The 57,671-nt window shown below is 70.0% G+C and carries 42 protein-coding genes and 5 pseudogenes (1 of these 47 only partly in view); 26 read left to right on the forward strand and 21 right to left on the reverse strand.

Annotated features, from left to right (window positions below; all coding sequences use genetic code 11):
- The 3 genes from D5R93_RS04440 to D5R93_RS04450 form a co-directional block, all read left to right on the forward strand.
- Positions 1–118, forward strand: the final stretch of a protein-coding gene (locus D5R93_RS04440; protein ID WP_120204026.1) for an SdpI family protein. The gene continues 293 nt to the left of window position 1, outside the view; 118 of the gene's 411 nt are visible here — the last part of the coding sequence; its start codon lies beyond the left edge, outside the window; its stop codon occupies positions 116–118.
- Positions 119–209: 91 nt separating this feature from the next.
- Entirely contained in the window at positions 210–905 is a 696-nt protein-coding gene (locus tag D5R93_RS04445) for a hypothetical protein (protein ID WP_120204028.1), read from the forward strand.
- A gap of 408 nt (positions 906–1,313) precedes the next feature.
- Complete coding sequence (locus D5R93_RS04450) at positions 1,314–2,990, forward strand: ATP-binding cassette domain-containing protein (protein WP_120204030.1); 1,677 nt, start codon at positions 1,314–1,316, stop codon at positions 2,988–2,990.
- Between the two features lie 61 nt (positions 2,991–3,051).
- On the opposite strand, the pseudogene D5R93_RS04455 reads toward D5R93_RS04450, so the two are convergent.
- Positions 3,052–4,712, reverse strand: a pseudogene (locus tag D5R93_RS04455) (alpha/beta hydrolase).
- Positions 4,713–4,826: 114 nt separating this feature from the next.
- Here D5R93_RS04455 and D5R93_RS13160 point away from each other — a divergent pair.
- Both D5R93_RS13160 and tig read left to right on the forward strand, forming a co-directional pair.
- Complete coding sequence (locus D5R93_RS13160) at positions 4,827–4,997, forward strand: hypothetical protein (RefSeq protein WP_162933831.1); 171 nt, start codon at positions 4,827–4,829, stop codon at positions 4,995–4,997.
- Between the two features lie 105 nt (positions 4,998–5,102).
- Positions 5,103–6,572, forward strand: a complete 1,470-nt coding sequence (gene tig / locus D5R93_RS04460) for a trigger factor (protein WP_120204032.1) — start codon at positions 5,103–5,105, stop codon at positions 6,570–6,572.
- 198 nt (positions 6,573–6,770) lie between these two features.
- Here tig and D5R93_RS04465 read toward each other — a convergent pair whose 3' ends face one another.
- Positions 6,771–7,121, reverse strand: coding sequence for a cupin domain-containing protein (locus D5R93_RS04465; RefSeq protein WP_119835764.1), 351 nt, complete (start codon positions 7,119–7,121; stop codon positions 6,771–6,773).
- Positions 7,122–7,368: 247 nt separating this feature from the next.
- On the opposite strand from D5R93_RS04465, the gene D5R93_RS04470 reads away from it, so the two are divergent.
- From D5R93_RS04470 to D5R93_RS04485, 4 genes are all read left to right on the forward strand, one after another.
- Complete coding sequence (locus tag D5R93_RS04470; protein ID WP_119835763.1) at positions 7,369–7,998, forward strand: ATP-dependent Clp protease proteolytic subunit; 630 nt, start codon at positions 7,369–7,371, stop codon at positions 7,996–7,998.
- Between the two features lie 3 nt (positions 7,999–8,001).
- On the forward strand, positions 8,002–8,682 hold the full coding sequence (locus D5R93_RS04475; protein ID WP_119835762.1) for an ATP-dependent Clp protease proteolytic subunit: 681 nt from the start codon (positions 8,002–8,004) through the stop codon (positions 8,680–8,682).
- A 294-nt stretch (positions 8,683–8,976) separates the two neighbouring features.
- Complete coding sequence (gene clpX, locus D5R93_RS04480) at positions 8,977–10,275, forward strand: ATP-dependent Clp protease ATP-binding subunit ClpX (RefSeq protein ID WP_120204035.1); 1,299 nt, start codon at positions 8,977–8,979, stop codon at positions 10,273–10,275.
- An 89-nt stretch (positions 10,276–10,364) separates the two neighbouring features.
- The gene (locus D5R93_RS04485; RefSeq protein WP_119835929.1) at positions 10,365–10,676 is read left to right on the forward strand and encodes a chorismate mutase; all 312 of its coding nucleotides are present in this window, start codon (positions 10,365–10,367) and stop codon (positions 10,674–10,676) included.
- Between the two features lie 112 nt (positions 10,677–10,788).
- Here the strand turns inward: D5R93_RS04485 and D5R93_RS04490 are convergent.
- Together D5R93_RS04490 and D5R93_RS04495 are read right to left on the reverse strand one after the other, a co-directional pair.
- Positions 10,789–12,607, reverse strand: a pseudogene (locus D5R93_RS04490) (AMP-dependent synthetase/ligase).
- Between the two features lie 76 nt (positions 12,608–12,683).
- A pseudogene (locus tag D5R93_RS04495) lies at positions 12,684–14,575 on the reverse strand (AMP-dependent synthetase/ligase).
- Between the two features lie 373 nt (positions 14,576–14,948).
- On the opposite strand from D5R93_RS04495, the gene D5R93_RS04500 reads away from it, so the two are divergent.
- From D5R93_RS04500 to D5R93_RS04520, 5 genes and pseudogenes are all read left to right on the forward strand, one after another.
- Entirely contained in the window at positions 14,949–16,250 is a 1,302-nt protein-coding gene (locus D5R93_RS04500; RefSeq protein ID WP_120204038.1) for an ABC transporter substrate-binding protein, read from the forward strand.
- A 118-nt stretch (positions 16,251–16,368) separates the two neighbouring features.
- Entirely contained in the window at positions 16,369–17,424 is a 1,056-nt protein-coding gene (locus tag D5R93_RS04505) for a carbohydrate ABC transporter permease (protein ID WP_120204041.1), read from the forward strand.
- 105 nt (positions 17,425–17,529) lie between these two features.
- Positions 17,530–18,356, forward strand: a pseudogene (locus tag D5R93_RS04510) (carbohydrate ABC transporter permease).
- A gap of 68 nt (positions 18,357–18,424) precedes the next feature.
- A pseudogene (locus tag D5R93_RS04515) lies at positions 18,425–20,155 on the forward strand (glycoside hydrolase family 13 protein).
- 167 nt (positions 20,156–20,322) lie between these two features.
- The gene (locus D5R93_RS04520; protein WP_120204046.1) at positions 20,323–21,339 is read left to right on the forward strand and encodes a LacI family DNA-binding transcriptional regulator; all 1,017 of its coding nucleotides are present in this window, start codon (positions 20,323–20,325) and stop codon (positions 21,337–21,339) included.
- Between the two features lie 41 nt (positions 21,340–21,380).
- Here the strand turns inward: D5R93_RS04520 and D5R93_RS04525 are convergent, their stop codons facing one another.
- The 4 genes from D5R93_RS04525 to valS are packed head-to-tail and all read right to left on the reverse strand — an operon-like array spanning position 21,381 to position 26,807.
- Complete coding sequence (locus D5R93_RS04525; RefSeq protein WP_162933832.1) at positions 21,381–22,865, reverse strand: polymorphic toxin type 15 domain-containing protein; 1,485 nt, start codon at positions 22,863–22,865, stop codon at positions 21,381–21,383.
- Positions 22,765–23,616, reverse strand: coding sequence for a GAD-like domain-containing protein (locus tag D5R93_RS04530; protein ID WP_162933833.1), 852 nt, complete (start codon positions 23,614–23,616; stop codon positions 22,765–22,767). Before D5R93_RS04530 ends, D5R93_RS04525 begins: the two co-directional genes overlap by 101 nt.
- A complete protein-coding gene (locus D5R93_RS13165) occupies positions 23,597–23,938 on the reverse strand; it encodes a hypothetical protein (RefSeq protein WP_162933834.1) in 342 nt (113 codons plus the stop codon). The genes D5R93_RS04530 and D5R93_RS13165 overlap by 20 nt, the downstream gene beginning before the upstream one ends.
- Positions 23,907–26,807, reverse strand: coding sequence for a valine--tRNA ligase (gene valS / locus D5R93_RS04535; protein ID WP_120204053.1), 2,901 nt, complete (start codon positions 26,805–26,807; stop codon positions 23,907–23,909). Before valS ends, D5R93_RS13165 begins: the two co-directional genes overlap by 32 nt.
- Positions 26,808–26,954: 147 nt before the next feature.
- Here valS and D5R93_RS04540 point away from each other — a divergent pair, with 147 nt between their 5' ends.
- The 4 genes from D5R93_RS04540 to D5R93_RS04555 all read left to right on the forward strand — a co-directional run bounded on the left by D5R93_RS04540 (position 26,955) and on the right by D5R93_RS04555 (position 31,332).
- Positions 26,955–27,377 carry a hypothetical protein gene (locus D5R93_RS04540; protein WP_162933835.1) on the forward strand — a complete coding sequence of 141 codons (423 nt, stop codon included), beginning with the start codon at positions 26,955–26,957 and terminating at the stop codon, positions 27,375–27,377.
- 278 nt (positions 27,378–27,655) lie between these two features.
- Positions 27,656–29,338: a proteasome ATPase gene (gene arc, locus D5R93_RS04545; protein ID WP_120204057.1), complete on the forward strand. Its 1,683-nt coding sequence runs from the start codon at positions 27,656–27,658 to the stop codon at positions 29,336–29,338.
- Between the two features lie 174 nt (positions 29,339–29,512).
- Positions 29,513–29,698 carry a ubiquitin-like protein Pup gene (locus D5R93_RS04550; protein ID WP_120204060.1) on the forward strand — a complete coding sequence of 62 codons (186 nt, stop codon included), beginning with the start codon at positions 29,513–29,515 and terminating at the stop codon, positions 29,696–29,698.
- A 29-nt stretch (positions 29,699–29,727) separates the two neighbouring features.
- Positions 29,728–31,332, forward strand: coding sequence for a proteasome accessory factor PafA2 family protein (locus D5R93_RS04555; RefSeq protein ID WP_120205801.1), 1,605 nt, complete (start codon positions 29,728–29,730; stop codon positions 31,330–31,332).
- Here the strand turns inward: D5R93_RS04555 and D5R93_RS04560 are convergent.
- The 13 genes from D5R93_RS04560 to D5R93_RS04615 form a co-directional block, all read right to left on the reverse strand.
- Positions 31,309–32,112, reverse strand: a complete 804-nt coding sequence (locus D5R93_RS04560) for a sirohydrochlorin chelatase (RefSeq protein WP_120204063.1) — start codon at positions 32,110–32,112, stop codon at positions 31,309–31,311. The genes D5R93_RS04555 and D5R93_RS04560 overlap by 24 nt on opposite strands.
- Positions 32,109–33,029, reverse strand: coding sequence for a sulfite exporter TauE/SafE family protein (locus D5R93_RS04565; protein WP_120204065.1), 921 nt, complete (start codon positions 33,027–33,029; stop codon positions 32,109–32,111). The genes D5R93_RS04560 and D5R93_RS04565 overlap by 4 nt, the downstream gene beginning before the upstream one ends.
- A 13-nt stretch (positions 33,030–33,042) precedes the next feature.
- Positions 33,043–33,798, reverse strand: coding sequence for a uroporphyrinogen-III C-methyltransferase (gene cobA / locus D5R93_RS04570; RefSeq protein WP_120205804.1), 756 nt, complete (start codon positions 33,796–33,798; stop codon positions 33,043–33,045).
- Between the two features lie 68 nt (positions 33,799–33,866).
- Positions 33,867–35,252 carry a sulfate adenylyltransferase subunit 1 gene (locus D5R93_RS04575; RefSeq protein WP_120204068.1) on the reverse strand — a complete coding sequence of 462 codons (1,386 nt, stop codon included), beginning with the start codon at positions 35,250–35,252 and terminating at the stop codon, positions 33,867–33,869.
- Complete coding sequence (cysD, locus tag D5R93_RS04580) at positions 35,252–36,217, reverse strand: sulfate adenylyltransferase subunit CysD (RefSeq protein WP_120204071.1); 966 nt, start codon at positions 36,215–36,217, stop codon at positions 35,252–35,254. The genes D5R93_RS04575 and cysD overlap by 1 nt, the downstream gene beginning before the upstream one ends.
- A 99-nt stretch (positions 36,218–36,316) precedes the next feature.
- Positions 36,317–37,132, reverse strand: a complete 816-nt coding sequence (locus tag D5R93_RS04585; RefSeq protein ID WP_120204073.1) for a phosphoadenylyl-sulfate reductase — start codon at positions 37,130–37,132, stop codon at positions 36,317–36,319.
- Positions 37,129–38,871, reverse strand: coding sequence for a nitrite/sulfite reductase (locus D5R93_RS04590; RefSeq protein ID WP_120204075.1), 1,743 nt, complete (start codon positions 38,869–38,871; stop codon positions 37,129–37,131). The genes D5R93_RS04585 and D5R93_RS04590 overlap by 4 nt, the downstream gene beginning before the upstream one ends.
- Before the next feature lie 422 nt (positions 38,872–39,293).
- Positions 39,294–40,589, reverse strand: a complete 1,296-nt coding sequence (locus D5R93_RS04595; RefSeq protein ID WP_120204078.1) for an FtsX-like permease family protein — start codon at positions 40,587–40,589, stop codon at positions 39,294–39,296.
- Positions 40,590–40,641: 52 nt separating this feature from the next.
- On the reverse strand, positions 40,642–40,782 hold the full coding sequence (locus D5R93_RS13170) for a hypothetical protein (RefSeq protein ID WP_162933836.1): 141 nt from the start codon (positions 40,780–40,782) through the stop codon (positions 40,642–40,644).
- A 2-nt stretch (positions 40,783–40,784) separates the two neighbouring features.
- On the reverse strand, positions 40,785–41,675 hold the full coding sequence (locus D5R93_RS04600) for a hypothetical protein (protein ID WP_162933837.1): 891 nt from the start codon (positions 41,673–41,675) through the stop codon (positions 40,785–40,787).
- Between the two features lie 22 nt (positions 41,676–41,697).
- Complete coding sequence (locus tag D5R93_RS04605; RefSeq protein WP_120205807.1) at positions 41,698–42,396, reverse strand: ABC transporter ATP-binding protein; 699 nt, start codon at positions 42,394–42,396, stop codon at positions 41,698–41,700.
- Positions 42,397–42,436: 40 nt separating this feature from the next.
- A complete protein-coding gene (gene proC / locus D5R93_RS04610; RefSeq protein ID WP_279221416.1) occupies positions 42,437–43,255 on the reverse strand; it encodes a pyrroline-5-carboxylate reductase in 819 nt (272 codons plus the stop codon).
- A 130-nt stretch (positions 43,256–43,385) separates the two neighbouring features.
- A complete protein-coding gene (locus D5R93_RS04615) occupies positions 43,386–44,735 on the reverse strand; it encodes a Na+/H+ antiporter family protein (protein WP_119835742.1) in 1,350 nt (449 codons plus the stop codon).
- A gap of 223 nt (positions 44,736–44,958) precedes the next feature.
- Here D5R93_RS04615 and D5R93_RS04620 point away from each other — a divergent pair, with 223 nt between their 5' ends.
- The 8 genes from D5R93_RS04620 to D5R93_RS15105 all read left to right on the forward strand — a co-directional run bounded on the left by D5R93_RS04620 (position 44,959) and on the right by D5R93_RS15105 (position 57,668).
- A complete protein-coding gene (locus D5R93_RS04620) occupies positions 44,959–45,756 on the forward strand; it encodes an SDR family NAD(P)-dependent oxidoreductase (RefSeq protein WP_119835741.1) in 798 nt (265 codons plus the stop codon).
- Between the two features lie 225 nt (positions 45,757–45,981).
- Complete coding sequence (locus D5R93_RS04625; protein WP_120204085.1) at positions 45,982–46,689, forward strand: hypothetical protein; 708 nt, start codon at positions 45,982–45,984, stop codon at positions 46,687–46,689.
- A 375-nt stretch (positions 46,690–47,064) separates the two neighbouring features.
- The gene (ileS, locus tag D5R93_RS04635) at positions 47,065–50,643 is read left to right on the forward strand and encodes an isoleucine--tRNA ligase (RefSeq protein WP_243106944.1); all 3,579 of its coding nucleotides are present in this window, start codon (positions 47,065–47,067) and stop codon (positions 50,641–50,643) included.
- Between the two features lie 59 nt (positions 50,644–50,702).
- Positions 50,703–51,764: an NAD(P)H-dependent flavin oxidoreductase gene (locus tag D5R93_RS04640; protein ID WP_205570095.1), complete on the forward strand. Its 1,062-nt coding sequence runs from the start codon at positions 50,703–50,705 to the stop codon at positions 51,762–51,764.
- 201 nt (positions 51,765–51,965) lie between these two features.
- On the forward strand, positions 51,966–52,751 hold the full coding sequence (locus tag D5R93_RS04645) for an MBL fold metallo-hydrolase (protein WP_120204090.1): 786 nt from the start codon (positions 51,966–51,968) through the stop codon (positions 52,749–52,751).
- An 869-nt stretch (positions 52,752–53,620) separates the two neighbouring features.
- Positions 53,621–55,696, forward strand: coding sequence for a bifunctional folylpolyglutamate synthase/dihydrofolate synthase (locus D5R93_RS04650; RefSeq protein WP_120204092.1), 2,076 nt, complete (start codon positions 53,621–53,623; stop codon positions 55,694–55,696).
- A 279-nt stretch (positions 55,697–55,975) separates the two neighbouring features.
- Positions 55,976–57,553, forward strand: a complete 1,578-nt coding sequence (locus D5R93_RS04655; protein WP_479722553.1) for an alpha,alpha-phosphotrehalase — start codon at positions 55,976–55,978, stop codon at positions 57,551–57,553.
- Positions 57,531–57,668 carry a hypothetical protein gene (locus D5R93_RS15105; protein ID WP_479722554.1) on the forward strand — a complete coding sequence of 46 codons (138 nt, stop codon included), beginning with the start codon at positions 57,531–57,533 and terminating at the stop codon, positions 57,666–57,668. Before D5R93_RS04655 ends, D5R93_RS15105 begins: the two co-directional genes overlap by 23 nt.
- The last annotated feature ends 3 nt before the right edge of the window (positions 57,669–57,671 follow it).

Genomic DNA, 57,671 nt, shown 5'->3' on the forward strand with positions numbered 1-57,671 from the left:
CTGGGTAGCGGTGCTAATAATTGTTGTCACAATTGTGTCTGCCATCTCTGCTGAGATACACGCATGGATTTTGAACCGTCAGGCTCAGCCTACGGGGGATGATGCGCGGGTTAAGTAGTGCTCTATGTGTTCTAGGAGAGGATCTACAGGAACTGATCGGGGTCAGATCCACGTGCAAGAGTACGTGAAGGAGAAAGGAGTGGGTAATCATGAGCCAGGAAAACAGGGTGCAGACAGACATGACGGACGGCTCTGAGGCGTCGTTTGAATTGCTGGTGCGTCTTCGGGAGGTGCTGGCGGAGTCCGCAGACGATCGGGAGGTCTTCGAGGAGGACCCACAGGCGTTCCTGTTCTCCTGCGGAACAGCACTTCTCCCCAGGGCGTCGCGTACCGAGATGGAACAACTGGGAGAAGTGCTGGAGTCCACCCCTCGGGGGATGCGCTACGTAGTGCTCGACAGCGTGGTGGACGACAGCGTCCCACGGGTCGCAGCCGACCCCAACAACCCTGACCCTCAAATTTTGGTAGCTCCGGTTGTGATAGTGAATTTGGCAGCTAACGCCAACGCTGTAGTCAACGTCAACGCGTGGGGTGCTGGCGCAGACGCCCCGGTTCTCGCGGATCGGAGTAGCCAGTACTCGGTAGTTGCGGACCGGTCGTTCTTCTCCAGCGCTGCGGCTCGCGACCTGGGTGAGGCGGGCTTGAGCGAGAACCGGGTGCGTGCACTGGTGCGCAGCGCCACCCGTCGGCAGGAGATCTCACCGGCCGCTGACGGCAGCGTGGTACTGACCTACCCCTACCACGGCCGCACTCTTGAGCTGGTCGGCAGGGTCGAGGGTCCCGTTCTGCACGTCACGGACGGCAGCCTCACCACCCAGGACACCCACGCGACCGCGCACGCGTAGGTGTTTCTTGCCCGCCCGCCCTGCGCCGGGAGTATCGCCTGATGGCGCGGCTGGGGCATGGGGTCACCTCAGAAGAGAGAAGACTGGACTGTGGGGCCACGCAGCCCTGCGGGGACCATCAAGGTCACGCTGTAGCCACCCGAGGGCGGCAGCCGGGCCGGTGGTCAGCTGAAGCGGGGGACCTTGGGTGGGGATCACCGGCGATCCTGCCCAAGGCCTTCCCGTGAGCACGAGGGTTGGGAGGGGCTTTGTTCCCGATGTGTCCCGGGAACTCACAGTGACGATCACGCGAGGCCTCATGCGGCCGTGGTAGTCTTTTAAATGATTTGATACCAATTGGCTCCGTCCGCGATCTTTCCTCCGCCTGCACAGAGGCTGGTGAGCCGGGACCACTGGGAGCACGGTGTTATGGCAAAGCATGTTGCGACGAGAGGCCGCTACCCTCCCCTCGCTCTGGCTCGCGTGCGGCGGGACCGCTCCACCAGCCTGCTAAGGCTGCGGTACATAGTTCCGCTGACGCTGCTCGTTATCGCCAACGTGCTGACAGTCATTATCCCCGGAACAACGGCGGGAACGCTCGCGGTGTTTGCCAGCGGGGAGGTGTACAGCGACTACCTGCTGGCCCTGGTCGCCGTGACCCTGGGCCAGCTGCTCTTCTCCTCGCTAGGCGGGTACATGCTGGCGAGATCAGCCCAGAACACGCTCCTGGAGATCCGCTCCTCCAGGCTCAGCCCCTACCTGTGGGCGTGCTTCAAGGAGGATGACCGTGAGACGCGCGCCGCCGACGGTGCCGCCCGCCTCGTCAACGACGCAGCCTCGGGAGTGGACTCGGGCCTGCTGTGCGCCACGCTGTTCTCCCGGTTCGTCATCGTCGGCAGTGTCAGCGCCTACGGCCTCATGAGGCTGAACATGTGGATTCTGCTGGTCGCGGTGACGGTGGCGCTGCTGTCCGCCGCGACCACGGGGTCCACCAGCCCAGCCTTGGCCACCTCGATCCGGCAGGTGCAGGAGGGGCAGGCGGACCTGATATCCCGCTACCGCGACGTGCTCTCCAAGTCGCCCTCAGTCGTCCTGGGCGACCGGGGGGACAGGGCAGTGGTCCTGGTACGTGACCGCGCGGAGGCGCTCAGGCGGATCGCGCTGCGGTACTCGATGATCACCTACCTCATCGGGCCCGCCACCTCCTTCTGGACCCTGACCGGGCAGCTGGCCGTCCTCCTGATCGGAGGCCGCTCGGTCCAGCAGGCAGAGATGAGTTTTGCCGAGTTCGTGGCCCTGTCGATGTACTACACCCTGCTGACACCCACCATCACCGCTCTGCCAGACTTCTGGTCCAAGCTGCTCGTGTTCCGGTCGGCACGAAGACGGGTGACAGAGTTTACGACCACTCCCGCCATAAGGCACAGACCTGCCACGAGCACGAGGACTGAGCCAGTCCGTCGGCTGGACCTGTATGCCCAGGGCAGACGGATCTGTTCGCTGGGCAAGGGAGACGTGCTTGTCGTCGAGGGGCGCTCTGGTGCCGGAAAGTCCTACTTCCTGAAGTCCGTCATCGGAACCCTGGAGACTGACGGGGCCAGCATCGTGCTTGACGGGCGCCACGCCAGGTCCTTCCTGTCGGCGCGGCGGCTGGGGGCCGTGTACTACGTGCCACAGGAGGCCCCCGTCGTCTTTGCCAGCCTCGACGACGAGCTGGGAGCTTCCCCTGACCTGCCAGCCGGGGAGAACAGCGGCCTTGCCAGGACCCTGCTCAGCATGACCGGCCTCAGCTACCGCCTCCTGCCTCCCTACGAGGGAGACATAGGATTTGGCGGCTCCGAGCTCTCCGGGGGCGAGAGGCAGCGCCTGTCGTGGGTGAGGGCGGCTTGCTCCCGCAGGCCCGTGGTTATCCTTGATGAGCCCACGGCACACGTCGACTCTGAGTACGCACACGTCTTTGCCGACATCCTCAGGTCCTACCTGTCCGACAAGATCGTTGTCATCGCCACGCACGATGAGATGGTCAAGTCGATGGCCCAGGTCAGGTACCAGGTGGTTCCTGCTCCCTCCGCCAATGTAAGCGCCACTGCGCACCCCCAGGGGTAAGGAAACAGGGGTAAGGAACCGCCTATGAGGCTGGGCGGCTGTGTGGATGTACGGCAAGGTCTCAGCGGCAGGTTGCCCCCTCCTCCGGAAGAGTGCCGACAAGCAGGTAGGCGTCAACGGCTGCCTCCACGCACTGACCGGCTCGTCCGTAGGCAGTGTGCCCGTGACGACCCACGTCAGCAGCCGACCGGAGTCGAGCTGCTCAGCCAGGGAGACGGACCACTCGTAAGGAGTAATGGGATCGCCCGTCGTGCCCACCACAAGGACTGGTGCAGCACCCTGGGCGTGCACCGGTGCGGGCGCACGCGTCCCGCCGTGTCCCCAGGCGGCGCACCCGGCCTCTGACCAGGCCAGGCTCTCGCCAAAGGTCGGTGATACCGCTTGCAGCTCGTGGTACTGCTGCGTCCACTCCTGTGCGGAGCCTGAGACGGGATAGTCCTGGCAGGTGACGGCGTTGTAGGCGCCAGCCAGCTCCTGGTTGCCAGACGTCAGCTGGTCGTGGAGCAGTGCGAAGGTGGAGCCGTCAGCCTCTGACACGGCCTGCGCCAGCGCGGTGGTAAGCACTGCCCAGTACTCAGGTGCGTACAGCATCCGCTTGATGACCAGGACAAGCTCGGTCCCGTAAACCTGACGCTGCGGGTCGGAGGTTGCCAGAGGTGACTGCGAGGCTGAGGAGAGCAGGTCCCGGACCTGCTGCACCCCTGCCTGGGCTCCTCCCGTCAGCGGGCATCCGTCTGCTGACAGGCAGTACTCCACGTAGCTTCCCAGCGCCCTCTCAAACGCGTACGCCTGGTCAAGGCGGGTCGCTGGCAGGGACAGGCTGGGGTCCATGGCGCTGTCCAGGACGAACCGGCCCACCCTGGAGGGGAAGAGATCAACGTAGGTGGTGCCCAGGAAGGTCCCATAGGAGTAGCCCAGGTAGTTCAGCACCTGGTACCCCGCTGCCGCGCGCAGCACGTCAAGGTCGCGCGCCGCCGACTCAGTGTCCACGTGATCGAGCAGGGCCACGGGATCGGTACCGGCCTCGCACCGCCGCCTCAGGTCCGTGTATCGGCGGGACACCTCGGCACGTTGCTGGTCCGCATCAGGGTCAGCGGCTGCCCCCACGGGCACGTCGGCCCTGTCGTCCGCGACCTCAGCACCGACAAGCGGGTCGATGCTGGGCGGGAGCTCCCTGCCGTCGTCGAGGCTCCACGTGGCGTTCTCAGCCAGGTCGGCGCCCGAGGCGTCACCGTCGCTGGCGGGGCACGTGATCGCCGTGGACGCCCCGACTCCACGCGGGTCGAACCCGATGACGTCGTAGGAGTGCTGCACCTCGGTGGACACGTAGTGGTCGAGCGACTCGACCAGGGCCACTCCTGAGCCGCCAGGGCCACCCGGGTTCACGAACAGTGCTCCCAGAGGACTGCCGCCCGTGTGCGCGCGCTTTTTGAGGGCAATGTCGATCACTGTACCCCCAGGATCGTCGTAGTCCAGAGGAACCTGTACCACGGCGCAGGTGAACGCTGTTGCTGCCTGTGTGCCAGCCAGTCCGTCGGTCGGCGAGCAGGGGTACCACTCCACCTCCTGGCTGTAGAACCTCTGAAGCTCCCCACCCGCCCCGTCGGCGGGCAGGGGAGCCCGGTGCGGCTGTGCGGCTGAGTGCGCGCGGGCACCTCCCGGGGTGCCGCGACGCTGTGCGGCTCTACGAGGGCGACTGAGCCGATAGTCAGGGCTAGGCACAGCAGCGGGGTAAGCCAGGCAGGCACCCGCAACGCTGCGGCTGTTGCAGCACTGCGCTCATGGCGTTGGGCGAAGGCAGCAGTGTGGGCTCTTGCACGTGCCCCAATAGTCAACGTGTCCATTGTCCGTCCTACGGCGGCAGGAGGCCTGACCGACACCTATGTCGATCATAATGTAAAAATATATGATGCGTTCCGTGCTGTCAACGCACATGCTGCGTCACTGCGCGAGACCACCAGGCGCCCGGCTGTGTCCAGCGTCATGGACCCGGGCCAGGGCGGATAGCCCCGTCGTGGCGGGCGTGCCCTAAGATGGCACGGATTGACGCCATGTCGTGTCCGCCGGATCGCCGGTACCGCTGAACGTACACACCTATTGGGAGCAGCCCTCGTGAAGACCACTGTCGACAACCTTGACCCCAGTCGCATCAAGCTGACCGTGGAGGTCCCCTACGAGGAGCTTCAGCCTAGCCTTGAGGCTGCCTACAAGGAGATCGGCTCCCAGGTCCAGGTGCCGGGGTTCCGCCCGGGCCACGTCCCCAACCGCATCATCGACCAGCGCGTGGGCCGGGCGGCCGTCATCCAGGAGGCCGTCAACAATGCCCTGCCGGACCTCTACCAGGACGCGCTGAAGACCTCTGAGCGGGTGCCGATGGTCCAGCCCGAGGTCGAGGTCGCCGAGCTGCCCAACGTCTCTGGTGCCAACGGCGGCCAGCTCGTCTTCACCGCTGAGGTCACGGTCCGCCCCGAGATCACCATCCCCGACCTGGACTCACTGGAGCTGACCGTGGACGCGGTCGAGGTCAGCGAGGAGGACGTCACCGAGGAGCTTGACAGCCTGCGTGCCCGGTTCGGCTCCCTGAAGTCCGTGAGCCGCAAGGCCAAGACCGGCGACTTTGTCACCATCGACCTCACGGCGGTCATCGACGGTGAGGAGGTGGACTCCGTCTCCGGCGTCTCCTACGAGATCGGCAAGGGCAACATGCTCAAGGGGCTGGACACCGCGCTGCGTGGCCTCAAGACCGGTGAGTCCACCACCTTCACCACCACGCTGGCTGGCGGTGAGCACGAGGGCGAGGAGGCTGACGTCACGGTCACGGCCTCCGCCGTCAAGCAGCGCGACCTCCCTGCGGCCGACGACGACTTCGCCCAGGAGGCCTCCGAGTTCGACACCATCGAGGAGCTGCGTGAGGACCTGTCCAAGCAGGTCGCCCAGCGCCGGACCAGCGAGCAGGCCGTGGCCGCCCGCGACGCCCTCCTGGAGGCCCTGCGTGAGGCCATCGACTTCGAGGTCCCGCAGGCCGTGGTTGACCAGGAGATCTCCCGCCACCTCCAGGCCGAGGGCAAGGAGGCTGATGACGACCACGCCAAGGAGATCCGCGACGACGTGGTCTCCAGCGTGCGCGACCAGATCATCCTCGACGTCCTCGTGGAGCAGGTGGAGGTCGGGGTCTCCCAGGACGAGTTGTGGGAGTTCCTTTTCCAGACCGCCCAGCAGTACGGGATGGAGCCCGCCCAGTTCATCCAGGGGGCACAGCAGGCCGGGCAGATGCCGAACTTCGTCGCGGAGATCGCCCGCAACAAGTCCCTGGCGGTGGCGCTGCGACGGGTGAGCGTCACCGACTCCGCAGGCCAGGCCGTGGACCTGACGGAGTTCATCGGCTCCGACGAGGCCGATAGCGGCGGCACGGGCAGCGAGACCAGTGACGAGACTGACGATGCTGCTGGTGACTCCGCTGGGGAGGATGAGGCCGCGCAGGCTGACGACATCGTCAGGACGGGCGGGCTTGTCTCCCAGCCTGACGCTCCTGCCGAGGGTGAGGACGTCGTCGAGGCCGAGGGCAGCCAGGACAGGGACTGAACTGACAGGACTGGTCGGGGACCGGTGCTGAGACGGTGACGCGGTGACAGGGCCGGGTCCGGCAGCGTGACACCACGCTGCTCGACGTTGCTGGACGGGGCCGGAGCCGACCACCCGTCTGCTTCCCGTGTTTTCCCGTGTTCTCGTGGTCGGGGTGCTCCCGGGAGCGCCTGGCAGGCTGCTCCCGGGATGCTCGACTCACTCCCGGGGGCTGGTCCTGTCCTCGACCATGACCAGCTGCATACGGCAGGGAGTGACCGCAGTCAGCGCGTGACGCTCGCCTGGGGCCAGGTAGATGACGTCGCCTGCGGCCATGCGTTCGGTGCGCTCGCCCACCGAGAAGTCCATCTCGCCCTCCAGGAGGGTGACCACCACAGCCCTGGGGGAGGCATGCTCGGTCAGGAGCTGCCCCGCGTCAAAGGTGAAGATGACGGTGCGCAGGGCGTCGTTGTTGACGACCACGCGCGAGGTGGTTGCCTCCTCGCTGATCGGCAGGGCCTCGTTGAGGCCCAGGCGGAACAGGGATTCAGAGACGGGTGTCGTAGGCATGGCGTCCTCTCATCGCTCGTGGCTCGTGGCTCGTCGTAATTGCCGGGTTGCCCGGTTGCCGGGCGCCTTGTGCGTTCGCGTGCGGGTACCTGCGTGCCGCACTCGGCGTGGCAGCCATGATATGAGTCGGCACGTCTGGGCTGTCCGCCTGGTCAACCTGCGCCGTGGGCGAAAAGCGTGGCAGCCCGGGCATGCTGGTTCTGGGGCGCGGGTTAGCGTTGGCGTGACCGACACTGAGAGGACTGACGTGAGCGAGCTCTACACGCCCGCCGCCCCCCGGGCGGCTGACGGCAACGTCGCGGGTCTCGGCCTGACCGACTCCATCTACAACCGCCTCCTCAAGGAGCGCATCGTCTGGCTCGGCTCCGAGGTGCGTGACGACAACGCCAACGCCATCTGCGCGCAGATGCTGCTGCTGGCTGCTGAGGACCCCAAGCGGGACATCTACCTCTACATCAACAGCCCCGGCGGGTCGGTGACCGCCGGGATGGCCATCTACGACACCATGCAGTACGTCCAGCCTGACGTGGTGACGGTGGCGACGGGCCTGGCCGCCTCCATGGGGCAGTTCCTGCTCTCGGCTGGCGCCAAGGGCAAGCGCTACCTCACCCCGCACGCCCGGGTGCTCATGCACCAGCCCTCCGGCGGTGCGGGAGGCTCTGCCACGGACATCCGTATCAACGCCGACCTCATCATCAAGATGAAGCACGAGCTGGCGGAGATCACCGCTGCCAACACCGGTCACAGCGTGGAGCAGGTCATCGCCGACTCCGACCGTGACCACTGGTTCTCCGCGCAGGAGGCCCTGGAGTACGGCTTCGTCGACCACATCGTGCGCTCAAGCCGGGAGATCGGCCAGCAGAACGGGGAGGACTGACCCATGACCACCCGTCCCTACTTTGAGGCCGCGGCCCGCCAGCTCGCCCAGGCGGCCACCATGCCCCAGTCCCGCTACGTCCTGCCCCAGTTCGAGGAGCGCACCGCCTACGGCTTCAAGCGCCAGGACCCCTACGCCAAGCTCTTCGAGGACCGGATCGTCTTCATGGGCGTCCAGGTCGACGATGCCAGCGCCGACGACATCATGGCCCAGCTGCTGGTCCTGGAGTCCCAGGACCCTGACGGCCTCATCACCATGTACATCAACAGCCCCGGTGGCTCCTTCACCGCGCTCACGGCGATCTACGACACCATGCAGTACATCAAGCCCCAGGTGCAGACGGTATGCCTGGGCCAGGCGGCCTCGGCGGCCGCAGTACTGCTGGCGGCGGGGAGCCCGGGCAAGAGGCTGGCCCTGCCCAACGCCCGGGTGCTTATCCACCAGCCTGCCATGGAGGGCATGCACGGCCAGGCCAGTGACATCGAGATTGTCGCCAACGAGATCGACCGTATGCGGACCTGGCTGGAGGACACCCTGTCCGCCCACACCGGTCGTGACCGCGAGGAGGTCCACAAGGACCTGGAGCGCGACACGATCCTCACCGCTGAGGCGGCCAGGCAGTACGGCATCGTCGACCAGGTGCTGAGCTCGCGCAAGGCGCCGTCGTCGCCGCACTCCTCCTGATCCTGTGCCCGGCTGACCCTGGTGCGCGGGGCGGGCCTGGAGGGGGATGACTCCCACCCAGGCCCGCCCCGTTCTTAGCCCTGATAGGCCCGGCGCAACTGGGCCACAGACCAGCGGTGGCGGCCAGCATGTGGGCGATTTCGGCTGTGGGTAGCCACAAGGTGAGGAACGTGGCATATTGCTTCTCAGACACGCCGTCGGGTCCCGGAAGCCTCCCGGGAGGGACCACCGTAGGCTGGCAGCGTGTCCCACCCCGCGCGGATTTGGTCGCAGTGAGTTTGGAGGAGATCCCCGGTGGCACGAAACGCTGAGAGTGTCGACCTGCTCAAGTGCTCCTTCTGCGGGAAGAGCCAGAAGCAGGTCAAGAAGCTCATCGCAGGTCCCGGAGTCTATATCTGCGACGAGTGCATCGAGCTGTGCAACGAGATCGTGGACGAGGAGCTGGGTGACTCCGGCGCGGGAGTGCCGCTGGAGCTGCCCAAGCCGCAGGAGATCTTCGACTTCCTCAACGAGTACGTGATCGGCCAGGAGGCCGCCAAGCGCGCCATGAGCGTGGCTGTCTACAACCACTACAAGCGGGTCCAGGTGCGTGAGCGCGCCGTGGCCGAGGGCGACGGCCTGGAGCTGGGCAAGTCCAACATCCTCCTGCTGGGTCCCACCGGGACCGGAAAGACGCACCTGGCCAGGACTCTGGCCCGACTGCTGGACGTCCCCTTCGCCATCGTGGACGCTACCGCCCTGACAGAGGCCGGGTACGTGGGCGAGGATGTGGAGAACATCCTGCTCAAGCTCATCCAGGCGGCTGACGGTGACGTCAAGCGGGCTGAGAAGGGCATTATCTACATTGACGAGATCGACAAGATCGGTCGGAAGGCGGAGAATCCCTCCATCACCCGTGACGTCTCCGGCGAGGGTGTCCAGCAGGCGCTGCTCAAGATCATTGAGGGGACGACCGCCTCGGTGCCCCCCGGCGGCGGGCGTAAGCATCCCCACCAGGAGTTCCTGGAGATCGACACCACCAATATCCTGTTCATCGCCGCTGGTGCCTTCGCCGGCATCGAGGACATTGTGCGGCAGCGCCAGCGCAAGGAGTCCGGGGCGCAGGTCGTGGGCTTTGGCGCCCAGCTGTCCGCTGTGGGTCGGGAGGACGTCCTCAACTCGCCTGTGCGCCCCGAGGACCTCCACACCTTCGGCCTCATCCCCGAGTTCATCGGTCGCCTCCCGGTGATCGCCACGGTCCAGAACCTGGGTGTCCCCGAGCTGGTGCGGGTCATGACCGAGCCCAAGAACGCACTGGTGGCGCAGTACAAGTACCTGTTCAGCCTCGACGGCGTGGAGCTGGAGCTGACCCGCGAGGCCGTGGAGGCTGTGGCCACCCTGGCCCTGAAGCGCCAGACCGGTGCCCGGGGGCTGACCTCTATCGTGGAGGAGGTCCTGGGCCAGGCCATGTTTGAGGTCCCCTCCATGCCGGAGGTCGGCCGCGTGGTCGTTGACGCTGACGCCGTGACAGGAGGCGGCAGGCCCAGGTACGAGGTCGGCGCGGGCACACTGAGCTCGACGTCAAAGGCAGGAGAGAGGACCCGCAGCGCATGAACGCTAACCAGGACAACGGCAGCCAGGCACAGGACAGGCAGGCTCACGGCTGGGACGTCCTGCCGGACGTGGAGGGCAGTCAGGCCACCATGATCAAGGACGTGCCTCCCGAGCTGGCCCGCTACCGGATGACAATCGACAACCTGGACGCTGCCCTGGTGCACCTGCTGGCCGAGCGCTTCCGCTGCACCCAGCAGGTGGGGCGGCTCAAGGCGGAGCTGGATCTTCCGCCCGCCGACACCGCCAGGGAGGCCCGGCAGCTGGAGCGGCTGAGGTCCCTGGCTGCCGACTCCGGCCTGGACCCGGCCTTCGCCGAGAAGTTCTACGCCTTCATCCTCGCCGAGGTGATCCAGCACCACCAGGAGATTCGGTCCGGAGGAGGAGCCTGGGGGGCATCCTGAGGAGCTCACCCGGTGGGACTCGTCGGGGACGGCGCCAGCCGGGCTCGTGCGGAGGCTGCGGAGGCCATGATGTCATAGGTATGACGTCTCATAGGCATGACGTCATACGGACTTATGCAGACAGGGGGCGGGCGTAGAGCTCGTCAATCTCTGAGGCAAACCGCCGGTGGGCCTCCTCCCGGCGTACCTTGAGCGAAGGCGTGAGCAGGCCGTTGGCCACTGTGAAGTCCGTGGGCAGGACGCTGAAGGTACGGATGGACTCCGCCCGGGACACCGCCTGGTTAGCCCGGGTCACGGCCCTCTCCAAGGCGGAGCGGACCCTGATGTCCCGGGCGGCCTGCGCCACGTCCATCTCCTCCAGGCCGTGGTTGTGCAGCCACTGCGGCAGCATCTCCGCGTCCAGACAGATGAGAGCCCCGATGCAGGGGCGGTTGTCACCCACGACCAGGACCTGGCTGACCAGGGGGTGGCCTCGCAGGCGGTCCTCCAGGAGGCTGGGGGCGACGTTCTTGCCTCCAGCGGTGACGATGATCTCCTTCTTGCGGCCGGTGATCCTCAGGAAGCCTCCCTCCTCGATAGAGCCGAGGTCACCGGTGGCTAGCCATCCGTCCCGGGTCAAGGCCGCTGCGGTCGCCTGAGGGTCGTCGTGGTAGCCGCGAAACGTACCGATCCCTCTGACCAGGATCTCTGCGTCCTCGGCCAGGCGCACCGAGCAGCCGGGCAGCGGGATTCCCACCGTACCGATGCGGGTGGTACCGGGTAGGTTGACTGTGCAGGGACCCATGGTCTCGGTCAGGCCGTAACCCTCCAGCACGTTGACGCCTGCACCCCGGTAGAAGTGGCCTAGCCTCTCGCCTAGGGGACCCCCTCCGGAGACCACGTAGCGGACCCGGCCGCCCAGCACCGAGCGCAGCCGGGCGAAGACAAGACGGTTAAAGGCCGTGTGCTGGGCGCGCAGTGTCGGCGAGGGTCCCTTGGCGGTGTCCAGGGCACGTGAGTAGGCGATCGCGGTCTTGGCAGCCAGGCGGAAAACCTTCTGCCTGGTGCCGACGGCCCGGGCGTCCGCGGCGTTGTAGATCTTCTCAAACACCCGGGGAACGGCCAGGACAGCAGTAGGCTGGAAGGACTCCAGGTCGGGGACCAGGTTCCTCACGTCGGGTGCATGCCCCAGAACGCCAGCCTGAGAGCACACCACCGCGATCTCCAGGAAGCGTCCCAGGACGTGGGCCAGCGGAAGGAAGAGCAGGATCCGTACATCGGGGCCGCCCAGAACCTCCGGGACGTGTGCGCAGGCGTTGACGCACAGGTGGACGAGGTTGCCGTGGGTGAGCTCGGCACCCTTGGGTCTGCCCGTGGTGCCGGAGGTGTAGACGACCGTAGCCAGCGTGTCAGAGGTCAGGGCGGCGCTGCGCCGGTCGAGCTCGGCGGCCTCCACGCTGCGTCCTGCGGCCACCAGGGAGGGGAGGGCCTCCCGCTCAGTGCACAGGACCGTCAGGTGCGCCAGGTGGGGCTGCGAGGCCTTGATCGAGTCGACCATCACCTCCATGGCCCGGTTCTCCACCAGGAGCAGGCGGACGTCGGAGTCGGTCAGGATCCACTGGACCTGCTCGGCCGAGGAGGTCTCATAGACCGGGACAACAACCAGCCCGCCTCCCAGGCCGCGAAGTCCATGAGGGTCCACTCGTAGGAGGTACGTGCCATGATGCCCACGGCGTCACCGGGCTGCAGTCCCGCCGCGACCAGGCCCGCGGCCACCTCCCTCACGTGGGTACGGAAGGCTGCGGCGCTCATGTCCTGCCAGCCGCGCCCGAGGGCGGTCTTGCGGGACACCAGCGCCCCTCGGGGCTTCGGCTGACCCGCTCGGCCAGGGCCCAGGGGCAGGTCATCCCGGGGTGGGCGGCGACCAGGGGCTCGGTGCTGAGCTCACGCACGGGACCGCCGGGAAGGCGGACGCCCTCCGGGGCGTGGTGTCGTCATGGGTCATGGCGGCAAGTATGCACGCTGCGCTCAGCCCTCGGTCGGCCCCTTCCCGGAGGAGGCATAGATCTGTGACACGACCTCACCGTGCGCACGGAGCACCTCTGTGCGCCTGACCTTGAGCGAGGGCGTGAGCAGGCCGTTGGTCTCGGTGAAGTCCGTGGTCAGCACCCGGTAGGTGCGGATGGACTCGGCACGTGAGACCACCTCGTTGGTGCGGGCCACGGCGCGGTCCAGCGCGGCCAGCACCCGGGGGTGGGAGGCAGCCTCGCTCACGCCCATCTTGGGCAGGCCGTGGTTGTGCAGCCACTGTGGCAGCATCTCGGCGTCCAGCGTGATGAGTGCGGAGACGAAGGGCTCGCCGTCGCCCACGACGACGACCTGGCTGACCAGGGGTGGCCTCGCAGGCGGTCCTCCAGGAGGCTGGGGGCGACGTTCTTGCCTCCTGCGGTGACGATGATCTCCTTCTTGCGGCCGGTGAGGCGGACGTGCCCGTCCTCATCGACCGTTCCCAGGTCGCCGGTGCGGAACCATCCGTCAGCGGTGAAGGCCGCCGCGGTCGCCTCGGGGTCGTTGTGGTAGGCGGAGAAGACGCCCAGACCCCGGGTCTCGACCTCGCCCTCCGGGCTGACCCGGATCTGGTTGCCACACACCGGTGGTCCTACGGTACCGATCTTGTTGAGCCAGGTGGCGTTGACGCATACCGGGCCGATGGTCTCGGTCAGGCCGTAGCCCTCCAGGATGACCAGGCCGATACCGCGGTAGAAGTGTCCCAGGCGCTCGCCCAGGGGGCCGCCCCCCGAGATGACGAACCTGGCGTTGGGGCCCAGCAGGGCGCGGATCCGGCGGTAGACCAGCCTGTCCGCCAGGACCCGGGAGCTGCGCAGGGCGCGGGAGGGGCCCTGTGGGGTGTCCAGGGAGCGGGAGTAGGCGATAGCGACCCTGGAGGCCCAGCGGAACAGCCGGAGTCGGGCGCCGCTGCCCGCCGCGGCGTCGGCGGCGTTATAGATCTTCTCCAGCACGCGTGGGACAGCCAGCACGTAGGACGGCGCGAAGGACTGCATGTCTGCCAGGAGCGTGCTGACGTCGGGGGTGTGCCCCACCACGCCGTCGCCCGCCAGGGAGAGCAGCTGCAGGCAGCGGGCGTAGACGTGGGCCAGGGGCAGGAACAGCAGCAGGCGCACCTCGCTGCCTCGCAGGACGGCAGGCAGGTAGCGCACCCCGTGGTGGGGGATGCCGACCGCGTTGCGGTGGGTCAGCTCGACCCCCTTGGGGCGGCCGGTCGTGCCTGAGGTGTAGATGATGGAGTAGAGGTCGTCGCAGCGCAGTGCCTCGGAGCGCTCGTCCACCTGGGCCAGGCCGACGCTCCTGCCGACCTCGATGAGGTTGGCGACGGCGTCGGCGTCCAGGGCCATGACCTGGACCTCGTGGCCCACCTCTCGGGAGGCCTCGTGCACCAGGTCCGACATCGCGCCCGTCTCGGTCACGACCAGGCGTACCTGAGCGTCGGAGACGATCCAGCGGACCTGCTCCGCCGAGCTGGTCTCGTAGATCGGTACTGACACCAGGCCCGCCCGGGCGATGGCCATGTCCAGCAGGAACCAGCTGTAGGAGGTGCGGGCCATGATGCCCACGCGCTGGCCCGGCTCCAGGCCCATGCTGATGAGGCCTGCGGCCACCTGGGCAACCTCGTCGCCAAAGGCCCTGGCGGACACGTTGCGCCAGCCGCCGCCCAGCGGGGACCTGCGCGCCACCAGGGGACGGTCGCCGCTGCGGGAGACGCGCTGGGCCAGCAGCCAGGGAACCGACCAGTGCGCCTCAGGCTCGAAGGGCACATCGGTGGCACTGACGCCGTCAGTCAGGGAGTGCGGGTAGTCCTGTGGCCGTGCGGCCTCCAGGCTGGGAACGGGGCGAGTGATCACTCGTATATTGTGGCAAGAGCACTCTCCTGCCGAGGCGGCCTGGGGTGAGAGAACCGCGGCGTCCTTATGGAGAAATTCACAGCCGCAGGTCCTTGAGGTTTGGGGGAGCACGGGAGGCGTGCGGGACAGGCGTGGTTCCGGCACCCGGTGAGCCCTGCCTCTGCCTGAGAGCGGTCCGGGTCCGGCCGGGTCCTCCCAGGCCTGGTCGGCACGGTGGCGGCCGGTGCCGGTGCTGGTGCCGTGGTCGAGTTGCCCGGGCACATCAGTGTGTGTACCCTCTGACTGACGCGTCGACGCGCGTCGATATCCAACGACACCCAAGGGGATCTGCGCTGCTGCCGGTCCTGCCTGTCGCTTGTTTCAAGGAGGAAACATGGTCACTCTTCCCCGTCGTCGCTTCATGCAGGGCTCCGCACTGGCCGCCGCTCTCGCTGCTGCGGCAGCCTGCTCCAGCGGCTCAGGTAGCTCGGGGTCCTCCGGGGGCTCCGGGGGCGAGGTCGCTTTCGAGGGCACTGGGCCGATCACGTGGGTCCAGGGCAAGGACAACTCCGGCGGGATGGTCCAGAAGCGTATTGACGAGTGGAACGAGCTCTACCCCGATGAGAAGGTCACTCTCATCGAGCTGTCCGCGGAGGCCGATCAGCAGCGCCAGTCCATGGTCCAGAACGCCCAGACCAACTCCGAGGCCTACGACGTCATCTCCGTGGACAACGTGTGGGTCTCGGAGTTCGCCGCCAACCAGTGGATCGTGGAGCTGCCCGCAGACGAGCTCAAGAACGATGACATTATCCAGCCCGTGTGGGACACCGGCGTCTACATGGACAGGTTCTACGCCATGCCCTTTGCCACCGACGCGCCGGTTATGTTCTACCGCAAGGACCTCCTGGAGGAGGCTGGGGTGGAGGTGCCCACCACCTGGGAGGAGGTCACCGCTGCGGTCGACGCCGTGCGTGCGCTGCCCGGGCACGAGAACATCGGGGGCTTTGGCGGGCAGTGGGCCAAGTACGAGGGCCTGACCTGCAACATCTCCGAGTTCATCCACACGGCGGGAGGTGCGTTCTACGACGACGAGGGCAACCTCGTCATCAACACCCCGGAGACGGTCGCCGGGGTCAAGGCGGCTATCGACGCCTTCAGCGGCGACTACATCCCCACCAAGGCCCTGGAGTGGATGGAGGAGGACGGGCGCAACGCCTTCGAGAGCGACTCCCTTCTCTTCTACCGGCAGTGGCCCTACCAGTACGCCAACAACCTGGAGAACCTCGGTACCGACAAGTTCGACGTCGCCGCGCTGCCCACCATCGGCGGCAACGCCTTTGTGCCCACCCTGGGTGGGCACAACTGCGCTATCACCACCAACTGCCAGAACAAGGCGACCGCCCTGAAGTTCATCAAGTGGTTCACCTCCGAGGACTCCGAGCGCTACGCCCTGGACACCCAGACCCTGGCACCCATCCTCGGCTCCCTCTATGAGGACGAGGAGATGCTGGAGAAGTTCCCCTACCTGCCGATCCTCAAGGACTCCCTGGACGCCGCCAAGGGCAGGCCGCAGGCGGTGGCCTACGGTGACGTCACCGCCGCGATCCAGGACGCGGTCTACCCCGAGCTCCAGAAGGGCGGGTCCGCTGAGGACGCGGTGGCCGCCCTGGAGTCCCGGCTCAAGGACCTGGCCTGAGTCAGCCTGCGCTGCCCGGGACACTCGGCCCGGGCAGCGCAGGCGGCCCTGGTCACCCCCTGGTCATCGTCGTCTCACCGGTAGCACGCAGGCAGCCACGCAGGCAGCAAGGACACTTATGACAGCCACAGCCACCGACGCGCCCGCCCAGCCACGGGCTCGCAGGTCGCGGTCCAAGAACGCCAGGGCGCAGTCGCGCCTGGCCGCCATCCTCATCACCCCGACCATCCTGGTCCTCTCCGTCGTCATCATCTTTCCCGTCTTCCAGTCCATCCAGCAGTCCTTCCGCGGCCGGGCAGGCCTGGACCCGGAGACCGGATTCGTCTCCGACACCGAGCCGTTTGTCGGTCTGGACAACTACACCTCCGTCTTTACCTCAGGCGGTGAGCGCTTCTGGCCTGCCCTGTACAACACCACGCTCTTCGGTGTGGTCACCGTCGTCCTGGAGACCATCCTGGGCGTAGCCATGGCGCTCATCATGCACAGGGCGATGAGAGGACGGGGCATCGTACGCGCCTCCATCCTCATCCCCTGGGCGATCCCCACCGCCGTCTCGGCCATCCTGTGGGGATGGATCTTCAACCAGGAGGGCGTGGCCAACGCCATCTTGGGGCAGCACATCATGTGGGCCTCGGGGGACTGGAGCGCCAAGTGGGCCATCATCATCGCCGACGTGTGGAAGACCGCCCCCTACATCGGCCTGCTCACCCTGGCCGGCCTACAGGTCATCCCTGACGAGGTCTACGAGGCGGCCAAGATCGACGGCGCCAGCGCGTGGCGGCGATTCACCGCCATCACCCTGCCGCTGGTCAAGCCCGCCCTGGTGGTCGCCGTGCTCTTCCGCACCCTGGACGCGCTGCGCATGTTCGACCTGCCCTACATCCTCGTCGGCCCCAGGAGGTCAAGCGTGGAGACCCTGTCCATGCTGGTTCAGGACGAGGCCTCCAACCTGCGCTACGGAAGCGCCGCCGCCTACGCCGTGATCCTGTTCCTGTACGTGTTCATCATCGCCTTCGTGTTCGTCAGGGTCCTGGGTGCGGACCTAGGAGCCTCCACCGAGCCGCCTCGCCGCAGCCGGGGGACCAGGCTTTCCGCCTCCGCCTTCCTGCCCGGCTGGCGCTCGGGCGGGGCCGACTCCCGCAGGATGACACCGGGGCCACCCACCACACCCTGACGACCAGCACCACCACGGCCAGCACCACGGGGAGGACAGCATGAGTACCGCAGCCACGGCAGCCCGGACGGCAGCCTCACGGGCGGGGCGTAGCCGGAGAGGCCCCTGGAGAGCGGACTGGGGCAGCTCCTGTCCACCGGGGGATCATCCTCATCGTCATCTACTGCCTGGCGCCCTTCTACTGGATGTTCGTGTCCTCCCTGAGGCCTGACTCCGAGATCTTCGACAACACCTGGTGGCCGGCCAACCCCTCCCTGGAGAACTACCTGGCCGTCTTCTCCTCCAGGAACAACTTTGGCTCCGGGCTGCTCAACTCCTTCATTGTCTCGGTGACGGTGACCGTGGTGGCGCTGGCCGTGGCCACCTTCGCCTCCTACGCGCTGGCCCGCCTGGACTTCCGGGGCAAGGGGATGCTGCTCATGCTGGTCATCGCCACCGCGATGTTCCCGCTGGTGGCCATCATCGTCCCCCTGCTGCGCAACTTCTCCGCCTGGGGGTGGACCGACACCTACCAGGCGATGATTATCCCCGACCTGTCCTTCTCCCTGCCCCTGGCCGTGTGGAACCTGACCAGCTTCTTCAGGCAGATGCCCCAGGAGCTGGAGCAGGCCGCCATGGTGGACGGCTGCACGCCGGGGCAGGCCTTCCGCCGGGTCATCCTCCCCCTGGCGGCACCGGGCATCTTCACCACGGCCATCATCATCTTCATCGGTGCGTGGAACGAGTTCCTCGTGGCGGTGACCATGATCCAGGAGCCCTCCATGCAGCCGGCCACGGTGCTGCTGTCCAAGTTCACCGGCGCCTCCCAGTTCAACACGCCCTTCGGCTCCCAGATGGCCGCCGGGGTGGTCATGACCCTGCCGCTGGTGGCCATGGTGCTGCTCTTCCAGCGTCGGATCGTGGCCGGCCTGGCCGCAGGAGGCGTCAAGTAGGACCCACAGCTGTCCGGCTCCTCGGTGGTTGTCCGCTGCCCCCGACCCGCTTGCTCCTTGGAGAAGAGATGACCCGCTCTGCCGCACTGCTGGCCCGCACCGACCAGGACGCCTGGTGGCGCGACGCCGTCATCTACCAGATCTACCCGCGCTCCTTTGCTGACGCCGACGGTGACGGCATAGGGACCTGCCCGGTATCCGTGCCCGTGTGCCCCACCTGGTGGACCTGGGCGTGGACGCGGTGTGGCTGTCCCCTTCTATCCCTCCCCGCAGGTGGACGCCGGCTACGACGTCAGCGACTACTTCGACGTCGCCCCGAGTACGGGACCCTGGAGGACTTCGACGCCCTGGTGGCGGACCTGCACCAGGCCGGCATCCGCGTGGTGGTCGACCTGGTGCCCAACCACACCTCGGACCGCCACGAGTGGTTCCGTGCCGCCCTGGAAGCGGGACCCGGGTCCCGCGAGAGGGACCGCTACCTGTTCCGCCGCAGCCCGGGTGCGGCGCCCAACAACTGGGGCTCGCTGTTCGGTGGTCCCGCCTGGCAGCAGGTAGAGCCGCTGACAGGGCGGGGGCAGGATCGGGACTGGTGGTACCTGCACCTGTTCGCTGCCGAGCAGCCCGACCTCAACTGGGACAACGAGGAGGTCCGCGAGTACTTCCGCCGTGTCCTGCGTTTCTGGGTGGAGCGCGGTGTGGACGGCTTCAGGGTGGACGTGGCCCACAGCCTGGTCAAGGCGGAGGGGCTACCTGACGACGAGATCGGTCCGGACCGGTGGAGGGCCGAGGAGGACGCAGTGGGGGAGTCCCCCGCAAAGCAGCCGGACGTCGGCCCCGCCTTCAACCAGCCCGGGGTCCACGAGGTCTACCGCGAGTGGCGCTCGCTCCTCGACACCCTGGCCCCCGACATACTCCTGGTCGCCGAGGCCTGGGTCCAGCCCGAGGAGGAGGCCGCCCTCTACGTGCGCGCCGACGAGATGAGCCAGGCCTTCAACTTCGCCTTCCTGCAGGCGGGCTGGGACGCCGCACGGATGCGGCAGGTCATCGACTCCTCGCTACGGGCCAACGACGCCGTGGGGGCACCCACCACCTGGGTACTGTCCAACCACGACGTGGTGCGCCACACGACCCGCTTCGCCTACCCGCCCGGCACCAGGACCGACCTGGGGATCGGTGCGGGCGACCCGCAGCCTGACACCGCCCTGGGACTGCGCCGGGCGCGCGGGGCCACCGTCTTCATGCTGGGGCTGCCGGGCAGCGCCTACCTCTACCAGGGGGAGGAGCTGGGCCTGCCCGAGCACACCACGATGGAGGACTCCGCGCGTCAGGACCCCACCTGGAGCCGTACGGGGCACGTCGTGCGCGGCCGGGACGGGTGCCGGGTGCCGCTGCCGTGGTCCCAGGACGGACCTGCCTACGGGTTCAACGACACCGGCCGCAGCTGGCTGCCTCAGCCCCAGGGGTGGGGTGAGTACGCCCCGGGAGCCCAGGAGGGGGAGCCGGCCTCCACCCTGGGCCTCTACCGCCGCACGCTGCGGCTGCGCCGTGAGTTGGGGCTGGGACGCGGAGGGGTGAGCTGGCAGGAGGCACCTGAGGGGGTCCTGTCGCTGCGCAACGGGGCTACCGCCGTCGTGCTCAATACGACGGACACGGAGATTCCGTTCAGCAGTCTCGGAGGGAGTGGTCGTCTGGTTCTCACCTCCTGGGGTGAGGATGAGGGCCAGGCTGCCGACGGGCTGGTACTGCCTGCTGGCTCGGCCTGCTGGCTCCAGTCAGCCGAGTCGCCCCGAGCCCAGTGACCGGGTGCTAGGCCGGGTTCGTCTGCACCTGGTGGCCCACTGGTTGCGATGGCCTGGAGGCGGTTGGGGCCGGCCTGTGCCGATCCGCCCGGAGGCGGCTGCCTCGTCCTCAGGGGTGGCACCGTGGGGAACGCGAGCCTGTTGAGCCTGTCGAGGAGGTGCACTGTATGGTGGCTACCCGTGCCGACGTCGCCAGAAGGGCTGGCGTCTCACCGTCCACGGTCACCTACGTCCTCACCGGTGAGCGCCCCACCCGTAGGCAGACTCGTGAGCGCGTCATGCGGGCGGTGCGTGAGCTCGGATACCAGCCCAACACGGCCGCGCGGTCGCTGGCCTCCCGCGTCCCCCGCTCGGTCGGGGTTCTCTTCCGTATGGAGCGGGCCGGCATCGACCTGTCGGACCTGGACTACGTGGACGGGGTGCGCTCGCGGCTGGAGTCCGAGGGCATCCAGGTCTCGGTGCCGGTGCTCCACCGTGACAGCCTCCTGGGTTCCCTGCGCGGCCTGGTGCGTTCCCAGACGCTGGACGCGGCTGTGCTCATGGACGTGACCGTGGGGGACGAGCGGGAGCGGATGCTGCTGGACGAGGAGATGCCCACCGTCCTCATCGGCACCTCCCGGCAGGAGGGCGGGGCCCCGAGCGTGGACGCTGACTTTGAGCAGATGGCTGAGCTGACCGTGAGCCACCTGGCGGGCCTGGGGCACCGACGCCTGGTGTTCCTCATGCGCGGTGACAAGACGCAGAAGGCTAACGCCTACCAGGCCCAGCGCCGTGCCCTGCGCCAGGCGGCGCGACGCCGGGGCCTGTTCCACCTGGAGGTTCCTGTGCCTGAGAACGTGGCGCAGGGGCTGCGGGTCCTGGACAATGACACGCTGGTGGAGGGGTGCACCGCAGTGGTGTCGAATAACCCGGAGGCGATGGGTGGCCTTGTTGCCGCGGCGCTGGCGCGCGGGCTGAGCATCCCTGAGGGCTTCTCCCTCATCAGCCTGGGGGCGACGGGGTTCCGGGACGTCCAGGAGAGACTGGTTAGCGAGGTCAGCGTGGACCGCGCGGCCATGGGCTGTGCTGCCGGGGACCTCATGGTGCGCGTCAGCGCCGAACCGACCTTCTGCGAGCACACCCTCATGGACGGGATTCTCTATGACCACGGCTCGACGGCGCCCCCGTGGCCCCGGCGGGGCTGAGGTGTGGTGGACCCTCTCGAGGATGGTGGGGCTGGGGCATCTCATCGGGTGAGGTCGGGGTCGGGTCTTAGCGGCCCAGGCCTCGGTTGCGTCGGTGTTTTCTGGTGGGGGTCTGGCGTGGGGTGGGGGGCTCCTGGGTTATTCGGGCGGCTCGGGCCTTGATGTCGGCCAGGACCTCCTCGGGGGTGATCTTGTGGCCCGGCCTGCCCGCCCGGGACGGCCTGGGGCCTGCCTGGGGCTGTGGCTGTGCTGGTGGCGTTCGTACGGCGGTGGTGGGCGGGTGGGGGAAGGAGGCCTCGCGCAGGCTGGCGGTGCGGGCGAGGTCGGTCCCGGTGGGTGCCTCGCGCCGGTCCTGGGCCACGTGGGACGCGATCTTGGCCAAGACGTCCTCGCGGGTCAGCGGCCGCGACGGCTGACCTGGGGCGGCACCCGTCTGGGGCGGCTGGCCTGCACGGGGCTGGGCCGTCTGGGGCGGCCGGGTCGTGGCCGAGGGCGCGGGCTCTTGCGCGGGTGGTGGGTGCCAGGGTGGGTGGCCTGCGGCGATGGTGGCGGCGACGTGGCTGGGGGTCCACGGCGGCCCCGGGGGCTGGTGGCAGCCCTCTGGGCCTGGGTGCGCGGCTCCAGGTGGGTGCGCCCGTGTCGCAGGTCCTGAGCCAGGTCGGGGGAGCCGGTGAGGACGGCGCGCACCAGCAGGCGCACCCGGGAACGCTGCTGCGGGGGACCTGGAGGGCGGCCTGCTCCAGGACCGCCACCATGGGCTTGTTCTGGCCGCCGATGGAGGAGTTGACCGCCCCGTGGCCCAGGGAGGGCCAGCCCCCGGCGGTGGTGGCGGGCTGGGAGGGGCCGAAGGTGACCTGGTCGGACTCGTGGAGCACCACCAGCGCCCGGTCCACCTCCCGCGTCGCGGCCCGCGCGTCCTCCCGGGAGAACCGGTGCACACGCCGCAGGTCGCCCACGACCTCCTTCATGAAGTTCTTGCGGGAGTCCCTGGTGGCCTTGGAGGTGGGCTGGCGGCCCTGGGCGCGGTAGGTGCGGATGCCCTCCAGCAGGCGCTCCGCCGACAGCAGGGACAGGGCCGAGAGCTGGCGGTCCAGCTGGCGGGTGAACTCGGAGGCCAGCTCCTGGGTGGCGGGCTGGTAGCCGGTGTGGAAGAACACCTCCACAGGCACCGCCGAGTGCCATGCCAGCGGACTGTCAGGCGCCGCCACCGACCCCTCCCACACCAGCACCGCCTGCCCACCAGCCCGCCCTGGGGTGAACATGTCAGAGGCCACCAGGGCCGCGCCATCGCCGCCGCTGCTGTGGCCGGGGGCGGGGCCGGGCCGCCACCGGCCCCGCCGCCAGGGGTGGCGGGACCAGCAGCGGCGGTGGTGGGGGCGGTGGGGCGCCCGCGCCTGCGGAGCCGGTCCCGCCAGCGCCCGGCCATCAGGAGTCCGTCCCCGGGGCGGGACCGGTGCCACCAGGGCCGCCGGGACCGCCGGGGCCACCGGCACTGCCCGGGCCGCCGCCTGTCTCGTCGCTGCCACCGGTGCCCGGGCCGCCCGCGGCGATGCTGGCGGCGACCTCGGCCGCTGCGGCGGAGAAGTCCTCCACCAGGGTGTGCTCCTGGGCCTGGGCCAGAAAAGTAAGGTGCGCGACCGCGTCCTCAATACCCACCTGGTCCAGGCTGACCCTCCCGGTGAAGCAGTAGGCCGGGGTCAGCCCGTAGACCTGCCCCGCCCCCAGGACCCCCAGGTGCTCGATCGCCCAGTCCACCACCAGAACACCCGTGTCGTCGTCCTCGTCCAGGTCCTCCGACGGGGAGGTCAGCGCAATACAGCCCATGCGCTCACGCATCACCGGGTCGGCCATGTCCCGGGCACTGCCCGCGTGGGGACGCACCCACCCCAGGGCGGGATTGACGTCCAGCGCGGGGCCGGAGACCTCCCCCCACAGCTGCATCTCGCCCGTGGCGTTGCGGGCCAGGCACCACCACCGCTGGCTGGGGAACGGCACCTCCGTGCCCTCCAGCCACGCCTGGACCACCGGGGCCCACCGGAAGGGATCAGTGAACCACCACCGCCCCTGCCCGAACCCGTCGAAGCCGAACCGCTCCCACAGGTGCAGCACCGAGGCGGGCAGCACACCGCCGAAGTAGCCCACGTGCTCGGCGGTGACGGGGGCACCCACACCCATCGGCGCGTACCCCTCCTCCACCAGGTCGTCCATGTTGGCGTCCACCCACTCAGGCGTGGCGTGCAGCCACGCCTCGTCCCACTCAGCCCTGCTCATCCGCATGACCAGACCGTAACCCCCACCACACCACCACCACAACCCCCAGGCACAAGACCCACCCCAGGCACCCCAGACAGGGGCACCCCCACGCGACCCGCACCTGCGCGACCAGCGCCACCGCCCCGGCGTCACGACCCCACCCCGGCTCGTCGGGGCCACCATCCCCGCCCGGGCCGCCGCCTGTCCCGTCGCTGCCACCGGTGCCCGGGCCGCTTGCGGCGATGCTGGCGGCGACCTGGGCGGCGGCGGCGGAGAAGTCGGGGCCCAGGACGTGGTCCTGGGCCTGGGCCGGCCTAGGACCGGGCTGGCCGGGCCGGTGCCTCACCCAGCTCGACGGAGCGGACCCGCACCGGTACCTCCCCGTGACTGTTACCAGCCTCAGCGCCCTGGCTCGTGGCACCGGTGTCCGGGCTGTCGGCAGCCGCAGTACCGCTGTCAACAGGCTCAGTGGCTACGTCCGCGCCCTGGACCGCCCCGGCGACCTTGACGCTGAAGGAGCCGGTGACCTTGGCGGCCTCCACCAGGTCGGAGCGCACCGCCTCCACGGCTGGCTCGTAGTCGGCAGCGACCTCCAGCACGGCGCTGAGGATCGGGGTCCTCTGGCTGGTCCTGGCCTCCGACTTCACCCGCCGCAGCGCGGCCAGGACGGTGCCCGCCTGGGACACCAGGGTGGAGTCCGCACCCTGAGCGGCCTGGCGCAGTGGTGCCGCCTCAGGCCAGGCGGAACGGTGCACCGAGCCCGTGCGGTACCAGCTCCACACCTCCTCGGTGGCGTAGGGCAGGAACGGGGCGAGCAGCCGCACGAAGGTGTCCACCGCCAGCGCCAGGGTGGTCCGGGCGCTGCGCACGGCACCAGCCGTGTGGGTGCCCTCGGCGTCGTTGGCACGGTCCTTGACCAGCTCGATGTAGTCGTCGCAGAAGGTCCAGAAGAACGACTCGGTGACCTCCAGGGCGCGGGCGTGCCCGTAGCTGTCGAAGGCGGTGGTCGCCGCCTCCACCACATCTGCCAGCGCCGCCAGCACGGCCCGGTCAAGGGGCTCGGTCACCTGGGAGGCGTCCAGGCTGGGCGCGGGTGCGGCGGCACGGGCCTCCTCGTCGGCGTCCCAGGGGATCCCCATGGACAGGGCGAACTTGGAGGCGTTGAGGATCTTGATGGCCAGGCGTCGGCCGATCTTGATCTGGGACTCCTCGAAGGCCGCGTCCAGGCCCAGGCGGGCCGAGGCCGCCCAGTAGCGCACGGCGTCGGCGCCGAACTGCTCCAGCAGGCCCATGGGGGTGACCACGTTACCCTTGGACTTCGACATCTTCTTGTGGTCGGAGTCCAGGATCCACCCTGACAGCCCGGTGCTGGCCCACGGCAGGGCGCCGAACTCTAGGTTGGCGCGCACCACCGAGGAGAACAGCCAGGTGCGGATGATGTCCTGTCCCTGGGGGCGCAGGTCCATGGGGTAGACCCGGGCGAACAGGTCCTCGTCGGTCAGCCACCCCGAGGCGAGCTGGGGCGTCAGGGAGGAGGTGGCCCAGGTGTCCATGATGTCCACCTCGCCGACGAACCCGCCGGGTACCCCCCGCTGGTCCTCGGTGTAGCCGGGGGCCGGGTCAGAGGAGGGGTCCACCGGCAGGGCGGACTCCTCCGGGGTGATGACGGCGTCGTAGTCCACCTGGCCGTCGGCGCCCACCCGGTACCACACCGGGAAGGGGACGCCGAAGAAGCGCTGGCGGGAGATAAGCCAGTCGTTGTTGAGGCCTGTGACCCAGTTCTCGTACCGCACCCGCATGAAGTCGGGGTGGAAGGCCAGCTCACGGCCGCGCTCCAGAAGCTCGGCGTTCAGGTCCCTGCCCGAGGCCGGGTTGGTCCAGGCCCTGCCGCCGTTGCGGATGTACCACTGCCGGGAGGTGACGATCTCCAGGGGCTTGTCGCCCTTCTCGAAGAAGTTGGTCTGGCGCACGGTGCGGACCGGCTCCCCGCGCATCTCCCCGGAGGCCGCCAGCGCCTCCACCACCACCTGCCGGGCGGAGAATGCCGTCTTGCCCGCCATGGCCGCGTAGGCCTGGCGGCCCGCCTCCTGAGTGATCCACTGCGGCACCTCGGTCTCGATCCGACCGTCCTTGCGCAGGATCGCCCGCAGCGGCAGGTCCAGGTCCCGCCACCAGTCGATGTCGGTGGTGTCACCGAAGGTGCAGCACATGGCGATGCCCGCACCCTTGTCCATCTCCGCCGCCGGGTGTGCCAGGACCGGGACCTCCACGCCGAACACGGGTGAGGTGACGGTGGCGCCGAACAGGGGCTGGTAGCGCTCGTCGTCGGGGTGGGCCACCAGCGCCACGCAGGCGGCCAGGAGCTCGGGCCGGGTGGTCTCGATGCACACGTCCCTGGTACCCCCCGGGCCGTCCTCGACCGGCGCCCCGGCTGCGGCCGCCTGCGCGGCGACCTGGGCGTCAGTGACATGGAAGGCCAGGCGGTGGTAGAAGCCGGGGTACTCCCGTGACTCCAGCTCGGCCTGGGCTACCGCAGTCTGGAAGGTGACGTCCCACAGGCCAGGGGCAGCGGCCTGGTAGGCCTCACCACGGGCCAGGTTGCGCAGGAACGCGGCCTGGGCCACCGTGCGGGCGCGCGGGCCGATGGTCTGGTAGGTCTGTGACCAGTCCACGCTCAGGCCCAGGCGGCGCCACAGGGCCTCGAACTGGGCCTCGTCCTCCACGGTGAGGCGCTCGCACAGCTCGACAAAGTTCCGGCGCGAGACCGGCACCTGGTCCCGGGCCTTGACCGACTTCCCCTCCCCGCCGGTGTGGGGCGGGGTGAAGTCCGGGTCGTAGGGCAGGGAGGGGTCGCAGCGCACCCCGAAGTAGTTCTGGACGCGGCGCTCGGTAGGCAGGCCGTTGTCGTCCCAGCCCATGGGGTAGAAGACGGCTTTTCCACGCATGCGCTGGTAGCGGGCGATCGTGTCGGTGTGGGTGTAGGAGAAGACGTGGCCCACGTGCAGGGAGCCGGAGACCGTGGGCGGCGGGGTGTCGATGGAGAAGACCTCGTGGCGCTGCGCGTCCCGGTCGAAGGCGTAGGCGCCCTCCTCCTCCCAGCGCTGCCCCCAGGTCTCCTCCAGGCCGTCGGTGCTGACCTTGCCGGGCACGCGCGGGCTGTGGAGCTCGGAGGGGAGGTGGCGGGAGCCCTCGGCGGGCGTGGAGGTCTCAGACATGGGGCAGATTCTGGCACGTGAGGCGGCTCGGCCACGACTCCGGCCTCTGTGAGGTGAGGAGAGAGAGGAGGCTGGGCCACGCCCCGTTGTTCCAGGTTGTGGGTGCTAACCTGGAACAACGGAGCGGTGCTCCAGGTTTGTAGGTTCGTGACGGCGTCGGGACCGGTAGGGGCAGATACTGTGTCAGGAGGAGGTCGGCACGGTGACGCCGACCAGATCGTCCTGCTGCTGGCCGACGCCGTGCAGCGCGCGGTCCTCGCCTCCGAGCGTGCGGCTGACAGGCTGGAGGCTCTTCCCCGGCAGTGGCGCCAGGTGCGCGCTCCGCGCGCTAGATCCGCGGAGGCGGCTCTCCTGGGGGCGCTCCTGGACCACCCGGTCCTGGATGCCGAGGACGCCCGGGAGGTGAGCGGGGCCTCGGTCTCCGCGACCTACGCCGCCCTGGACTCCCTGACCTCGGCGGGTGTCCTGCGGCTGGCGGTTCAGCGCAGGCGCGACCGCGTCTGGGTGGCGGCGGCCGTCATGGACGAGGTCGAGACGCTGCTGGACGAGCTCGCCGCTCCTGAGCGGTGAGCGGGACGGCACTGACGGCGCCGTAGCCACAGTGTCATCTGACGACGTGATCGTGACAGTGTAGGTCGGGAGTAGGTCGGGACAGTGCCCGTCCCGGCGCTCTGGGAGCAGGGAAACACGGACGGAAGGGACGGAAGGGACACTGTCTGGGTGAGTCCGGGGACGTCCAGGTGAACCCGGATGAACGTGGCCCGGGCGAACTTGGTACTCTTGTACCAGGTGCGAGGTCGAGGAGGACCGCCCGCACGCAGGCAGGGACAGGAGGCAGCAGAGGACCCATGGCCGCCACCTCTCGTACGCCACGGGCGTCTCAGGCGACGTCCGTTTCACCCGCTCCGGAGGGCCCTGAGAGCACAGGGAGCCCGGGGCCTGCGGAGACCGCTGTCCCATCTGCGGTCGGGGAGGCTGAGGGTGCCGACTCCCGTCTGCGCGAGTTGACCGAGCAGGTGGGTGCCCTCACCCGCAAGAACAACCACCTGGCCAGCGCCTTGCGGGCGGCACGCACCGAGCTGGCCACCCTCCACGACGACGTCAAGGCCCTCCAGGCCCCGCCCCTGGCCCACGCCACCGTGCTCGCCGTTGACGCCACCGAGCGCACCGCGGACGTCTCCCTGGCGGGTAGGCGCCACCGGGTGGGGGTGGGGCCGGGCGTCATCGCCTCCACCCTGGCCCCCGGCACCGACGTGGTCCTCAACGAGCACCTGGTCATCACCGCCGTGGCCCCGGCGCCACGCTTCGGTGACGTAGTCACCGTCAAGGAGACCTACGCGGACTCCACCGTGCTGGTGCTGGCCCGTCACGACGAGGAACAGGTCCTGGCCCTGTCCGAGGAGCTGGAGCGTGCACGGCCCCGGGTGGGTGACGCCCTGGTGGCGGACCTGACCGCGCGCATGGCCATGCGCGCAGTGGTGCGTGCCGAGGTCGAGGACCTGCTCCTGGAGGAGGTGCCTGATGTCTCCTACACCGATATCGGTGGCCTGGGTGGCCAGATCGACCTCATCCGCGACGCCGTCGAGCTGCCGTTTCTCCACCCCGACCTCTACCGGGAGCACCGCCTGGCCCCGCCGCGCGGCGTGCTCCTCTACGGCCCGCCCGGATGCGGCAAGACCCTCATTGCCAAGGCCGTGGCCGCCTCCCTGGGGCAGGGCAGCGGCCAGGACTCCTACTTCCTCAACATCAAGGGCCCCCAGCTGCTGGACAAGTACGTGGGCGAGACCGAGCGGCGCATCCGCGTCATCTTCGCCCGCGCCCGGGAGAAGGCCGCCGAGGGGATCCCCGTGGTCGTCTTCTTTGACGAGATGGACTCCCTGTTCCGTACCCGCGGCTCGGGGCGGTCCTCGGACGTGGAGACCACCGTGGTGCCCCAGATGCTGGCCGAGATCGACGGCGTGGACGAGCTGGACAACGTCGTGGTCATCGGCGCCACCAACCGGGAGGACATGATCGACCCGGCGATCCTGCGGCCGGGCCGCCTGGACGTCAAGATCCACGTCGCCCGCCCTGACGCTGACGGTGCCCGGGAGATCCTGGCCACCTACCTCACCGAGGACCTGCCCCTGCGCGAGGACCTGGTGGCTGCCCACGGCTCGCCGGCGGCGGCGGTGGCCGCCCTGGCCGACGACGTCGTGGCGCGGCTCTACACGCGCACCACCGCCACCGAGATGGTCGAGCTGAGCCGTGCCGACGGCGAGGTGGAGATCCTCCACGTTGCCGACCTCGTCTCCGGGGCGATGCTGGCCAACATTGTGGACCGCGCCAAGAAGGCGGCTGTCAAGGAGCTGGTGACTACCGGTGCGCGCGGCCTGGGGGCCGGGCACCTGGAGCGCGCCGTCGTGGAGGAGATCGTGGAGAACGAGGGACTGCCCGCCACCGTCCACCCCGACGACTGGGCGCGCGTGGCAGGACGGCGCGGTGCCGCGGTAGTGTCCATGCGGGTGCTCCAGCGGGAGCGTGCGCTGTGAGCCGGGGCGCGCTGTGGCACGGTGTGAGTGTGCCGCGTGCCTGGAGCCGTGCCCGGGACCCGTGAGCCGCCCGGCTGCACGCAGGTAGTGAGACAGGCAGCCCAGCCCAGCCCAGCACGCAGACAGACAGCACAGCAGAGTCGACCTGACAGCCTGACCCGCCAGGAGGCACCCATGAGTGAGTTCGCCCAGCCCTCGCGCTCCCACCACGACGACCCCGCGCCCGACGACACCCCGCCCCCGCCCCGCGGGCCCGCCCGCGGCCAGGACCTTGACTCTGTGCTTGACGTCATCGACGAGGTCCTGGCGGTGGATGCCCAGGAGTTTGTTCGCGGGTTCGTCCAGAAGGGTGGCCAGTGAGCCGCCCGGAGAGCCTCCCAGGCACAGGGATGGCCAGCCGCCCCGGGCGCGCCACAGGTCTGGAGACCGAGCTGGCTGTGGTCTGCGCCCCGCTGCGCGGGGCGGTCGGGGCCAGGGCAGACGCGCCCACCGGGCGCACGGGTCCTGCTGAGTCGGCGGACTCCACTGGCTCCACAGGGCCAGCGGACCTTATGGGGGCGCAGGAGGCCGCCGCCTTCCTGCTGCGCCACCGCCCTGAGGGCTACCGCTCGGACAACCTCTTCCTGCCCAACGGGGGGCGGCTCTACCTCGACGTCGGCTCCCATCCGGAGTACGCCACCGCGGAGTGCGCCACCGTGCGCGACCTGGTGGCCCAGGACCAGGCCGGGCGCGCGCTCCTGGCCGCCATGGCGCGGCGGGCCACCACCACCTTGTCGCGCCGCGGCACGCCCGCACGCATCCACGTCCTGGCCAACAACACGGACTCCGCCGGGCACACCTACGGCTGCCACGAGAACTACTCCGTGCCCCGCAGCCTGGACATTGAGGCTGTGATGCCGGTGCTCGCCTCCTTCCTGGCTACCCGGCCCGTCCTGGTGGGTACCGGGGTACCGCTGCCCGGGGGCGCGCCCGGCCAGGAGGGCCACGAGCTGCCGGGCCGGGACACCCGGGGGGACCAGGTGGACCTGCCGGAGGACGCCTGCTGGGGGCTGTCTCCGCGCGCCCCTCATCTGCGCGCCCTGGCCTCGGCGGACACCACCGGGCAGCGGGCCCTGGTCAACACCCGTGACCAGCCCCACGCCGACCGTAAGCGCCTGCGCCGCCTGCACGTGACCTGCGCGGACACCACCATGGCCGAGCCCACGGCGGGCCTGCGCAGCGTGCTGACCCTCCTGCTCCTGGACGCCCTGGAGGCGGGGGAGGACTTCTCTGACCTGGTCCTGGCCGATCCTCTGGCGGTGCTGGGCCGCCTGGGCACCAGTGCCTGGGGCGAGGCCGAGGCGCGCACCTGCCAGGGCCGCGAGCTCAGTGCCGTCGACGTCCAGGAGGCCTTCGCCGAGCGGCTGGCACGCCGTCTGGAGACCGAGGGCACTCCGCCCGCCCTGGAAGGGGCCGACCACCTGCTGCGTGACCTCGCCCCCAGGGTGGTTACCGCCCTGCGCACCCGTGACGCCAGCGGCATCGACACCGAGATCGACTGGGCGGTCAAGAGGCGGGTCATGCGGGCACATCGTGCGCGCCACCCTGATCTGGGCGGCAGGACCCTGGAGGTACTGCGCACCCGGGTGGACCTGGCCTACCACGACCTGGACGCCGACACCGGCCTGACCGCGCGGCTGCGCCAACAGGGTGGTCTGGCCAGTCTGTGCGACCCGGAGGAGACGGCCCGGGCCCGCACCCAGCCCCCGCCCACACGGGCCGCGCTGCGTGGGGAGTTTGTCCGGGCCTGCCTGGCCCGGGGGGCGGACTTCTCGGTGACCTGGGAGAGCCTGCGCCTGGACTCCCCGCCCACCACGCCAGTGGACCTGCCCGACCCCCTGGCCAGCCAGGACGACGCCGCCCAGGCGCTGACCGAACGGGTGCGCAGCCTGAGCCGCCGCGAGATGCGCCTTATCGACCTGCCTGGCCGCTCAGGCCTGGGGGTGCCGGGCTGACAGACCTGCCAGAGCTGGCAGGACGGACGGGTAGAGCGGGAGAGATGGCGTTGTGCCTGGCTGCTGGCGGTCCACGGCCTGGAGGTAGCGGCGCGCCACCAGTTCCGCCAGGCCCGGGTGCCCTCCCACAGGATCAGCCACGATGTCGGCCCCTGTGGTGCCCAGCGCCTGGTGGAAGCGCCCCTGGGCCAGCAGGTAGGTGGCGACGCCCACCCGGGCGGCCCCGCGCCGTCGGGCGGAGCGGACCGCCTGGGCCACGCTGGGTCCCGACGCGGACAGGTAGGCCGTTGTCACCGGCAGGCCCAGGAGCTGAGACAACCTGGCTGAGACGGCCTCAACCTCAGCCAGTGCCGCGCGGTTGCGCGACCCTGCGGCGCCCAGGACGACGTGGTCCAGCGCCTCGGTCCCGCCCAGGTGCCGTGCCGCCTGGTCCAGCCTCTGGGCGACCACCGTGACCACCTGGCTGTCACTCCCCAGGTGGGCGGTCACCGTCCCCGAGCCGTGTCGGTGGACGGCAGCGGGGACGTCGTGGAGGACGTGGTAGCCCCGGGCCAGGAAGAACGGAAGAACCACAGGGCCGGTGAGCCCCTCCAGAGCCGCCTCGGGCCCGGGCTCCTGCAGGTCGACGTAGCCGGAGCGCACCTCGACCCGGGGCAGCGCCGTGCGGACCTGCTGCACGGTGCGGGCCAGCGGTGGGTAGCGTGCGGGGCGCCTCGACCCGTGGGCCAGCAGGACCAGGGGCGGCTGGCTTCCACGCGCCGCGCGGCTGGTGCTGCTCATACGCCGGCCTCCTGTCGCTGGGGGCGGCGGGACAGGCTCGTGGTCGCCCGGCCTGTCTGCCTGGTGTGGGAGCGGCTGACAGCCACAGACAGCAGGACCAGCCAGGTGGGTACCAGCAGCGTGTAGGTGATGGCGTAGGCCTGTGCTGAGGCCTCAGCCCAGGCCAGCAGGGTACGCAGGTTCGTGGCCACAATGAGGCCGCCCACCGCGGCGCCCAGGACGCCCGTGGGCAGCCTGGCCACCAGCCAGGCCGCCACCGGCGCGGCCACCAGCCCGCCTGCCAGCAGTGCCGCCACCACGCCAGGACGGATACCGGTGCCGCCCAGCCCGGCGAGGAAGCCGAGGGAGGCCGCTACGGTGACGAGGAACTCCGAGGCGCTGACCGAGCCCACCACCGTGCGGGGGGCCGTCCTGCCCGAGGACATGAGAGCGGTGGTGACTACCGGTCCCCAGCCGCCGCCCCCGGTGGCGTCCAAGAACCCGCCTACGACTCCTAGCGGCGCCAGGAAGCGGGTTCGGTGCGGGCACGTGCGTGTCCCGCCCTGCCGCGCAGGACGCAGTGTGAAGCGTGCCAGCACGTAGACCCCCAGGACGGCCAGGAGGGTGGCCGTGACCGGGGTGGCCGCCCGGACCGGCAGGCGGGACAGGATGCTCGCTCCCAGGAAGGCCCCCAGCGCCCCGGGCAGGCCCAGGCGGGCCACCAGACGCATGTCGGTGTTGCCCAGGCCCCAGTGGGAGGCGCCGCCAGCCAGCGTGGTACCGATCTCAGCGAGGTGGACGCTGGCGGAGGCCGTGGCCGGGCTCAGCCCGGCCAGCAGGAGCAGGGAGGAGGATGTGAGCCCGTACCCCATTCCCAGGGTGCCGTCCACCAGCTGTGCGACCAGGCCGAAGACGGCCAGGAGGACAAGTGCGCGCATGGTGAGAGCTCCTTCAGTCAGCCGTGGGCCCAGCTGTGACCCGGTCCGCCCAGGCCGGGCTGACCGTGACGACGTCGCCGATGACGATGACGGCCGGGGCGCTCACGCCAACCCTGGCTGCGACGTCGGGCAGGCACCGCAGCACCGTGGTGGTCACCCGCTGGTCAGGGTGGTAGCCGCGCTCGATGACGGCCACGGGTGTCGCCGGGTCGTGCCCGGTCTCAAGCAGCACCCCCACCGAGGCCTCCAGGTGGGTGACCCCCATGAGCAGGATGAGGGTGTGGTCCCGCCTGCGGGGCACCTCCCCGAGGTCGGCGTGGGCGGTGACCACGGTGAACCCGCGGGACAGGCCCCGGTGGGTGACCGGGATGCCCGCGGCTGCGGGCACGGCCACGGCGCTGGTCACCCCGGGTACGACCTCCACCGGCACACCTGAGCTGCGGCAGGCAGCCGCCTCCTCGCCCCCGCGTCCCAGGACGTAGGGGTCGCCACCCTTGAGCCGGACCACACGCTGGCCCCTCAGGGCGCGCTCCACCAGGACGGCGTCAATGTCGCGCTGGTCCATGGTGTGGCTGCCCCGTCGCTTGGAGGCGTCAATGATCTCTGCGCCGACCCCTGAGGCGCCGCCTGCCGGTCCCGGGAGGCCCTTGTCGAGCAGGGCACGGGGGGCCAGGGCGTCGGTGACCACGACGTCAGCCTGGGCGAGCAGCCGCTGGCCGCGGACCGTGATGAGGTCGGCGGCACCGGGCCCTCCGCCGATCAGTGCCACCCAGCCCTGGGAGCCAGGCCCGGTAGCCCGGTGGTGGGCAGGGAGTCTGGAGGTGTCCCGTACGGCGCTCACGGCAGGACCATCCCAGCTTCCGGGGGCGCTGGGTCGGGCTGCGCGCCGTGGGGCAGACGGGCCATGCCCGCCGCCAGGGTCACCCCGTCCTGAGGGTCGATGAGGAGGAAGGCCCCGTCGCGGCGGGAGACGGAGTAGTCCTCCACCGGGACGGGGGAGGCCAGGCGCAGCCGGACGCGGCCAATGTCGTTGAGTACCAGGGAGGTGGTCGGTGTGGTGGTCAGGTCGTCGAGGTCGAGGCGTCCCTCGACCTCCTCCACGAGGGCCTGGACGGTCTGAGTACCGTGCCTGAGCAGCACCCGGGTGCGTGGCCGCAGCGGGTCCTCGCTCAGCCAGGCGAGGTCGGCCTGAAGCCTGCGTACAGGCTGGGGCGGCATGCTGGCGCAGGCCAGGGTGTCCCCGCGGGCGAGGTCGATGTCGTCGGCCAGGCGTATCGTCACCGACTGCCCGGCTGAGGCCTCGCCCAGTCGGGTGTCGGCCAGGTCGATGCTGGCAACGGTGGAGCGCCTGCCACTGGGCAGCGCTACCACCTCCTCGCCCACCCGCACACGGCCGGAGGAGACCTGGCCCGCGTAGCCGCGGTAGTCACGCAGCTCCTCGCTGGGGGCCGCGGTCTGCGGGCGGATGACCATCTGGACCGGCATGCGGAAGGGCAGTCCTGCCTCCTCGCCCTGAGCGGGCAGGGTCTCCAGCAGGCCCAGGAGGGTGGGGCCTGTGTAGAAGGGGGTGCGCTGGGAGGCCTCCACCACGTTGTCCCCCAGCAGCGCGGAGGTGGGTAGTGTGCGTACCTGCCTGACTCCCAGCCCGGAGGCGACCTCGTGAACCTGGGTGTCGACCTCCTGGTAGGCCTGGGCGGAGAACCCCACTAGGTCGATCTTGTTGACCGCGACCACCACGTTGGGCACGCGCAGCAGCGCGGCCACCGCCAGGTGCCTGCGGGTCTGCTCCACCACGCCGTGGCGGGCGTCCACCAGCAGCACCACGACGTCGGCGGTGGAGGAGCCGGTGACCGTGTTGCGGGTGTACTGCACGTGACCGGGGCAGTCAGCCAGGATGAAGGAGCGCCGCGTGGTGGCGAAGTAGCGGTAGGCGACGTCAATGGTGATGCCCTGCTCGCGCTCGGCCCGCAAGCCGTCGGTGAGCAGAGCGAGGTCCGCGCTGGTCAGCCCCCTGTCGAGGCTGACCTGCTCGACGGCGGCCATCTGGTCGCGCAGCACCGACCTGGAGTCCAGGAGCAGGCGGCCCACGAGCGTGGACTTGCCGTCGTCGACGCTGCCGGCGGTGGCCAGGCGCAGCAGCCCGCCGACGGGTGAGTGCTGGGTCGGCTGGTCGGCTGGCGCCTGCGGCGGGGCCGACTGGGCTGGTTGGGCCAGGGTGTCCATCAGAAGTAGCCCTCCTTCTTGCGGTCCTCCATCGCGGCCTCGCTGAGGCGGTCGTCAGCACGGGTGGCGCCCCGCTCGGTCACAGTGGAGGCGGCGACCTCGACGGCGACCTCGTGGTTGGTGGCGGCGCGGGACAGAACCGCGCCGGTGCAGGACATGTCGCCCACAGTGCGGTAGCGCACGGTGCGGGTGACCACCTCCTCCCCGTCCCGCGGCACGGTCACGGGAGACACAGCCACCCACATGCCGTCGCGGGAGACGACCTCGCGCTCGTGGGCGTAGTAGAGGCTGGGCAGCCTGATGTCCTCACGCTCGATGTAGCGCCACACGTCCAGCTCGGTCCAGTTGCTCAGCGGGAAGACCCGCACGTGCTCACCCGGGCGGTGGCGGGTGTTGAACAGGTTCCACAGCTCGGGGCGCTGGTTACGCGGGTCCCACTGGCCGAACTCGTCACGCAGGGACACCACGCGCTCCTTGGCCCGCGCCCGGTCCTCGTCGCGTCTGCCGCCACCGAAGACCCCGTCGAACCCTCCGTCGGCGATGGCGTCCAGCAGGGGAAGGGTCTGGAGGGGGTTGCGGGTGCCGTCAGCCCGCTCGCGCAGGCGGCCGTCGTCGATGTAGTCCTGCACCCTGGCGACCACCAGCCGCAGCCCCAGCTCACGGACAACAGCGTCACGATAGTCCAGGACCTCGGGAAAGTTGTGACCGGTGTCCACGTGCAGCACGGGGAAGGGGACGGGCGCTGGCCACAGGGCCTTGCGGGCCAGGTGGAGCAAGACCACGGAGTCCTTGCCGCCAGAGAACAGCAGCACGGGACGACGGCACTCGGCGACCACCTCCCGGATGACCAGGATCGCCTCGGCCTCCAGGGCCTCCAGGTGGTCCAGGTGCCCGCGTCCCGTGGGAGGGCCGCTCGGCTGCCTGACCGGGGCTGCTGTCTCACTCGATGTCGTGGTCGTACTCATCGTTCTCCGGCTCTCGTGGCTTGTGGATGCTGTGCTGGTCGCTGCGGCTGGTCCTGACATGGTTCCTGAGGTGCTGGTGCCATGCGCTGGGCTGCCTGCTCACAGGTGGATGCCGCACTCGGTCTTGCTGAAGCCGGCCCACCGCCCTGAGCGCGGGTCCTCACCGGGGGCGACCCGCCTGGTGCAGGTGGCGCACCCGATGGAGGGGTAGCCGTCGTAGACCAGCGGGTTGACCAGGACCCCGTGCTCGGTTGCGTAGGACATCAGCTCCTCAAGGCTCCAGGGGGCCAGGGGGTTGATCTTGACCATCTGGTGGGTCTCGTCCCAGCCGACCAGGGGGGTCGCAGTACGGGTGGGCGCCTCCTCACGGCGCACGCCGGTGGCCCAGGCCTCGTACCCGCCCAGCGCCAGGTTCAGGGGCTCGACCTTGCGCAGCCGGCAGCAGGTGGCCGGGTCGCGCGCCCACAGGTCGGCACCCAGGCGCTCCTCCTGCTCGGCCACGCTCTCCTGGGGCACGACGTCCACCACGTTGACGTCCATGGTGGCCGCCACCGCGTCGCGGGTGCCGAGGGTCTCGGGGAAGTGGTAGCCGGTGTCCAGGAAGAGGACGTCGACGCCGGGCGCCTCCTGGGAGATGACGTGGGGGAGGACGGCGTCGGCCATGGAACAGGCCACGGCGAGGGTCCCGGGGAAGTTCTCCACCGCCCAGCGGGCCACGGCCTGCGCGGGGGCGTCGTGACCGAGCTCGCGGGCGCCGCGCTCGGCCAGCTCGCGCAGCTCGGTGACGGGGCGGCGTGGGCGGGTGGGCGGGGCCGAGGACTGAGGACCACGGGCGCCAGGTGCTGCTGCCGCCGGTCCGAGCTGTGCCCCCGGCGTCCCCGGTGACGTGGTGGATGGTGTCGTTGCTGGTGTCACTGGAGCTCCTCCTGGTCTGCCCGGTGCGCCCACTGGGAGAAGGACTCCTCGTCCTCGCGCTGGGCGAGGTAGCGGCGCACCAGACGCTCGATGTAGTCGGTCAGGTCGCTGGCGGGCACCTTGAGGCCCCGCACCGTGCGTCCCAGCCCCGCCTCGGGGCGCCCAGCCGTGGCCAGGCCACCTCCCAGGTGCACCTGGAAGCCGGGGACCTGCTCGCCGTCGACAGTGATGATCTGCCCCTTGAGCCCGATGTCGGCGGTCTGGATGCGTACGCAGGAGTTGGGGCAGCCGTTGACGGTCAGCGTGATCCTGCGGTCCGGGCCGGCCTCGCCCAGGTCGGCCAGGCGCTGGTCGAGCTCGGCGGTGACGCGTTCGGCCAGCCTCTTGGTCTCCACGATGGCGAACTTGCAGAACTCCAGGCCGGTGCAGGCCATGGTGTGGCGCTGGAAGACACCCGGCTGCGCCTCCAGGCCCAGCTCGCGCAGTCCGCTGACGGCCTCAGGGACCCGCTCGGAGGGGACGTCGAGCAGGAGCAGGTTCTGGGAGGGCGTGGTGCGCACCCGGTCGCTGCCCAGCCGCCCGGCCAGGTCGGCCAGGCCCAGCAGGACGTCTCCGGACAGCCGTCCCACAGGTGGCTTGGCTCCCACCCAGAACAGGCCGTCCTTCTGCTCGTGGACACCGATGTGGTCGCTGTCGCCTCGGGGTGGCTCGGGCGGTGGCCCGTCGGGCAGCGTCCGCCCCAGGTACTCCTCCTGGAGGACCTGACGGAAGCGCTGCGGCCCCCACTCGGCCATGAGGAACTTGAGCCGGGCCTTGTTGCGCAGTCGGCGGTAGCCGTAGTCGCGGAAGATCCTGATGACCCCGTGCCACACGTCCAGGGCGTCCTCCTGGCTGACGAAGGCTCCCAGGCGCTGGCCCAGGCGCGGGGCGGTGGACAGGGCGCCACCGACCCACAGGTCGTAGCCGGGGCCCAGCTCGGGGTGCCTGACTCCCACCAGGGCGATGTCGTTGATCTCGTGGAGCACGTCCAGGGTGGGGGAGCCGGTCAAGGCAGTCTTGAACTTGCGGGGCAGGTTGGCCAGCTCGGGGTCGCCCAGATAGGTGTCCCTGATGGCCTGGGCCACGGGGGTGGGGTCGATGACCTCGTCCTTGGCGATACCGGCCACGGGGGAGACGAGGAAGCCGCGCGGCGTGTCCCCACAGCCCTCGATAGTGGTCAGGCCCACGGACTCCAGCCTCCGCCACATCTCGGGCACGCTGGCGATCTCGACCCAGTGGAGCTGGATGTTCTGCCGGTCGGTGAGGTCGGCGGTGCCGCGTGCGAAGTCGTTGGAGATCCCGCCTATGGTGCGCAGCTGCTCGCGGTTGAGGCTGCCTCCGTCCAGGCGGATGCGCTGAAGAAAGTAGTGGTCCTCCAGCTCGGAGATGTCGAGCTGGGCGGTGCGCCCGCCGTCGATCCCCTGTCGGCGCTGGGTGTACAGGCCCCACCAGCGGAAGCGGCTATGGAGGTCGTCAGGGTCGATCGACTCGAAGCCGCCAGTGGCGTAGGTGGAGAGGATGCGCTCACGCACCTCCAGCGGGGGACCCTGCTGCTTGACGGCCTCGTTCTCGTTGAGCGGGGTGGTGCCGTCGACGGCCCACTGGCCGTTGGGACGGGCCTTGCGCGGAGGGCGTACCCTCTCCGCTGGCTGCGGGCGGGTGCCGGTACCGGTGGTACCGGGCCTGTCTGCGGTGCTCATGGCTTCTCCAGGCTTCTCCGTGTGTGGGTGGGGAGCGTCCGGAGCAGTCGTCTGGGCACAGCTGGCAGTGCCGTCGAGAGCTGTCTGGGTGCTGGGGCCTCGTGAGAGCAGCAGGCCGCCCGGACGCGTCGTCGCGCCCGAGTCGTTGCTCAGCGTGGCAGGTGCCTCCCGCTGGGTCTCAGGCGCTGGTCAGGCCTGACAACACATGACCCAAGCATGGGCACGCCGGTCCACCGCGAGGCGGTGCCCGACGGTGCGCAGCGCGTGCTGGGAGGTCATGACAGGGATCCTAGGCACAGCGTCTTGCTGACGGCAAGTGTGGTTAGCCTCATACGTGCGGTGGTACGGGCGCGCTCGCGGCTGCTAGCCAGCGCCGGGCGCGTGGCCGGGGGCGGGGCGCGGCCGGACCTGCTCCCTGTGGCCTACTCCCTGTCCTTGAGGATCTCCGTGGCCTCCACCCTGCTCAGGTGGCGCCCGGCGGCGAGGCGTGCGGCGGCACAGGTGGTGATGACCAGCGCCGCGATGACGGCCACAGAGCCCCAGGGCAGGACGAACTCGATGGAGAAGGACACGCTTGCGATGAGGACCTGCCACACAGGGCGCATGACCGCCACCGACAGGGGCACCCCTACCAGGAGGGCCACGACCGCGAGCAGCAGGTAGCTGTCCAGGTAGAACGAGCCGACCTCGCGCTCGGAGTAGCCCAGGGTCCTCATCAAGGAGATGGAGTAGGTCTCCTTGTCGATGGCCATCCTCATCAGCAGCAGCATGACGAGGACCAGCAGGGCCACCGAGGCTGCCAGCACGGTGTAGACCGTGGTCGCCATGAGGCTGGCCATCGTGTCGACCCCCTTGATGATGCCGCTGCGGCTGACGGTGGTGACGGCCTGCCGGGCCAGGGCGTCGTCCTCGGCGCTGGTCAGGACGGCGTTGGCGGAGTCGGGCTGCTCGCCGAGCAGCTCGTTGGCGCTGGCCCGGGGCGAGAAGACCATGGGCTCGGGGTAGGAGACGGTCCCCTCGACGACGACGTCATGGCCCTGGCCGTCTGCCGTGGTGAGGGTGAGCTGGTCGCCGGCAGACAGCGAGTGGCGCAGTGCCATGGGCTCGGACACGTAGACGTGGTCCGCCGCGGGAACCTGGAGGTCCTGGGTGAAGTAGCGGCTGCCCTCACTGACCCCGATGAGGCTCACGTTGTCAGGCCCCGCGCCTGAGGAGCGCGACAGGGGCCGTGACAGGGACACCGAGCGGACCGAGGCCAGCTCGGCGTCGTCGGGGAGGTCATCGAGGAGGTCGTCGGGGTGCTGCGAGGACGGGAGGTCGCCAGCCAGCACGTACATGTAGCCGAAGGGGATACCTGACCTGACGTCATCGGCATAGGCGGCGATGCTGGCCCTCATGCCAAGGCTGAGGACGAGCAGCAGGACGGACAGGAGCATCGCGCACAGCATGAGCAGGTAGGTCCGGTACTCCCGCAGCGCGTGACGGACCCGGAACCGGGCGGCGAAGGACAGCCTGGAGAGCCTGATCCTAGGCGGGCGGGTCCTGCCGAGGTCGCGCCGCAGGAGCTGGAGGGGCTCCTTGGACAGCCTCCGCCTGAGCACCACGTAGCCCACCACCGTGACCGACACCAGCGGGGCCGCCAGGCCGTAGACCACCGTCAGCGGTGTGACACTGGCGTGGACGGCGGGGAGCGAGTAGTAGTTCGTCTGGTTCTGCATGTAGGGGCGGCCAGGGCACCCGCGCCCGTGGCGACCACGGCGGAGGCGGTCGTCAGGGCCAGGGCAGAGTCATGTAGTGCCGGATCAGCTCGCCACGAGTCAGCCCCAGCGCGTAGAAGGTGCCGATCACCGGAGAGTCCCTGCGGATGCTCTCCGCGACCAGGGTGGCCAGCACGTAGGCGATGAGGAGCATGGCTATACCCCCGCCAGGCGGGCGGTCTGCGTGGTGAGCCGCAGGTCGTCCGCGGCTGCGACGATCCTCGGGTTGTCCTCCTGCTTGAGGAAGGAGGTGACTGACACCGCTGAGACGGCCGCGTCAGCCAGGCTAGCCGGGTCGGATGCGTCTCCTGCGTCCGGCTGCTGGCGGGACCGGGCCGCGACCTTGACCGACGTCTCAGCGACCTCGGTGGCCAGGTCCTCGGCACTTAGGCCGGAGTCTCCCAGCAGGAAGGAGTAGGCGCTCACGGGTGTGCGGGAGCCGTCTGCCAGGCGCTGCCATCCCCGCGGCGAGACGAAGGCGGTGCCGAAGGTCTCGGCGTCAGCGATGACGCCGGAGGCCCGGGACACGACGGTGGAGTAGTCGGGGGTGGATCCCAGGCCGCTGACGGTGTAGGAGGCGCCGTCCAGCTCGATGCTGGAGCCGACGTCCAGGCGGTGGGCTGCGGCGTAGAGCTTCTCGACGACGACCTCGTCGGAGGACTGCGGCAGGCTCCCGGAGTCCAGGGTGACGGTGTTGATCTCTAAGCGGTCCTGGAAGACGCGCACAGTGCTGTCAGGACTGCCAGTGCTGGTGCTGTCACCTGGCCCGGACACGTCCAGGTAGTCCGACCGCTCGACCTGCACGCCCCTGTGCTCCAGCGCCTCGAGGACCTGGGCGTCAAGGGGGCCGGAGGTCGTCATGGAGACGTCCTCGACGTGGGCGGCCTCCTGGTTGTCCAGGACGGTGCCCAGGGCCGTCTCGTTTCCCGCGGACATGCCGGTGGCGACGAACACACCCAGGAGGACCAGCAGCGCCGAGCCTGCGTACCTAACTGCGTGGTCGCGCAGGTCCCTCATGCTGCGCCGACGTAGCACGCGCGTGCTCATGGCTCAGACTCCCTCAGCTCTCTCACCAGGACAGGCTGGACGCGGGCACGGGGCTCGGTGTGAGGGAGACGTCCTCGACGCGTCCGTCCCTGACCGTGACCGTGCGGTGGGCCATCGCGGATATCGCCTGGTTGTGGGTCACGATGACCACCGTGGTCCCGTGGTCCTGGTTGACCTGCTCCAGCAGCCGGAGCATCTCCCTGGACATCTCGTAGTCCAGCGCGCCGGTGGGCTCGTCGCACAGGAGGACGGCGGGTCGCTTGACCAGGGCGCGCGCGATCGCGCACCGCTGCTGCTGGCCGCCGGAGAGCTGGGAGGGGAACTTGTGCTGGTGCTCGCCCAGGCCCAGCTCGTCAATGAGCTCGTCCAGCGGCATGGGGGTCCTGCTCAGGTACTCGCAGACCTCGATGTTCTCCCTGGCCGTGAGGTTGGGGACGAGGTTGTAGAACTGGAAGACGAACCCGACGTGGTGGCGGCGGAACCGGGTCAGCGCCTTGTGCCCCAGCGAGGTGATCTCCTGGTCGGTCACGGTGATCGTGCCCGAGTCGGGCCGCTCCAGGCCTCCGGTGCAGTTCAGCAGGGTCGACTTCCCCGACCCGCTGGCCCCCACGACGCAGCAGATCTCCGAGGTGTCCACCGTGAGGGAGACGTCCTTGAGTACCTGGACCGCCCCCTCGCCGTGGCCGAACGACTTGCTTATCGAGTTGACTGTGATGCCCATGCACGTCTCCACTGTCCGGTTGCCTGCTGGAGTGGGGAGCTCAGCCCTCGCCCAGCTCGCGGTCGCGCTGCGCGGCCGCCTGGGCACCCCGGATGACGGCGTCGGAGAAGCCCGCCCGCTCCATGGCCACCAGCCCGGCCACAGTTGTCCCGCCGGGGGAGGACACGGCGTCCACGAGGTCCGCTGGCGTGCGGGCAGCCTGGCCGGCCTGGGCCTGCTGTGCCTCAGCCTGGACGGTGCGGGCCGTGCCCAGGAGGACCTGGGTGACGATCTCCACCGCCTGGCCCTTGGGGATCCCGCCCAGCACACCCGCCCGTGCCAGGGCCTCGACGAAGGTGAGGACGAAGGCGGGTGAGGAACCCGAGATAGCGGTGAACGTGCTGAAGAGGTGCTCGTCGAGCTCGGTGACGGCGCCCACCGAGCCCATGAGCCGCCTGGCGGTGGCCAGGTCCTCAGGGGTGGCCGAGCGACCCGGTGCCAGGGCGGTCATGGCCTCGCCCACCAGGGCGGCCATGTTCGGCATAGTGCGCACCACCCGGGCACCGGCGGGCAGCAGGGACTCTAGACGCGTGGTGCTCAGCCCGGCCGCCACCGAGACCACCAGCGGGGTGTGGCTGGCCGCGACGTCGTGGACCTCAGCGAGGACGATGGGTACCACGTGCGGCTTGACCGCCAGGACGACGACGTCGCTGGCGGACACCAGGGCTGGGGCGCTGTCCGCGACCCGGGCTCCCGTGGCGGCGGCCAGCCGCTCGGCGCTGGGGTCCGGGCTGGGGGCCAGCAGCACCTCCTTGGGGTTCAGGACCCCTGAGGCTGTGCCGCCACGGAGGACAGCCCCCGCCATGTTGCCCGCGCCGATGAAGCCGACGGTCGTAGCAGCAGTCGGTGGGGGTGGTGCTGGGGGGTTGCGGAGGAGGCCATGGCCTCAGCGTAGCGGCCGCAGCCTCGTGCCGGGGCTCACGGTGGGCTAACCACTGGGCCCGGGAGTCTTACAGCACCATGGCCGCCAGCCACCCGGCGATGATGAGAGGGATGTTGAGGTGGATGAAGGTGGGGATGACCGAGTCGCGCATGTGATCGTGCTGTCCGTCAGCATTGAGGCCGGCGGTGGGTCCCAGCGTGGAGTCCGAGGCGGGCGAGCCCGCGTCGCCCAGGGCCCCGGAGGTGCCGATGAGGGCGACGGTGGCGGCGGGGGAGAAGCCCAGCGTGGCGCACAGGGGCACGTAGATCGCGGAGATGATCGGCAGGGTGGAGAAGGAGGAGCCGATACCCATGGTGATGACCAGACCCACCAGCAGCATGACTAGTGCTGCGGCGGCGCGGCTGCCGGAGAACAGGCCTGTCGCGGACTCCACCAGGGAGTCGATCTGGCCGCTGTCCTGGAGCACCTGGGCGAAGCCCTGGGCAGTGATCATGATGAGGCCGATGAGCGCCATCATGCGCATTCCGCTGGTGAAGACGTCGTCGGCCTCCTTCCAGCCGACCACCCTGGTGGCCATGAACAGCAGCAGTCCCACCAGGGTGCCGATGAGCAGGGGGTCGGCCTCGGAGTCCAGGAGCGTCAGGGCCGTCTGCACGGCGAAGCAGGCCACGACGGCCACCAGGGCGACGACCACGCGGCGGCGGTCGATGGTCTGCGGGGTGGTGGCGTCGACCTGGGCGTTGAGGTCGTAGGCGCGCGGCCTGCGGTAGGTGACCAGCAGGGCGGTGAGCACACCGACGAGCATCCCCAGGGCGGGCAGGGCCATGGCGTGGGTGACCGGGACGTCGGAGACGTCCAGGCCCGCCCTGGCGATGTTGCCGTAGAGGATGTCGTTGAGATAGACCCGGCCGAATCCCAGGGGCAGGAACATGTAGGTGGTCACCAGGCCGAAGGTGATGGCGCAGGCCACCGCACGCCGGTCCAGTCCCAGCCGGCTCATGACGACCAGCAGGGGCGGGACCACCAGCGGGATGAAGGCGATGTGCACCGGGATGAGGTTCTGGCTCATGACGGCCATGGCAATGACCCCGGCCAGCAGCGCCCACCGGCTGGTGCTCACGATCTTCTGCGAGGTGCTCGCGTCACTGGTGTCCAGGCGGGCGATGAGCCAGTTGGCCAGCAGCTGGGGCAGCCCCGAGTGGGCCACGGACATGGCGAAGGCGCCTAGCAGCGCGTAGGACAGGGCAATCTGGGCGCCGCCAGCAAGCCCTTCCTGGAAGGAGACCATGGTCCCCTCGATCCCCATGCCACTGGTCAGCCCGCCCACCAGGGCGCCTACGAACAGGGACAGGACCACGTGCACGCGCAACGTGGCCAGGACGAGCATGACCAGGACGGCAAGAAGGACGGCGTTCATCGTGGAGCCTTCCGACTCGAGGGAGGGAGCGGGCAGAGCCTACCGTGCCTGCTGCGTCTGCTGTGACCGCCGTGTCCTGGCGTCTGGTCCGGCGTGCTGCCTGCCGTGCTGCCTGCCGTGCTCCCGACCGTGGTGGCGCACTGGCGTCCCGGTTGTGCTGCCGGGGCTCTCTGCGGGCCGTGAGCGGTCGGCGCCAGGGCGTCCCGGGGTGCATCATGGGACCATGAGCGTGACTCCGACCAGTAGTGACATCACCAGCGGCACCACTAGCGACAACGGTGCACGCAGGGCCGTGGTGACAGGCGCCTCCACCGGTATCGGTGCTGCCACCGTCAGGCGTCTGCGCTCCCACGGCTGGCAGGTGGTGGCCACAGCCCGTCGGCAGCAGCGGCTGGAGGCCCTGGCGGGAGAGACCGGCTGCACCTGGGTGGTAGCCGACCTCCAGGTGGGCGACGACGTCGACCGCCTTGCCCGCGAGGTCCTGGCGGACGGACCGGTAGACGCCGTGGTCAACAACGCCGGCGGGGCACTGGGGGTCGACCCTGTGGCGCAGGGCGACCCGCAGGAGTGGATGACCATGTATGAGCGCAACGTGCTGGCGGCGCTGCGGGTGAGCCAGGCCTTCCTCCCCGGTCTGCGCGAGCGCGGCGGGGACCTGGTCTTCCTCACCTCCACCGCGGCCCACGACACCTACCCGGGTGGGGCAGGGTACGTCGCGGCCAAGCACGCTGAGCGGGTCATCGCGGGCACGCTGCGCCTGGAGCTGGTGGGAGAGCCGGTGCGCGTCATCGAGATCGCCCCCGGGATGGTGGCCACCGAGGAGTTCTCCCTCAACCGGTTCCGTGGTGACGCCCAGGCGGCCCAGAAGGTCTACGCCGGGGTCGCGCAGCCCCTGACCGCCCAGGACGTGGCCGAGTGCGTCACGTGGGCGCTGGAGCGCCCCTCCCACGTCAACATCGACTCGATGATCGTGCGGCCGCGCGCACAGGCCTCCAACACGGTGGTGGCCCGCGAGGGCTGAGGGGCTCGGCCAGGACCGGCTGGCACAGCCAGCACACCAGCCCGGCCAGTCCTGCCAGCACGGTCGGTTGGGTGGCCGGTGGCGGCTCCGGCTGCTGCCACCGGTGCCCGCTGGGTCACAGAGTGCGCACAGGAGGGGCCTGAGCCAGGCACAGGGCCTGTCCGTAGTGTCAGGGATGTTCCGGGAGCCCGGAACCATGCCGTTAAGACGCGAAAGGACATATGCATGGCCAACACCACGTCGCCAGCGCCGGACGGCTCCGAGCGGGGTCTGTCTGAGCAGGCTCCAGCCGCTCAGGGACCGGCTGAGCAGGGGTCGGCTGAGCAGCCCCCTGCTGGCGAGCCAGCTGCCGCCTCCTCGTCTCCCCGGTCCGGGCCTCAGGCCGGGACCCCCGCCCCTACGGCGGCGCCCACCCCTGCGGCTGGCCCGCAGGCGGCGGCGAGTGGGGCACCCGCCCCCGGGTTGACGACGGTGGCCGGTGCCGCGTACGCCCAGCCGCAGGCGGGCACAGACGGCAAGAGCGGCAGCGGCAAGCGGCCCTGGTACCGTAGGCGAGTCGTGGGTGCCGCTGCTGCCGTGGCCCTCCTGGCGGGCTCCTTCGGCCTGGGATGGGGTGCCCACGCTATGGCTGGAGGCGGGTGGCACGACGAGCACAGGGGTAGCGGCTCGCACGAGGAGCAGATGCCGGGTGGGCACGGTGGTCCCGGTCCCATGGACGGCGCGGACGGGTTGGAGGGGCAAGACTGGTCGGGCGGGGACGGGCGGACGGTCCCTGACGGAAGCGGCCCGTGGCCCGAGGAGAGTAGTAACCCCGGCGCCTCTGAGGGCTCCGACGGGTCTGGTGGCTCCGAGGACTCAGGCTCTGGTGCCACGGAGCCCTCCAGGTTCTCGGAGGAGTCGGCACAGCCCTCGGTGTCGCCAGCCTCAGCCTGATCGACCTCGGTGACGCCCTCAGGCGCTGTCGGCCGGCCAGGGGACCGGCTCGACGGCCTGACCGCCGCAGCCACGGCGGTCACCGGGACGCAGGTGAAGCTGGCCGGGGTATGTCGGGTTGTGGTGTGTGGCCGGGATGACGCTGCCTGGCCCCGGGCCGTGCTGGCCCGTGCGGTGCCGGTGTCCTAGACTTCCCGGCACAAGGCGTGGACCCGGCTATCACCGGCGAGCCTCCGGAGGAACAGGGCGTGACCGGCGCGTGCGTGGGCTGCCCCTAGTAGAACCGGACGGGACAGCCCGTCACAGCTGGTCACGAGGCGGTCGCGCAGGCCTGGCCTCCCGGTCCCCGGGGGCGGGCGTAGCGCGGCAAGCGAGGTGGTACCGCGGCACGCGGCGCCCACCGGGCTGCGCCAGGCAGCACGCCCCGGCCGGGCGGTGGTGTCGTCCTCGCAGTTCCCGGGCACCCGCCCGGGGCGGCAGGCACGAGCGAGAGCGAGGCGCACCACTGATGGCAGGCACGAGCACGGGGAGGACCACCGCCACCCAGCACACGGGGCTGCCTTCTACCCCCTCCACCGCAGCGGCGAGGATGTCCCCGCCTCCCCGTCCTTCCCGACCCTGGAGCAGGAGGTCCTGGCCTACTGGAAGGAGGACGCCACCTTCCAGGCGTCTGTCGACAACCGTGCCGGCAGCCGCGTTGACAGCAGCGGCGAGCCCTGCGAGGAGTTCGTCTTCTACGACGGCCCGCCCTTCGCCAACGGCCTGCCCCACTACGGGCACCTGCTGACCGGCTACGTCAAGGACGCGGTGGGGCGCTACCAGACCCAGCGCGGGCGGCGGGTGGAGCGCCGCTTCGGCTGGGACACCCACGGCCTGCCCGCCGAGCTGGAGGCCCAGCGCGAGCTGGGCATCGACGACGTCACCGAGATCACCCGGCCCGGGGGCCTGGGCATCGAGGAGTTCAACGCGGCCTGCCGCACCTCCGTGCTGCGCTACACCAGTCAGTGGGAGGACTACGTCACCCGCCAGGCCCGGTGGGTTGACTTCGACAACGACTACAAGACCCTGGACCCCACCTACATGGAGTCGGTCATCTGGGCCTTCAAGAGCCTCTACGACAAGGGCCTGGCCTACCAGGGCCACCGGGTCCTGCCCTACTGCTGGCACGACCGCACCCCCCTGAGCAACCACGAGCTGCGCATGGACGACGACGTCTACTCCGACCGCCAGGACACCACCGTCACCGTCGGCCTGCGCCTGGAGCAGCGGCTGGACACCACCCACCCCGACGCCGCCCCCGAGCTGGCCCTGATCTGGACCACCACACCGTGGACCCTTCCGTCCAACTCCGCCGTCGCCGTGGGGCCCGACATCGAGTACGTGACCGTGCGCGTGGACGCCAGCCTGGACTCCCCGGTGGCCGGGCAGGACGTGCTGCTGGCCCGTGACCTGCTGGGCGCCTACGCCCGCGAGCTGGGGGAGGACCCGCAGGTGCTGGCCACCTACAGGGGCGCCGACCTGGTCGGGACGCGCTACGTGCCCGCTTACGACTACTTTGACGACGAGACCCACCGCGCCGAGGGCGCCGCCCCCGGTCCCGCCGCGTGGCAGGTCGTCGCGGCCGACTACGTGACCACCACCGACGGGACGGGGCTGGTGCACCTGGCGCCGGCCTTCGGTGAGGACGACATGTACACCTGCCAGGCCCACGGCATCGGCACGGTCATTCCCGTCGACGACGGCGGCTGCTTCACCACTGAGGTGGGCGACTACGCGGGCACGCACATCTTTGACGCCAACAGGCCGATCGTGGCTGACCTGCGCGACGCCGCCGGGCCCCTGGCCCGGCGCCCCCAGGACCAGCGGGCGGTACTGGTGCGCCAGTCCAGCTACGTCCACTCCTACCCGCACTGCTGGCGCTGCCGCAAGCCGCTCATCTACAAGGCGGTGTCCTCCTGGTTCGTGAGGGTCACGGCCATCCGCGACCGGATGGTCGAGCTCAACCAGGAGATCGACTGGTTCCCCGCTCACGTCAAGGACGGGATCTTCGGCAACTGGCTGGCGGGTGCGCGGGACTGGTCGATCTCGCGCAACCGCTTCTGGGGAGCCCCCATCCCCGTGTGGGTCTCTGACGACCCGCACTACCCGCGCACCGACGTCTACGGCTCCTTCGCCGAGCTGGAGCGCGACTTCGGGGTGGAGGTCACCGACCTGCACCGGCCCTTCATCGACACCCTGACCCGCCCCAACCCGGACGACCCCACGGGGCGCTCCACCATGCGCCGTATCCCCGACGTCCTGGACTGCTGGTTCGAGTCCGGCGCCATGCCGTTCGCCCAGGTCCACTACCCGTTCGAGAACGTGGAGTGGTTCGAGTCCCACAACCCGGGGGACTTCATCGTGGAGTACATCGGCCAGACCCGCGGCTGGTTCTATACCCTCCACGTGCTAGCCACCGCGCTGTTCGACCGGCCCGCCTTCACCACCTGCGTCTCCCACGGCATCCTCCTGGGCGACGACGGGGCGAAGATGAGCAAGTCCCTGCGCAACTACCCCGACGTCTCCATGGTCTTCGACCGCGACGGCGCCGACGCCATGCGCTGGTTCCTGCTGTCCTCGCCGGTGGTGCGTGGTGGCAACCTCGTGGTCACTGACAAGGCCATCCGTGACACGGTGCGCCAGGTGCTGCTGCCCCTGTGGAACACCTGGTACTTCTTCGCCCTCTACGCCGCCCAGGCGGGCGGTGAGGGCAGGGAGGACAGCCAGGACCCAGGAGGGCAGCCGGGGGGCAAGGGAGGCTACCTCACCCAGGGCGTGGACCTCCACGACGCCTCCTTGTTCGTCTCCCGGGGCGGGCTGCACGTCATGGACCGCTACATCCTGGCCCGAACCCGGGACCTGGTGTCCACCGTGGGCGCCCAGATGGACTCCTACGACATCACCGGGGCCTGTGCCACGATCCGTGACTTCATGGACGTGCTGACCAACTGGTACCTGCGTACTTCCCGGCAGCGCTTCACCGACGGTGACACCACCGCCTTCGACACCCTCCACACCGTGCTGCGCCTGCTCACCGAGGTCATGGCGCCGCTGGCCCCGCTGACCGCCGAGGAGGTGTGGCGGGGCCTGACCGGAGGCCGCTCGGTGCACCTGACAGACTGGCCGGTGATCCCCGACCACGTGGGCAGCCCGGCGCTGGTGGCCGCCATGGACGAGGCGCGGGCGGCGGTCTCCGCGGCGCTGGGTCTGCGCAAGACGGAGGGCCTGCGCGTGCGCCAGCCGCTGCGCACGCTGACCATCGCCACCGCGGACCCCGGTGCCCTGGCGCCCTTCAAGGACCTGGTGGCCGGGGAGGTCAACGTCAAGGAGGTGCGTGTCCTGGATGCTGAGTCTGCCGGGTACCGGGTCACCAGGGAGGTCGCCCTCAACCCCCGGGCGCTGAGCCCGCAGGTGCGCAGGCTCACCTCCCGGCTGTTCGCCGCTGTCAAGGCGGGGGAGTGGGAGCTGACCGAGGACGGCGACCTACGTTTCAGCCAGGTGCTGCTGGACGGCGTGCCCGTGGTGCTGGAGGCCGAGGACTCCGCCTTCACGGTGACCAGCCGTATCGAGGTTGACGACGACTCCCTGGCCGCTGCCATGCTGGACTCGGGCGCCTTCGTGCTCCTGGACACCGCCCTGGACGACGCCCTGGAGGCTGAGGGGTGGGCGCGCGACCTGGTGCGTCTGGTCCAGGACGAGCGCAAGGCCGCCGGGCTGCACGTGGGTGACCGTATCCGCCTGGAGCTGAGCGTCCCGCAGGACAAGGGGGCCTGGACCCACACCCACATCGACCTGGTCAAGAGCGAGGTGGGCTGCGTAGACGCCTCGGTGGTTGCCGTCCCTGGGGCCACGGCGCCCACTGCCAGGGTGGAGAAGGTCGAGGGCTGGTCTCACAGAGCAGCCGAGACCGGCTGAGGCTCCTGTGGGGACCCAGGGCTGAGGGCTGGGCCTGCGGGGGAGCGTAGCCTGGTCCTGTGCTTCATGTATCGGATCTCAGCCGCCCGGTCATCGTCGCCCCCATGGCTGGAGGCCCCTCCACCCCGGGGCTCGTCACCACTGCTGCCGAGGCTGGTGGTATGGGCTTCCTCGCCGCTGGCTACAGGAGCGTCGAGGAGGTCGTCGAGCAGGTCGAGATGGTCCAGCGCGCGGGTACCACCGTCTTTGGCGTCAACCTCTTCGTTCCCGGCACCCGACCTACCAGCCCCAGCGACCTGGCTGCCGTGCGCACCTACCGCGACCGTCTGGTACCGCTGGCACGCCACTACGGTGTCGAGATGCCCCGGCTGGACCCGGATGACGACAGGGCGGGTACCAGCGGGGCTGACGACGACGGGTGGCACGGTAAGATCCCGGCCCTGCTCGACCTGAGGGTGCCGATGGTGTCCTTCACCTTCGGTTGCCCGCCCGCCGATGTCGTCTCCCGCTTCCACCAGGTCGGAACCGCCTGCCTGGCCACCGTCACCTCGGCCGGGGAGGCACGGCGGGCCACTGCTGCGGGGGTGGACGCCCTCGTGGTCCAGGGACCGGGCGCCGGGGGCCACCGCGCGGTCTTCGACGCCCGCGCCAACCCGCCCGAGCAGAGCCTCGACGACCTGTTCGGCGCCGTGCGCAGCGTCGTGGACCTGCCGCTGGTGGTCACCGGCGGTCTGACGGCGCCCGAGGAGGTCCGTCCCTGGCTGGGCCGGGCCGACGCCGTGGCGCTGGGCACCGCGTTCCTTGACGCCGAGGAGGCGGGGACCCACCCCCTCTACCGGGCCGCGCTGCACGACTCCCGGTTCACCCAGACCGTGGTCACCCGGGCCTTCTCCGGGCGGTGGGCGCGCGGACTGCGCAACGGGTTCACCGACGCCTACTCGGACAGAGCCCCCGCCGCCTACCCTGCCGTCAACAGGCTGACCGGAGTGCTGCGTGCCGCGGCTGCACGCTCGGGCGACCTCGACAACCTGTCCCTGTGGGCTGGCACCAGCTGGCAGCACACACCCACAGGAACCGTGGCTCAGATCATGAGGGGGCTGACGGACGGGCTGGTGGCATGATGTACCTGGTGCTCCAGCCACTGGGCCACCCCTACGGATCGACCCGCCTCCTGACCGCGCCGCCCGAGCCCTGCTGCCTGGTCCCGTAGGTCCGCCCACCACTCCTGTCGCGCGGTCCCACTGACCGTTGTCAGCTCTCCGACAGGTCTCCTGCCCTGCACCTTCCCCGTCACACGCCCTGCGACCGTCTCAAGGAGACTCATGACGTCCCTGCTTCCCCGCCACGACACAGGCTTCCTCGTGGTTGGCGGTCCCACTGTGGTCATCGACGTCGCAGGCCTGCGGATCGTGTCCGACCCCACCTTCGACCCGCCCACCGACTACGGCCTCCTGCGTAAGACCCGCGGACCCGCAGTGCCCGCCCAGGCGCTCGCCGACGCTGACGTGGTGCTTGTCAGCCACGCTGACCACGCCGACAACCTTGATGCTGCCGGGCGCGACTTCGCCCTGGCCGCCCCGCGCCTGCTCACCTGCCCGGGCTCGGCCCGGCTGCTGGGGGAGGGCGCTCAGGGCCTGGCACCTTGGGAGGCCGCCGAGGTGGCCGACGGGGTGGGCGTGAGGGCCGTCCCGGCCCAGCACGGGCCGGCCGACGGCCAGACCGATGCCGCAGGCTTCGTCAACTGCGAGGTGACCGGGTTCCTCCTCCAGGCTCGGGGCACCACGGTCTACCTCAGTGGTGACAACGCCTCCCTGGAGCTGGTGGCCCAGGTCAGGCAGCGCTTCGGGGTCCCCGACCACGCCGTCCTGCACGCGGGGCGGGCCACCGTGCCAGCCAAGCTCGGGGGCAGGCCGCTGAGCCTGTCAGCCGAGCGGGCCAGCGCGGCCGCGCAGGTACTCGGCTCCCCGCACGTGGTAGTTGCCCACCACACCGGCTGGGAGCACTTTGCCGACGGGCCCGGTGCCACGCTGCGGGCCTTCCGCGACGCCGGCATCCTGGACCGTCTGGACCGCACGCCTGAGGGTCAGTGGAGCGCCGAGAGCGAGTGAGTAGTGAGCGGAGCCAGGCCGACTAGGTGCACTTCCCTGGGGGTTGTGGACAGGGTGGGTGGTGAGGGTCTCCAGCATGCTGTGGGTCACGATGTTCGCATTGCCTGGCCGGGGCCTGATCCACGCCGCGTGTGAAGGGTCCTGTGCCGGGGCCGGCCACGCCCGGCTGGCTCGGTGCCGCTCGAAGCCGCTCGAAGCCGCCTCGCGTCGTCAGAGCCACTCGGGGCTCTTGCAGCCGCCTCGCGTCGCCAGAGCCACTCGGGGCTCTTGCAGCCGCCTCGCGTGGCCGGGAGTCTGGGACTACTTGTTGGGCGGGAGGCTGGATGGGGTGGGCCGTGTGCTTGTTTGGGCTGTTCCAGGTGGGGTGCAGTGATGTGAGCCTGCCTGTCACCGCTCCCGCGTGGGTGAAGGGTGTCGTTGTGGGGTGCAGCAGCGCGAGCCAGTCTCACACCCCCGGGCACTGCCGGTGTCCCAGCGTGTCCTGGTGTGCTGGCGCCGATCCACCCCGGGCTGGAGGGCGGGGACCGCCTGGCCCCCAGCGTGTCCTGGTGTGCTGGCGCCGATCCACCCCCTGGTGACACCTTCTAGCCAGGGCTGATTCGTGCCAGCTCACCTCGCACGAGTCCCGTAGGAGTGGATCCGCTCAAACGGACAACCCCACCCCTCCCAGGAGGTGTGGCAGCAGACACTCGGCGCCAGGCCCTCAGCGCGCCAGGCACCCACTGACCCACACCACCACCAGCCCCGGCCCCAGCGGCCAGACCTCCGCACAAGCACGCACACAACCTCACAGGGACGTACAGCCAGGGCCTGTCGTCTAGGCTGCTTCCTCAGGTACGAGCACCCACCAGGAAGCAGGACTCAGGGACATGAGCAGCAGGCACCAGCGTGACGCCGTCGGCCGCCAGGGTCGAGGTCCTCGGCCAGGCCATCACCCAGGTGCAGCCTTTGGCCTCCCCGGCCGGGCTGGTCGGCAGGACGGTGAGCAAAACGGTGAGGGGGGCGCCGCTGGTGTCGCGGCTGACGGCGCCGCCCTGGGTCCTACCCGGCGGGCTGGTAGCCGGGGAGCTCCTGAGGGTGGTGAGGGCCCCGGCGGCGTGAGGGGTGCCGGAGAGACCGGTGGCGTGGACCCCGAGCTCTTGCCCTACCTGGAGGCTGCCGACGCCCCTGACCCCGAGGATCCTGCCGGTGCCGCTGGTCTAGCGGAGACAGTGGACGGTGCCGGTCCCGGTGGCGGCTCCGCCGACGGCTGGTCCCTGGCGGACGCCGCTGAGGCTCAGGACACCTCCTGGCAGCGCCAGGCCCAGGCTGAGGAGGAGGACCTGGCTGCTCTGCGCGAGCTGGTGGCGGCCAGCATGCTGCCCGGCGGGGACCTGGAGCGTCTTGACGAGCTCCTCGCCGAGGTTGACGCGGAGGACGCTGATGATCCTGACGGGTGGGGCTCCTGGGAGCCGCAGCCGGATGAGGACCCCTCTGACACCTCGGGCATGCAGGACCCGGCTGCTGACCCGGCTGCTGACCTGGCCGAGGAGGAGACCCGTCGCCGCGACCTGGAGGCGGCGGCCCGTCAGGTGGAGGTGTCCGCACGCATGCGCCAGGTCGAGACCGAGATCCTCTCCCGGGCGCCCGAGCACCAGGTCCAGCCCTCCCTGGAGCGGGTCGAGGCAGTCCTGGACATCCTGGGCCACCCGGAGCGCAGCTACCGCACCGTCCACGTCGCCGGCACCAACGGCAAGACCTCGACAGCCCGCATAACCGAGCGGCTGCTTGCCGCCACCGGGATGCGTACCGGCAGGTTCACCTCCCCGCACCTGGCCACGATCCGCGAGCGCATCACGCTTGACGGCGAGCCGATCAGCGAGGAGGGCTTTATCGCGGCCTGGGAGGACGTCGCCCCCTACATCCAGATGGTGGACGAGCGCTCCCAGGTGCAGGGCGGTCCCCGGCTGTCCTTCTTCGAGGTGCTCACCGTCATGGCCCTGGCCGCCTTCGCTGACGCTCCGGTGGACGTGGCGGTCATCGAGGTCGGGCTGGGTGGTCGATGGGACGCCACCAACGTCATCGGCCCCGATGTCGCTGTCATCACCCCCGTCGCCCGGGACCACGAGCGCTGGCTAGGTTCGGACCTGGCCGACATCGCTCGTGAGAAGGCTGGGATCATCAAGGACGGCGCCGTCGTGGTCACCGCCCACCAGCTTCCCGAGGTCCGTGCCCAGGTGGAGGAGGCTGTGGCTGCCCACCGGGCGGTGGAACGCCGTGAGCACGACACCCTGGAGGACCCGGAGGAGCCGGGTGCGGGCGTGCTGGAGGTGAGCGGGCGCCAGGTGGCCGTCGGCGGCCAGCTAGTCACCCTGCGCACGGCTGCGGCCGTCTACGAGGACGTCTTCGTGCCCCTGCACGGCCGCTACCAGGCCCACAACGCCCTGCTGGCCCTGGCTGCGACCGAGGCGGTCATGGGTGGGCGGGCACTGCCTCCCCGGGTAGTGGAGGAGGGGCTGGCCTCGGTGACCTCCCCGGGGCGGCTGGAGGTGCTGCGCTCCTCGCCGACCGTCCTGGTGGACGCCGCCCACAACCCCCACGGCGTCGAGGCACTCGTCGAGGCGGTCGAGGAGGTCTTCGGCTTCCGTCACCTGGTGGCCGTCGTGGGTGTCATGGCGGACAAGGACGTCGAGGGGATCCTGGGCGGGCTGGAGCCGGCCACCGACGCGGTGGTCTGTGTGCCGATCGCCTCTGAGCGGGCCATGGACGTGGAGGACCTGGCGGAGGTCGCCCGGGAGGTCTACGGGCAGGACCGGGTCAGCCTCGCCCATGACCTGGCTGAGGGCGTGGACCTGGCCGCGACCCTCGCGGAGGGCACTGACGCTCCTGCGACGTCGTCCGGGGTGGTCATTGTCGGCTCGGTCCTCCTTGCCGCCCAGGCCCGGGCGCTGTTCGGAGCACGCTAGGAGCACGCTAGGAGCACGGTAGACCGGGCCTCGTGCCCCTGGCGCTCTCGCGGTGCCGCCCGGGTGCTGCCCGGGAGCCTGTGGGCGCACGCTGCCCGCCAGCCCCGGGACCTGCCGGGGTACTGGCTCGCAGCAGCACCGGGAATCGAGGCAGCACAAAGTATGGGGGAGGTCACGCTCCCGTCACGTTCCCGCTTGTGTACACAGATGTAATCTTGTGTGCACAAGCGGCCCGGCTTGCGCCCCGGGCCGGTCCCGGTTCCCGAGGAGACACCCCTCATGTCCTTCCATGACAGCGTCGTCTACCAGGTCTACCCCCGGTCCTTCCGTGACTCCACCGGCAACGGCGTCGGTGACCTGCGGGGTGTCATCGAGAAGGTCCCCTACATCGCCTCCCTGGGTGTGGACCACGTCTGGCTCAACCCCTTCTTCCCCTCGCCCGGCCGGGACAACGGCTACGACGTGTCCGACTACCGGGCCGTCGACCCGGCCATGGGAACCATGGAGGACTTCGAGGAGCTTGTCGAGGCCCTGGGCGGGCACGGTATCGGCGTCATGGTGGACATGGTGCTCAACCACACCTCCACCGAGCACGAGTGGTTCCGCCGGGCACTGGAGGGGGACAAGCACTACCAGGACTACTACATCTTGCGGCCCGCCCGCGCCGACGGTGCCCTGCCCACGAACTGGGTCTCCAAGTTCGGCGGCCCGGCCTGGGCGCCCTTTGGGGACACCGGACTGTACTACCTGCACCTGTATGACCTCACGCAGGCGGACCTCAACTGGCGCAACCCCGCGGTGCGCGCCGAGGTGGCTGACATCGTCAACTTCTGGAGGGGCAAGGGGGTCAGGGGCTTCCGGTTCGACGTCATCAACGTCATCGGCAAGAGCGAGGTGCTTCTGGACGCCCCGCCCGGTACGGACGACCGGGCCATGTACACCGACGGCCCCGACGTCCACACCTACCTGCGCGAGCTCGCCGCCGCCAGCTTCGGGCGTGACCCGGGTACCGTGACGGTGGGGGAGATGTCCTCCACCAGCATCGAGGCCTGCGTGGGCTACTCCGACCCCGCCAATCACGAGCTGGACATGGTCTTCAGCTTCCACCACCTCAAGGTTGACTACGCCGAGGGCCAGAAGTGGACCACCATGGACTTCGACCTGCCCGCCCTCAAGCGGGTCCTCAACGACTGGGCGGTGGGCATGCAGGCCGGAGGCGGGTGGAACGCCCTGTTCTGGAACAACCACGACCAGCCCCGCGCGCTCAACCGCTTCGCCGACCCCGGGCGCTACCGCGCCGAGTCCGCCACCATGCTGGCCACCGTCATCCACCTCATGCGCGGCACCCCCTACGTCTACATGGGCGAGGAGATCGGCATGACCGACCCCGCCTACACCAGCATCGCCGACTACGTGGACGTCGAGGCGCTCAACGCCTACCAGGACCTCCTCGCCCAGGGGCTGACGCAGGAGGAGGCCTTCGACGTGGTGCGGGCCAAGGCCCGCGACAACGCCCGCACACCCATGCAGTGGGAGCCTGGGCCGGGGCAGGGTTCACCCGCGGCACCCCTGGCTGCGCCCCACCAACCAGGACCAGGTCAGTGTGGAGGCCGAGGAGCACCAGGGCGTGGTCCTGCCCTACTACCGGCGTCTTATCTCCCTGCGCAAGCAGTACCCGGTCGTCTCCGAGGGCAGCTACGAGCCCTACGCCCTGGACCACCCCGACGTCCTGGCCTACCAGCGCCACCACGAGGGGCAGCACCTGCTCGTGCTGTGCAGCTTCCGCGCCTACGAGACCACGATCGAGGTCCCGGCCGACTTCCAGGACAGCCGGGTGCTCGTCTCCAACTACGATGACGAGCCGACCTGGCTGGCCAGTGACGGCGCAGACGTGGCGGTCAGATTGAGGCCCTACCAGGCGCTGGCGCTGCTGGTCTCCTGCCCTGTCAGGTCCTCCCTCCAGACGGACTGAGAC

This window comes from Actinomyces lilanjuaniae (assembly GCF_003606385.1).
GTDB classification, from domain to species: domain Bacteria; phylum Actinomycetota; class Actinomycetes; order Actinomycetales; family Actinomycetaceae; genus Actinomyces; species Actinomyces lilanjuaniae.

Coding starts and splice junctions, on each gene's coding strand:
- D5R93_RS04550 (WP_120204060.1), top strand. CDS start 29,513: ATGAGTGAGTTCGCCCAGCCCTCGCGCTCCCACCACGACGACCCCGCG.
- valS (WP_120204053.1), bottom strand. CDS start 26,807: ATGTCTGAGACCTCCACGCCCGCCGAGGGCTCCCGCCACCTCCCCTCC.
- D5R93_RS04465 (WP_119835764.1), bottom strand. CDS start 7,121: ATGCCTACGACACCCGTCTCTGAATCCCTGTTCCGCCTGGGCCTCAAC.
- D5R93_RS04605 (WP_120205807.1), bottom strand. CDS start 42,396: ATGGGCATCACAGTCAACTCGATAAGCAAGTCGTTCGGCCACGGCGAG.
- D5R93_RS04555 (WP_120205801.1), top strand. CDS start 29,728: ATGGCCAGCCGCCCCGGGCGCGCCACAGGTCTGGAGACCGAGCTGGCT.
- D5R93_RS04575 (WP_120204068.1), bottom strand. CDS start 35,252: ATGGACACCCTGGCCCAACCAGCCCAGTCGGCCCCGCCGCAGGCGCCA.
- D5R93_RS13170 (WP_162933836.1), bottom strand. CDS start 40,782: ATGCTCCTCATCGCCTACGTGCTGGCCACCCTGGTCGCGGAGAGCATC.
- D5R93_RS04620 (WP_119835741.1), top strand. CDS start 44,959: ATGAGCGTGACTCCGACCAGTAGTGACATCACCAGCGGCACCACTAGC.
- D5R93_RS04615 (WP_119835742.1), bottom strand. CDS start 44,735: ATGAACGCCGTCCTTCTTGCCGTCCTGGTCATGCTCGTCCTGGCCACG.
- D5R93_RS04650 (WP_120204092.1), top strand. CDS start 53,621: ATGAGCAGCAGGCACCAGCGTGACGCCGTCGGCCGCCAGGGTCGAGGT.
- D5R93_RS04560 (WP_120204063.1), bottom strand. CDS start 32,112: ATGAGCAGCACCAGCCGCGCGGCGCGTGGAAGCCAGCCGCCCCTGGTC.
- D5R93_RS04600 (WP_162933837.1), bottom strand. CDS start 41,675: ATGAGCACGCGCGTGCTACGTCGGCGCAGCATGAGGGACCTGCGCGAC.
- D5R93_RS04625 (WP_120204085.1), top strand. CDS start 45,982: ATGGCCAACACCACGTCGCCAGCGCCGGACGGCTCCGAGCGGGGTCTG.
- D5R93_RS04505 (WP_120204041.1), top strand. CDS start 16,369: ATGACAGCCACAGCCACCGACGCGCCCGCCCAGCCACGGGCTCGCAGG.
- D5R93_RS04475 (WP_119835762.1), top strand. CDS start 8,002: ATGACCACCCGTCCCTACTTTGAGGCCGCGGCCCGCCAGCTCGCCCAG.
- D5R93_RS04450 (WP_120204030.1), top strand. CDS start 1,314: ATGGCAAAGCATGTTGCGACGAGAGGCCGCTACCCTCCCCTCGCTCTG.
- D5R93_RS04565 (WP_120204065.1), bottom strand. CDS start 33,029: ATGCGCGCACTTGTCCTCCTGGCCGTCTTCGGCCTGGTCGCACAGCTG.
- D5R93_RS04485 (WP_119835929.1), top strand. CDS start 10,365: ATGATCAAGGACGTGCCTCCCGAGCTGGCCCGCTACCGGATGACAATC.
- D5R93_RS04520 (WP_120204046.1), top strand. CDS start 20,323: ATGGTGGCTACCCGTGCCGACGTCGCCAGAAGGGCTGGCGTCTCACCG.
- cysD (WP_120204071.1), bottom strand. CDS start 36,217: ATGAGTACGACCACGACATCGAGTGAGACAGCAGCCCCGGTCAGGCAG.
- D5R93_RS04645 (WP_120204090.1), top strand. CDS start 51,966: ATGACGTCCCTGCTTCCCCGCCACGACACAGGCTTCCTCGTGGTTGGC.
- D5R93_RS04595 (WP_120204078.1), bottom strand. CDS start 40,589: ATGCAGAACCAGACGAACTACTACTCGCTCCCCGCCGTCCACGCCAGT.
- D5R93_RS04655 (WP_479722553.1), top strand. CDS start 55,976: ATGTCCTTCCATGACAGCGTCGTCTACCAGGTCTACCCCCGGTCCTTC.
- D5R93_RS04530 (WP_162933833.1), bottom strand. CDS start 23,616: ATGCGGATGAGCAGGGCTGAGTGGGACGAGGCGTGGCTGCACGCCACG.
- D5R93_RS04445 (WP_120204028.1), top strand. CDS start 210: ATGAGCCAGGAAAACAGGGTGCAGACAGACATGACGGACGGCTCTGAG.
- arc (WP_120204057.1), top strand. CDS start 27,656: ATGGCCGCCACCTCTCGTACGCCACGGGCGTCTCAGGCGACGTCCGTT.
- D5R93_RS04590 (WP_120204075.1), bottom strand. CDS start 38,871: ATGAGCACCGCAGACAGGCCCGGTACCACCGGTACCGGCACCCGCCCG.
- D5R93_RS04500 (WP_120204038.1), top strand. CDS start 14,949: ATGGTCACTCTTCCCCGTCGTCGCTTCATGCAGGGCTCCGCACTGGCC.